54 protein-coding genes and 1 tRNA gene (2 of these 55 cut by a window edge) are annotated in these 56475 nt (G+C 66.9%); 23 read left to right on the top strand and 32 right to left on the bottom strand.

Going from position 1 to position 56475, the window contains the following annotated elements; all coding sequences use genetic code 11:
* Window positions 1–844, top strand: partial view of a quinone-dependent dihydroorotate dehydrogenase gene (locus tag ASF51_RS09445; protein WP_055928480.1) — the 3' portion only. It extends 197 nt beyond the left edge of the window; only the last 844 of its 1041 coding nucleotides appear in the window; the start codon falls outside the window, past its left edge; its stop codon occupies window positions 842–844.
* On the opposite strand, the gene ASF51_RS09450 is transcribed toward ASF51_RS09445, so the two are convergent.
* Both ASF51_RS09450 and ASF51_RS09455 read right to left on the bottom strand, forming a co-directional pair.
* Entirely contained in the window at window positions 841–1272 is a 432-nt protein-coding gene (locus tag ASF51_RS09450) for a YdeI/OmpD-associated family protein (RefSeq protein WP_055928482.1), read from the bottom strand. The genes ASF51_RS09445 and ASF51_RS09450 overlap by 4 nt on opposite strands.
* Window positions 1273–1312: 40 nt before the next feature.
* On the bottom strand, window positions 1313–1882 hold the full coding sequence (locus tag ASF51_RS09455; RefSeq protein ID WP_055928485.1) for a DUF3043 domain-containing protein: 570 nt from the start codon (window positions 1880–1882) through the stop codon (window positions 1313–1315).
* A 46-nt stretch (window positions 1883–1928) separates the two neighbouring features.
* On the opposite strand from ASF51_RS09455, the gene ASF51_RS09460 reads away from it, so the two are divergent.
* The 5 genes from ASF51_RS09460 to ASF51_RS09480 all read left to right on the top strand — a co-directional run bounded on the left by ASF51_RS09460 (window position 1929) and on the right by ASF51_RS09480 (window position 7030).
* Window positions 1929–3359 (top strand): dipeptidase, encoded by a 1431-nt coding sequence (locus ASF51_RS09460; RefSeq protein WP_055928487.1) that lies wholly within the window; start codon window positions 1929–1931, stop codon window positions 3357–3359.
* 109 nt (window positions 3360–3468) lie between these two features.
* Window positions 3469–3831, top strand: a complete 363-nt coding sequence (gene erpA / locus ASF51_RS09465; protein ID WP_055928490.1) for an iron-sulfur cluster insertion protein ErpA — start codon at window positions 3469–3471, stop codon at window positions 3829–3831.
* Between the two features lie 160 nt (window positions 3832–3991).
* Window positions 3992–4861, top strand: a complete 870-nt coding sequence (coxB, locus tag ASF51_RS09470) for a cytochrome c oxidase subunit II (protein WP_055928493.1) — start codon at window positions 3992–3994, stop codon at window positions 4859–4861.
* Between the two features lie 12 nt (window positions 4862–4873).
* Window positions 4874–6610, top strand: coding sequence for a cytochrome c oxidase subunit I (gene ctaD / locus ASF51_RS09475; RefSeq protein WP_055928496.1), 1737 nt, complete (start codon window positions 4874–4876; stop codon window positions 6608–6610).
* Between the two features lie 3 nt (window positions 6611–6613).
* Complete coding sequence (locus tag ASF51_RS09480) at window positions 6614–7030, top strand: cytochrome c oxidase subunit 4 (RefSeq protein WP_055928499.1); 417 nt, start codon at window positions 6614–6616, stop codon at window positions 7028–7030.
* On the opposite strand, the gene secA2 is transcribed toward ASF51_RS09480, so the two are convergent.
* The 5 genes from secA2 to ASF51_RS09505 form a co-directional block, all read right to left on the bottom strand.
* Window positions 7027–9369, bottom strand: a complete 2343-nt coding sequence (secA2, locus tag ASF51_RS09485) for an accessory Sec system translocase SecA2 (protein WP_055928503.1) — start codon at window positions 9367–9369, stop codon at window positions 7027–7029. The two genes, ASF51_RS09480 and secA2, sit on opposite strands and share 4 nt — an antisense overlap.
* Window positions 9370–9464: 95 nt before the next feature.
* The gene (locus ASF51_RS09490) at window positions 9465–11114 is read right to left on the bottom strand and encodes a ubiquinol-cytochrome c reductase cytochrome b subunit (RefSeq protein ID WP_055928505.1); all 1650 of its coding nucleotides are present in this window, start codon (window positions 11112–11114) and stop codon (window positions 9465–9467) included.
* Entirely contained in the window at window positions 11111–12187 is a 1077-nt protein-coding gene (locus ASF51_RS09495) for a ubiquinol-cytochrome c reductase iron-sulfur subunit (protein WP_055928508.1), read from the bottom strand. Before ASF51_RS09495 ends, ASF51_RS09490 begins: the two co-directional genes overlap by 4 nt.
* A gap of 90 nt (window positions 12188–12277) precedes the next feature.
* The gene (locus ASF51_RS09500; RefSeq protein ID WP_055928511.1) at window positions 12278–13066 is read right to left on the bottom strand and encodes a cytochrome c; all 789 of its coding nucleotides are present in this window, start codon (window positions 13064–13066) and stop codon (window positions 12278–12280) included.
* A 64-nt stretch (window positions 13067–13130) separates the two neighbouring features.
* Window positions 13131–13799 carry a heme-copper oxidase subunit III gene (locus tag ASF51_RS09505; RefSeq protein WP_082479719.1) on the bottom strand — a complete coding sequence of 223 codons (669 nt, stop codon included), beginning with the start codon at window positions 13797–13799 and terminating at the stop codon, window positions 13131–13133.
* Window positions 13800–13864: 65 nt separating this feature from the next.
* On the opposite strand from ASF51_RS09505, the gene trpD reads away from it, so the two are divergent.
* On the top strand, window positions 13865–14917 hold the full coding sequence (trpD, locus tag ASF51_RS09510) for an anthranilate phosphoribosyltransferase (protein WP_055928514.1): 1053 nt from the start codon (window positions 13865–13867) through the stop codon (window positions 14915–14917).
* A gap of 1 nt (window position 14918) precedes the next feature.
* Here trpD and ASF51_RS09515 read toward each other — a convergent pair whose 3' ends face one another.
* Together ASF51_RS09515 and ASF51_RS09520 are read right to left on the bottom strand one after the other, a co-directional pair.
* Window positions 14919–16346: an FGGY family carbohydrate kinase gene (locus ASF51_RS09515; RefSeq protein WP_055928517.1), complete on the bottom strand. Its 1428-nt coding sequence runs from the start codon at window positions 16344–16346 to the stop codon at window positions 14919–14921.
* An 83-nt stretch (window positions 16347–16429) separates the two neighbouring features.
* A complete protein-coding gene (locus ASF51_RS09520) occupies window positions 16430–17191 on the bottom strand; it encodes an MIP/aquaporin family protein (RefSeq protein WP_369797307.1) in 762 nt (253 codons plus the stop codon).
* Window positions 17192–17426: 235 nt separating this feature from the next.
* On the opposite strand from ASF51_RS09520, the gene dhaK reads away from it, so the two are divergent.
* Genes dhaK through dhaM form a run of 3 tightly spaced genes read left to right on the top strand, consistent with a single transcriptional unit; the run spans window position 17427 to window position 19769 of the window.
* Entirely contained in the window at window positions 17427–18428 is a 1002-nt protein-coding gene (gene dhaK / locus ASF51_RS09525) for a dihydroxyacetone kinase subunit DhaK (protein ID WP_055928523.1), read from the top strand.
* A 5-nt stretch (window positions 18429–18433) separates the two neighbouring features.
* Window positions 18434–19072, top strand: a complete 639-nt coding sequence (dhaL, locus tag ASF51_RS09530; RefSeq protein ID WP_055928526.1) for a dihydroxyacetone kinase subunit DhaL — start codon at window positions 18434–18436, stop codon at window positions 19070–19072.
* A 1-nt stretch (window position 19073) separates the two neighbouring features.
* Window positions 19074–19769 (top strand): dihydroxyacetone kinase phosphoryl donor subunit DhaM, encoded by a 696-nt coding sequence (dhaM, locus tag ASF51_RS09535; RefSeq protein ID WP_055928529.1) that lies wholly within the window; start codon window positions 19074–19076, stop codon window positions 19767–19769.
* Window positions 19770–19818: 49 nt separating this feature from the next.
* Here dhaM and ASF51_RS09540 read toward each other — a convergent pair whose 3' ends face one another.
* From ASF51_RS09540 to ASF51_RS09555, 4 genes are all read right to left on the bottom strand, one after another.
* Window positions 19819–20172 (bottom strand): VOC family protein, encoded by a 354-nt coding sequence (locus ASF51_RS09540; RefSeq protein ID WP_055928532.1) that lies wholly within the window; start codon window positions 20170–20172, stop codon window positions 19819–19821.
* Between the two features lie 405 nt (window positions 20173–20577).
* A complete protein-coding gene (locus tag ASF51_RS09545) occupies window positions 20578–22932 on the bottom strand; it encodes an excinuclease ABC subunit UvrA (protein ID WP_055928535.1) in 2355 nt (784 codons plus the stop codon).
* A gap of 21 nt (window positions 22933–22953) precedes the next feature.
* On the bottom strand, window positions 22954–23424 hold the full coding sequence (locus ASF51_RS09550; RefSeq protein WP_055928538.1) for an NUDIX hydrolase: 471 nt from the start codon (window positions 23422–23424) through the stop codon (window positions 22954–22956).
* A 22-nt stretch (window positions 23425–23446) separates the two neighbouring features.
* Window positions 23447–24187, bottom strand: a complete 741-nt coding sequence (locus ASF51_RS09555; RefSeq protein WP_055928540.1) for an SDR family oxidoreductase — start codon at window positions 24185–24187, stop codon at window positions 23447–23449.
* A gap of 138 nt (window positions 24188–24325) precedes the next feature.
* Here ASF51_RS09555 and ASF51_RS09560 point away from each other — a divergent pair, with 138 nt between their 5' ends.
* The 4 genes from ASF51_RS09560 (at window position 24326) to ASF51_RS09575 (ending at window position 26964) form a co-directional block, all read left to right on the top strand.
* The gene (locus ASF51_RS09560) at window positions 24326–24799 is read left to right on the top strand and encodes an NfeD family protein (RefSeq protein WP_055928542.1); all 474 of its coding nucleotides are present in this window, start codon (window positions 24326–24328) and stop codon (window positions 24797–24799) included.
* A 29-nt stretch (window positions 24800–24828) separates the two neighbouring features.
* Window positions 24829–25716: an SPFH domain-containing protein gene (locus ASF51_RS09565; protein ID WP_369797316.1), complete on the top strand. Its 888-nt coding sequence runs from the start codon at window positions 24829–24831 to the stop codon at window positions 25714–25716.
* 34 nt (window positions 25717–25750) lie between these two features.
* Window positions 25751–26497: a glycerophosphodiester phosphodiesterase family protein gene (locus ASF51_RS09570; protein ID WP_235497206.1), complete on the top strand. Its 747-nt coding sequence runs from the start codon at window positions 25751–25753 to the stop codon at window positions 26495–26497.
* Between the two features lie 104 nt (window positions 26498–26601).
* Entirely contained in the window at window positions 26602–26964 is a 363-nt protein-coding gene (locus tag ASF51_RS09575) for an RNA polymerase-binding protein RbpA (RefSeq protein ID WP_055928551.1), read from the top strand.
* Window positions 26965–27021: 57 nt separating this feature from the next.
* Here ASF51_RS09575 and lnt read toward each other — a convergent pair whose 3' ends face one another.
* The 10 genes from lnt to ASF51_RS09625 are packed head-to-tail and all read right to left on the bottom strand — an operon-like array spanning window position 27022 to window position 37249.
* Entirely contained in the window at window positions 27022–28566 is a 1545-nt protein-coding gene (gene lnt / locus ASF51_RS09580; protein WP_055928554.1) for an apolipoprotein N-acyltransferase, read from the bottom strand.
* A gap of 2 nt (window positions 28567–28568) precedes the next feature.
* Entirely contained in the window at window positions 28569–31025 is a 2457-nt protein-coding gene (locus ASF51_RS09585; protein ID WP_055928559.1) for an RNA helicase, read from the bottom strand.
* Complete coding sequence (gene tatC, locus ASF51_RS09590; protein ID WP_055928563.1) at window positions 31025–31777, bottom strand: twin-arginine translocase subunit TatC; 753 nt, start codon at window positions 31775–31777, stop codon at window positions 31025–31027. The genes ASF51_RS09585 and tatC overlap by 1 nt, the downstream gene beginning before the upstream one ends.
* Window positions 31778–31824: 47 nt before the next feature.
* Window positions 31825–32085, bottom strand: coding sequence for a Sec-independent protein translocase subunit TatA (tatA, locus tag ASF51_RS09595; RefSeq protein ID WP_055928566.1), 261 nt, complete (start codon window positions 32083–32085; stop codon window positions 31825–31827).
* Window positions 32075–32419, bottom strand: a complete 345-nt coding sequence (locus ASF51_RS09600; RefSeq protein WP_055928568.1) for a hypothetical protein — start codon at window positions 32417–32419, stop codon at window positions 32075–32077. The genes tatA and ASF51_RS09600 overlap by 11 nt, the downstream gene beginning before the upstream one ends.
* Window positions 32420–32428: 9 nt before the next feature.
* Complete coding sequence (locus tag ASF51_RS09605) at window positions 32429–33448, bottom strand: YafY family protein (RefSeq protein ID WP_055928571.1); 1020 nt, start codon at window positions 33446–33448, stop codon at window positions 32429–32431.
* The gene (locus ASF51_RS09610; protein WP_055928574.1) at window positions 33445–34485 is read right to left on the bottom strand and encodes a YafY family protein; all 1041 of its coding nucleotides are present in this window, start codon (window positions 34483–34485) and stop codon (window positions 33445–33447) included. Before ASF51_RS09610 ends, ASF51_RS09605 begins: the two co-directional genes overlap by 4 nt.
* 50 nt (window positions 34486–34535) lie before the next feature.
* Complete coding sequence (locus tag ASF51_RS09615) at window positions 34536–35486, bottom strand: FKBP-type peptidyl-prolyl cis-trans isomerase (protein WP_055928577.1); 951 nt, start codon at window positions 35484–35486, stop codon at window positions 34536–34538.
* Between the two features lie 42 nt (window positions 35487–35528).
* Window positions 35529–36542 (bottom strand): tRNA (adenine-N1)-methyltransferase, encoded by a 1014-nt coding sequence (locus tag ASF51_RS09620; RefSeq protein ID WP_055928580.1) that lies wholly within the window; start codon window positions 36540–36542, stop codon window positions 35529–35531.
* Window positions 36543–36544: 2 nt separating this feature from the next.
* Entirely contained in the window at window positions 36545–37249 is a 705-nt protein-coding gene (locus tag ASF51_RS09625) for an HAD family phosphatase (RefSeq protein ID WP_055928583.1), read from the bottom strand.
* A 92-nt stretch (window positions 37250–37341) separates the two neighbouring features.
* Between ASF51_RS09625 and ASF51_RS09630 the strand changes: the two genes are divergently transcribed.
* Complete coding sequence (locus tag ASF51_RS09630; protein ID WP_055928586.1) at window positions 37342–38262, top strand: proteasome assembly chaperone family protein; 921 nt, start codon at window positions 37342–37344, stop codon at window positions 38260–38262.
* Here the strand turns inward: ASF51_RS09630 and mshC are convergent.
* Genes mshC through ASF51_RS09645 form a run of 3 tightly spaced genes read right to left on the bottom strand, consistent with a single transcriptional unit; the run spans window position 38259 to window position 41798 of the window.
* Complete coding sequence (gene mshC, locus ASF51_RS09635) at window positions 38259–39533, bottom strand: cysteine--1-D-myo-inosityl 2-amino-2-deoxy-alpha-D-glucopyranoside ligase (RefSeq protein WP_055928589.1); 1275 nt, start codon at window positions 39531–39533, stop codon at window positions 38259–38261. The genes ASF51_RS09630 and mshC overlap by 4 nt on opposite strands.
* 26 nt (window positions 39534–39559) lie before the next feature.
* Window positions 39560–40414: an undecaprenyl-diphosphate phosphatase gene (locus ASF51_RS09640; RefSeq protein ID WP_055928592.1), complete on the bottom strand. Its 855-nt coding sequence runs from the start codon at window positions 40412–40414 to the stop codon at window positions 39560–39562.
* 58 nt (window positions 40415–40472) lie between these two features.
* On the bottom strand, window positions 40473–41798 hold the full coding sequence (locus tag ASF51_RS09645) for a M20/M25/M40 family metallo-hydrolase (RefSeq protein ID WP_055928595.1): 1326 nt from the start codon (window positions 41796–41798) through the stop codon (window positions 40473–40475).
* A gap of 107 nt (window positions 41799–41905) precedes the next feature.
* Here ASF51_RS09645 and ASF51_RS09650 point away from each other — a divergent pair.
* The 3 genes from ASF51_RS09650 to ASF51_RS09660 all read left to right on the top strand — a co-directional run bounded on the left by ASF51_RS09650 (window position 41906) and on the right by ASF51_RS09660 (window position 44075).
* Window positions 41906–41990, top strand: a tRNA-Leu gene (locus ASF51_RS09650).
* A 298-nt stretch (window positions 41991–42288) separates the two neighbouring features.
* Complete coding sequence (locus ASF51_RS09655) at window positions 42289–42492, top strand: cold-shock protein (protein WP_044443312.1); 204 nt, start codon at window positions 42289–42291, stop codon at window positions 42490–42492.
* Window positions 42493–42758: 266 nt separating this feature from the next.
* Complete coding sequence (locus ASF51_RS09660; RefSeq protein WP_055928597.1) at window positions 42759–44075, top strand: C40 family peptidase; 1317 nt, start codon at window positions 42759–42761, stop codon at window positions 44073–44075.
* Window positions 44076–44086: 11 nt separating this feature from the next.
* On the opposite strand, the gene ASF51_RS09665 is transcribed toward ASF51_RS09660, so the two are convergent.
* On the bottom strand, window positions 44087–45889 hold the full coding sequence (locus ASF51_RS09665) for a DEAD/DEAH box helicase (RefSeq protein WP_055930668.1): 1803 nt from the start codon (window positions 45887–45889) through the stop codon (window positions 44087–44089).
* Window positions 45890–46058: 169 nt separating this feature from the next.
* Between ASF51_RS09665 and ASF51_RS09670 the strand changes: the two genes are divergently transcribed.
* Window positions 46059–46877 carry an SGNH/GDSL hydrolase family protein gene (locus tag ASF51_RS09670; RefSeq protein WP_055928599.1) on the top strand — a complete coding sequence of 273 codons (819 nt, stop codon included), beginning with the start codon at window positions 46059–46061 and terminating at the stop codon, window positions 46875–46877.
* Here the strand turns inward: ASF51_RS09670 and ASF51_RS09675 are convergent.
* The 3 genes from ASF51_RS09675 to ASF51_RS09685 are packed head-to-tail and all read right to left on the bottom strand — an operon-like array spanning window position 46874 to window position 50568.
* A complete protein-coding gene (locus tag ASF51_RS09675; RefSeq protein ID WP_055928602.1) occupies window positions 46874–48118 on the bottom strand; it encodes a D-alanyl-D-alanine carboxypeptidase family protein in 1245 nt (414 codons plus the stop codon). The genes ASF51_RS09670 and ASF51_RS09675 overlap by 4 nt on opposite strands.
* Before the next feature lie 45 nt (window positions 48119–48163).
* Window positions 48164–49723 (bottom strand): APC family permease, encoded by a 1560-nt coding sequence (locus ASF51_RS09680; protein ID WP_055928605.1) that lies wholly within the window; start codon window positions 49721–49723, stop codon window positions 48164–48166.
* A gap of 44 nt (window positions 49724–49767) precedes the next feature.
* A complete protein-coding gene (locus tag ASF51_RS09685) occupies window positions 49768–50568 on the bottom strand; it encodes an RNA methyltransferase (RefSeq protein WP_055928608.1) in 801 nt (266 codons plus the stop codon).
* Between the two features lie 147 nt (window positions 50569–50715).
* On the opposite strand from ASF51_RS09685, the gene ASF51_RS09690 reads away from it, so the two are divergent.
* Entirely contained in the window at window positions 50716–51579 is an 864-nt protein-coding gene (locus tag ASF51_RS09690; protein ID WP_055930670.1) for a Sir2 family NAD-dependent protein deacetylase, read from the top strand.
* A complete protein-coding gene (locus tag ASF51_RS09695) occupies window positions 51579–52208 on the top strand; it encodes a histidine phosphatase family protein (protein WP_235497207.1) in 630 nt (209 codons plus the stop codon). Before ASF51_RS09690 ends, ASF51_RS09695 begins: the two co-directional genes overlap by 1 nt.
* Here ASF51_RS09695 and ASF51_RS09700 read toward each other — a convergent pair.
* Complete coding sequence (locus ASF51_RS09700; protein ID WP_055928611.1) at window positions 52135–53214, bottom strand: glycosyltransferase family 1 protein; 1080 nt, start codon at window positions 53212–53214, stop codon at window positions 52135–52137. The two genes, ASF51_RS09695 and ASF51_RS09700, sit on opposite strands and share 74 nt — an antisense overlap.
* Window positions 53211–54110: an alpha/beta fold hydrolase gene (locus ASF51_RS09705; RefSeq protein ID WP_055928614.1), complete on the bottom strand. Its 900-nt coding sequence runs from the start codon at window positions 54108–54110 to the stop codon at window positions 53211–53213. Before ASF51_RS09705 ends, ASF51_RS09700 begins: the two co-directional genes overlap by 4 nt.
* Before the next feature lie 84 nt (window positions 54111–54194).
* Here ASF51_RS09705 and treS point away from each other — a divergent pair, with 84 nt between their 5' ends.
* Together treS and ASF51_RS09715 are read left to right on the top strand one after the other, a co-directional pair.
* Window positions 54195–55913: a maltose alpha-D-glucosyltransferase gene (gene treS, locus ASF51_RS09710; protein ID WP_055928617.1), complete on the top strand. Its 1719-nt coding sequence runs from the start codon at window positions 54195–54197 to the stop codon at window positions 55911–55913.
* Window positions 55914–55963: 50 nt separating this feature from the next.
* A protein-coding gene (locus tag ASF51_RS09715; RefSeq protein ID WP_255354423.1) for an exonuclease domain-containing protein crosses the window boundary here: on the top strand, window positions 55964–56475 show its 5' portion. It continues 304 nt past the right edge of the window; 512 of the gene's 816 nt are visible here — the first part of the coding sequence; it begins with the start codon at window positions 55964–55966; its stop codon lies beyond the right edge, outside the window.

Below are 56475 nucleotides of genomic sequence, written 5' to 3' on the forward strand. Positions count from 1 at the left end.
CTTCGACAAAGACGCGCGCGGCATCCAGGGCCTGGGCGCCCTCGGATTCGGGCACGTCGAGGTCGGCACCATCACGGCGCATCCCCAGCCCGGGAACGACAGGCCTCGCCTGTTCCGTCTCATCGCCGACAGGGCCGTCGTGAACCGGATGGGGTTCAACAACGGGGGAGCGGCCGAGGCCTCACTCCGGGTGGCACGGGCGACCGCGCATCCCGACCGGCCCGTGATCGGCGTCAACATCGGCAAGAGCCGCATCGTCGACGTCGACGACGCGATCGGCGACTACATCTCGAGCACACGGGCGCTGGCCCCGGTGGCCGACTACCTGGTCGTGAATGTCAGCTCCCCGAACACCCCGGGGCTGCGCGGGCTGCAGGAGATCGACAAACTGGAGCCGCTCTTGAAGGCGGTCAAGACCGAGGCCGGCTCGACACCGCTGCTCGTGAAGATCGCGCCCGACCTCACCGACGACGAGGTGGAGAGAGTCGCCCGGCTCGCCGTCGACCTGGGCCTCGACGGCATCATCGCCACCAACACGACCCTCTCCCGCGAGGGCCTGCGCACAGACCCGACGATCGTGGCGGCAGCCGGCGCTGGCGGACTCTCCGGGGCGCCCCTGGCGGTGCGATCCCTCGAGGTGCTGCGCCTCATCCGGGCTGTCGTTCCGGCAGAGCTCTGCGTGATCTCCGTCGGCGGCGTCGAGACGGCGCACGACGTGGTCGAGCGACTCCGAGCGGGAGCGACCCTCGTGCAGGGATACACCGCGTTCCTCTACCTGGGACCCCTGTGGGCGCGCCGCATCAATCGCGGGCTCGACAGACTTCTCGCGGCGGAACGGGCCTAGCGGAGCTCGGCCAGCGCGGCGTCGATTCGGCGGAGGCGTGTGGCCTCGGTCTTCGCCGACTCGATCGACAGCACGATACGGTTCTGATTGCTGTACGAGAGCCCGACGAAGCGGGTCTTCGCGGCAGAGTCTGCGTCGAGGGCGCGGGCGAGATCGGAAGGAACGGCCACCTCGCGGGGAGCGGTATCGGGCTCGAGCGTGACCTCGACCTCGTCTCCGCCGGACACTCCAGCCGCCTCACGGTTGGCCGCGCTGAGCGAGATCATCAGCCGGCCCTTGTAGGGCGCGACGCTGCTGCGATAGCTGTGGCCGCCCACGGTCACGACGACGGGGATCCTCTTCGCGGTTCCGAGTGCGGACATGACCTCGGCGGGAACCTCGATGCCGGTGTTGTTGCCGTCGAGAACGATGATCGTGGTGAACTTCACAAGAACAGCTCTGTTCTGTCGCCTGGTCGAGACCCGCGGATCAGACCGGGTATTTGCCGCGCTTGACCTGCGGCTTCGGCAGGCGGAGCGGGCGCAACTGCAGGGCGCGCATGGCCGCGTACCAGCGCACACCTTTCTCGACGCGGTCGTCGCCGAACTTCGCCTTCAGCTTGCGCGTGACGAGCCAGCCGAGCAGCAGGCTGTCGGCCACCACGAGGACGACGAACGCGTAGAGAGCGAGCATCAGGGCGGTCTGAACGGTCGGGTTCGGAACGAGGGTCGCCAGAATGACGGCGAACATGACCGGGATCATGACCTCGCCGAGACTGAACCGGGCGTCGACGTAGTCGCGGATGTAGCGGCGCTGCGGACCCTTGTCGCGGATCGGGAGGAACTTCTCCTCGCCGTTGGCCATGCCGATGCGGGCCCTGTCGCGGGACTCCTGCAGCTTCGCGCGCGACGCCTTGCGGGCCTCTTTGTTGTCGCCGGCGACGAGAGGACGCCTGTTCGCTGCCTCGCGCTCCTTGCGCGTCGGGGTCGCGTGACCCTTGCCGCTGAGCGGTGCGTCATCGAGCTGCGCGTCGAGAGCGGGAGCTTTGTCTTTGGCCACGAGGTACGTCCTTGCCGAAAAGTGCAGAAGTATAAAGTTTACCTCTATGACTGAGAACACGGGCACGACCAATCCATCTCTCACCGAAGCGCAGCAGACGGTGCGCGAGATCGTCGAGCGCAACATGCCGGCATCCGTCTCGGACCTGACCGACCTCGTGCGCATTCCCTCGGTGTCGTGGGAGGCCTTCGACCGGTCGTTCGTCGCCCAGAGCGCAGCGGCGGTGGCCGCGCTGCTCGACGACACCGGAGCCTTCGACTCCGTCGTCGTGTCCCAGGCCGAGACGCCCGAGGGTGGTCTCGGACAGCCCGCAGTGCTGGCGACGAGGGCGGCGAAGAACGGGCGCCCCACCGTGCTGCTCTACGCGCACCACGATGTGCAGCCCCCCGGCGACGAGGCCGATTGGCAGTCGGCGCCCTACGAACCCACGATCCGGGGCGACCGTCTGTACGGACGCGGCGCATCCGACGACAAGGCCGGCGTCGTGTCGCACATCGCATCGGTGCGCGCCCTGGTCGAGGCGACGCAGAACGAGTTCGACCTGGGCCTGGTGGTCTTCATCGAAGGAGAGGAGGAGTTCGGCTCGCGCTCCTTCGCAGCGTTCCTCGACAAGCACCGCGAGCAGCTCGGGGCCGACGTCATCGTCGTCGCCGACTCCGACAACTGGAACGTCGACACTCCCGCCCTCACCATCAGCCTGCGCGGCAACGTCACGTTCAAGCTGACGGTGCGCACCCTCGAGCACGCGTCGCACTCGGGCATGTTCGGGGGCGCGGCGCCGGATGCGATGCTCGCGGCCGTCCGTCTGCTCGCGTCGCTGCATGGCGAAGACGGGTCGGTCGCCGTCGAGGGCCTCGTCGGAACGCAGGGTGGGACTCCGGAGTATCCCGAGAGCCAACTGGCCGAGGAGGCCGGATTCCTGGAGGGAGTGCGGAGCGTCGGGCACGGCGCCATCCTGTCGCGGCTCTGGTTCCAGCCGGCCATCACGGTGACCGGGATCGACGCACCCAGCGTCGCGAACGCATCCAACACCCTTCTGCCCCAGGTGGCCGTGCGCATCAGCTCACGCATCGCGCCCGGACAGAAGGCGCACGACGCGTTCGCCGCCATCGAGGCGCACCTCCGTGCCCACGCGCCCTTCGGAGCGACGCTCGAGATCACCGACGTCGACCTCGGCGACGCATTCCTCGTCGACACCAGCGGCTGGGCGGTGCGCGAGGCCAAGGCCGCCATGAAAGACGGCTGGGGCGTCGACGCGGTCGACACCGGCATCGGCGGATCCATCCCGTTCATCTCCGATCTCTCCCGCGTCTTTCCCGACGCGCAGATCCTCGTGACCGGCGTCGAAGATCCCGACACCCGCGCGCACAGCCCCAACGAGTCGCAGCACCTGGGGGTCTTCAAGCGCGCGATCCTGAGTGAAGCCCTCCTTCTCGCGAGACTGAACGTGAAGACTCTCGCTCAGCTCTCGGAATGAAATCCGCCCACGCACGGTTTGCGTGTTTAGACTGACCACTACCGACGTTCGTGAGCGGGTTTTCCGCGCACCGCGCCGCACGTGCCTTCCCGACTTCCTAGGAGCAGCCATGAGCGACACCACAATGACCCAGACCGAGGCGCCCAGCCACCGCGTGGGCGTCACCGACGCCGCCGCCGAGAAGGTGCGCAGCCTGCTCGTGCAGGAGGGCCGTGAAGACCTGCGCCTGCGCGTCGCCGTGCAGCCGGGCGGATGCTCCGGCCTCATCTACCAGCTGTACTTCGACGAGCGCCAGCTCGACGGAGACGCCGTCGTCGACTACAGCGGCGTCGAGGTGATCGTCGACGAGATGAGCGTGCCGTACCTCGACGGAGCGACCATCGACTTCGAGGACACCATCCAGAAGCAGGGGTTCACGATCGACAACCCCAACGCCGGCGGAAGCTGCGCCTGCGGCGATTCGTTCCACTGAATGTTCGGGCCCCACGAGGCCCGGAAATCCGCTGTTCCTCAAGGGAGTCGCTGTCAAGCGGCTCCCTTCGTGGATTCAGGCGGGCGTGTTATGTCGAGTAGGCTAGGGCTCGGTTCTCTACACTTGTGGGTAGTTCCTTCCACAGTCTTCCGAAAGGTCACTGGTGCGCTCTCGACGTCTCCGCTGGGCCGCAATTCCCATTGCTGCCACCCTCGCATTCCTCCTTGCCGGCTGCACCCAGCAGCAGCTGCAGGGGTGGCTGCCCACCGAGCCCGGAACGACGAACAACGTCGACCGTGTGATCGGGCTCTGGGTCACGTCGTGGATCGTGCTCCTCATCGTCGGAGTCATCACCTGGGGCCTCACGCTCTGGGCGGTCATCGTCTACCGTCGTCGCCGCGGCCAGACGGGCCTCCCCGCCCAGCTGCGCTACAACATGCCGATCGAGATCTTCTACACGGTCGTTCCGCTCATCCTGGTGCTGGGCTTCTTCGCCTTCACCGCCCGTGACCAGTCGGCCATCGAGGCCAAGTACGACGACCCCGACGTCACGATCGCCGTCTACGGCAAGCAGTGGGCCTGGGACTTCAACTACGTCGACGAAGACGTCTACTCCGCCGGCATCCAGGGCCAGCCCGACCCCGACGACGCCAAGGGCAGCCTGGTCGAGTCCGAGATCCCCACCCTGTACCTGCCCGTGGGCAAGAAGGTCGAGATCCAGCTCGAGGCTCGCGACGTCATCCACTCCTTCTGGGTCATCGACTTCCTCTACAAGAAGGACATGATCCCCGGCAAGACGAACTACATGTACGTCACGCCGGAGCGCGAGGGAACGTACAGCGGCAAGTGCGCGGAGCTGTGCGGCGAGTACCACTCGCTCATGCTCTTCAACGTCAAGGTCGTCTCCCAAGACGAGTACGACACGTACATCCAGTCTCTGAAGGACGCCGGATTCAACGGCCAGCTCGGACACGAGTACGACAGAAATCAGAACCTCCCCGGCACGACGTCGCCCCGGGTAGCGGAGTAGGGGAACGTAACGATGACGACCACAGCCGTAGCGCCGACCACCGGTCAGACGCTCACCGACGGACAGTCCCGAAGCGCCGAGCGCAAGGGCAACGTGCTGGTCAAGTGGATCACCTCCACCGACCACAAGACCATCGGGTACATGTACCTGATCTCCTCGTTCATCTACTTCTGCCTCGGCGGGGTCATGGCGCTCGTCATCCGCGCCCAGCTCTTCGAGCCGGGTCTCGAGATCCTGCAGACGAAAGACCAGTACAACCAGCTCTTCACGATGCACGGCACGATCATGCTGCTCATGTTCGCGACGCCGCTGTTCGCCGGCTTCGCCAACGTGCTGATGCCGCTTCAGATCGGTGCGCCCGACGTCGCGTTCCCCCGACTCAACGCCTTCGCGTACTGGCTCTACAGCTTCGGCAGCCTCATCGCCGTGGCGGGGTTCCTCACCCCCCAGGGCGCGGCATCCTTCGGCTGGTTCGCCTATGCGCCGCTCTCCAGCGAGACGTTCACTCCCGGCGACGGCGGCAACCTGTGGGTGATCGGACTCGGAATCTCCGGATTCGGAACCATCCTCGGTGCGGTCAACTTCATCACCACGATCATCACCATGCGCGCACCCGGCATGACGATGTTCCGCATGCCGATCTTCACCTGGAACATCCTCGTCACGTCGATCCTGGTCCTCATGGCGTTCCCCGTGCTGGCCGCGGCCCTCTTCGCCCTCGGAGCCGATCGCATCCTCGGTGCGCACGTCTACGACGCGGCCAACGGGGGAGTGCTGCTCTGGCAGCACCTCTTCTGGTTCTTCGGCCACCCCGAGGTCTACATCATCGCGCTGCCGTTCTTCGGCATCATCTCCGAGGTCCTGCCGGTGTTCAGCCGCAAGCCGATCTTCGGCTACAAGACCCTGATCTACGCGACGATCTCGATCGCCGCCCTGTCGGTCACGGTGTGGGCCCACCACATGTACGTCACCGGCTCGGTGCTCCTGCCCTTCTTCGCCCTGATGACCATGCTCATCGCGGTGCCGACGGGTGTGAAGATCTTCAACTGGATCGGAACCATGTGGCGCGGTTCGGTCACGTTCGAGACGCCCATGCTCTGGGCGATCGGCTTCCTCATCACGTTCACCTTCGGTGGTCTCACCGGCGTGATCCTGGCGTCGCCGCCGCTCGACTTCCACGTGTCCGACTCCTACTTCGTGGTAGCGCACTTCCACTACGTCGTCTTCGGCACCGTCGTGTTCGCCATGTTCAGCGGGTTCTACTTCTGGTGGCCCAAGTGGACCGGCAAGATGCTCAACGAGACGCTCGGCAAGTGGCACTTCTGGATGCTGTTCATCGGCTTCCACACCACGTTCCTGATCCAGCACTGGCTCGGAGTCGTCGGAATGCCGCGACGCTACGCGACGTACTCGCCCGAAGACGGCTTCACGTCGATGAACCAGGTCTCGACGGTCGGTGCGTTCCTGCTCGCCGCCTCGCTGGTGCCGTTCTTCCTGAACGTCTACATCACGGCCCGTCGCGCCCCGAAGGTCACGGTCAACGACCCGTGGGGCTACTCGCGCTCGCTCGAGTGGGCCACGTCGTGCCCGCCGCCGCGCCACAACTTCACGTCGATCCCGCGCATCCGCAGCGAGTCGCCGGCGTTCGACCTCAACCACCCCGAGGCGGGCATCCCGTTCGGTGTGGGCCCGGCGAAGGACGCGCCCGACGCACCGACGTACGACACGGCATCCGAGAAGGTGAAGTAAGACATGAGAGCCAATAAGAACCTCTTCTGGATCCTGGCGGTCTTCTGCGTCCTCCTCGCGGGTGTGTACATCTTCTGGCACATCATCGATCAGGGCACGGTCGAGTGGGTCGGTGCTCTCGGCATCGGCCTGGCCGGCATGCTCGCGGCCTTCCTCGCCTTCTACCTGGGTCGCGTCTACAGCGCCCAGGGCGGAGACCTTCCCGAGGACCGCCTCGACTCCGACATCGATGACGGAGACCCCGAGATGGGCTTCTACAGCCCGTGGAGCTGGTGGCCCGTCATCCTGGCCGGGTCTGCCTCGCTCATGCTTCTCGGCTTCGCCGTGGGCACGTGGATCACGTTCATCGGAGTCGCCCTCGTGCTCGTCGCGATCGTCGGCTGGGTGTACGAGTACTACCGCGGCTACTTCGCCCGCTAGTCGGTCCTCAGAACCGTGCGTCGCCAGCGCTTGCCGAGTTCTCTCGCGAGCCGGTCGCCGGTCGATCCGAACGGGTCGTCGGTCACCATATAGGTCCACGTGGCCGAGGGGCGCCGCAGTCCGAGCTCGTCGAGCGGCCGGGTCATGTCGGCCGGAGTGAGTGTTTGCATGAACTGGGCCGCCTCGTCGTAGACGGCGTCGAAGAACCCCTGGAACTCGCGGAGGGCGATGCGGTGGAATTCCTCGTCGGGCTTGTGGCCGGCGAGCGCCTGAAGGTGGATGCCGTCGCGGATGTCCTGAAGATGTGCGAGATGGCGCATCCAGTGCTCATCGAGGTAGTGAAGAGTCAGCGCTCGCGCCGTCGAGCCGGTCGCATTCGTTCCTGCGGCGGACTCCAGTGATCGAATGTGTTCGGGGATGATCCCGCGAACCGCGGTCGCTGCATCATCGCCATCGAATATCACGCTTCGTTGCTTCAGCACCGCGAGTCGTTGCGAGGAGAGTGCACGGCTGTAGGCCCAGGTCGCCCGGTGCCTGTCGAGTCGGATGTTTTCAGCGATGGCCTGCGACGTGTCGACGATTCGCCGAAGCCGGACCACGGGCAGCTCGTCACCGTGCCGATCGATCTGGGCCAGGACGTGCGCGGGGGAGTTGCTCTGCACGAGTTCGTCGCGGAGGCTGGCGTAGCTGCTGCTGGACCCCGGGTCGCCCTGGCGGGCTGAGCGACCGCGGAGCTGGGAGTCGAGACGACGGGAGGCGTAGCGTCCTGCCGCGATGACCGTCAACCCGCCCCTGCCGACCACCTCGTCGCGGTCGCGTGCGTCCGCACCTCCCAGGCGGATGTCGGTGCCCCGACCGGACATCTGCGTGGAGATGGTCACGGCATCCATCTCGCCCGCTCGAGCAATGATGGATGCCTCTTCCTCATCGTTTCGAGCGTTCAGCACGCGTATGTCGATCTTCCGCCTCCGGAGGAGGTCGGCGAGGTACTCCGACTCGGCGACGTTCAGGGTTCCGACGAGAACGGGTTGCCCTGTTTCGTGGCGCTCGACAATATCGTCGACCAGCGCTGCGAACTTCTCCTCCACCGTCAGGAACACCCGGGCGGGTGCATCCACACGGACATTCGGTCTGTGCCTGTCGATGCGACCGACGGGCAGGCGGTAGAACTCGATCAGGTCCTCCGCCACGTCGATGAGCGTTCCGCTCATCCCGGAGAGCGTCCCGTATCCCAGAAGGAGGTCCTGGATGGAGATCGTGTCGAGCACGACTCCAGTCGTACTGATGCTGAGGTGTTCCTTGGCCTCGATCGCCGCGTGAAGGCCGTCGGGCCACCGTTGGAGATGGGCGACGCGGCCTCGGCCGGTGTTGATCAGCTTGATGGAGCCACCATCGACGAGATAGTCGATGTCGCGCCGCACGAGGACCCTGGCATCGAGGGCAAGGTTGATCCGGGTCAACGTGTCGATGTGCTCTGCCGAGTAGAGGTTGATTCCGCCGAGCTCGGCCTCGAGGCGGTCGAGTCCCTCGTCTGTGAGGCCGACCGTGAGACGGTCGGTATCGACGAGATAGTCGCGTCCTTCCACCATGCCCTCGACAGCTGCCGTCGCGTCGCCGAAGTCGCTCGCCGCGTCTGCTGCGGCGCCTGCCAACACGAGCGGAACCATCGCGTCGTCGATCATGACCGCGTCTGCCTCGTCGACGACCGCAGCGTCGAAGCGCGGCACCACCCGCTCCTCGTGCCTGAACGCGAAGCGGTCACGGAGGACGTCGAAGCCGACCTCGCTCACCGGCGCGTAGACGACGTCGCGAAGGTACGCCCGCCGTCTCGCGTCATGCGTTGTGTGCTCACCCACCCAGCCGACGCTGACACCCATCAACTCGTAGAGAGGGCCCATCCACGTCGCATCACGTTCGGCGAGGTAGTCATTGACCGAGAGAACGTGCACGTGTCGGCCCGCCATCGCGTGGCCTGCCGCGGCAAGGGCACCCACCAGGGTCTTCCCCTCTCCCGTGTCCATCTCCACCGCCTGCCCGGACAGCAGGGCGCAACAGGCGAGAAGCTGCTCAGGGAAGGGGATCAACCCCACCGCCCGGGCAGTCGCCTCGCGAGCCACGGCGAGGAAGCGTGCGGTCGGCTCGGTCTCCAGCCTGCCTCCCGTCACGAGAGGGATGGACTCGGCCTCTCGCCGCAGCTCGGCGTCGGTGAGCGGACGCATCGGTTCGCCGAGCGCCTCGGCCGCCTTCACGACACGGGCGAAACGCCTGAAGGACACGGTGCCGGGCCGACCGAGCACTCGCGCGAGCCCGGTGGTCAGCCGGGCGCGGTGTTGGGTCATTCTGAGATCCTACGTTCGCACCGCCCTGTATGGATAACGACAGAAACGGCCCTCCCCGAAGGGAGGACCGTTTCTGATCTCGTATGCGAGCCGATCTAGTGGTGGCCGCTTCCGCTCTCGAGTTCCTTCGGGCTGACCGGCGCGATGCGGTCTTCGAAGAACCACCGGGAGAGTCCGGCGCGGAAACGCTGCACAGCGGTGATCTGGCCGCGTGCGTTGGGCCGGATCATGAGCGGCTGGTAGTCGTTGTAGTCGATCAGCTTCCACCGCTCGTACTCGTCGACGGGCTGGTGCACCTCGATGTACTCGCCACCGGGCAGTCGAACGATGCGACCGGACTCGAAGCCGTGAAGCGCGATCTCGCGATCCTTCTTCTGGAGAGCGAGGCAGACGCGCTTGGTGACCAGGTATCCGATGATCGGTCCGAGGATGAGGAGCGCCTGGTTGACGTGGATGACACCCTCGATCGACAGCTGGAAGTGCGTGGCGATGATGTCGGAGCTTGCAGCACCCCAGAGAGCGGCGTAGAACAGCACGCCGGCGACGCCGATCGCGGTGCGGGTCGGCGCATTGCGCGGGCGGTCGAGCAGGTGGTGCTCCCGCTTGTCGCCGGTGATCCATGCCTCGATGAACGGGTAGACCAGCACTACAACGATGAAGCCGGTGAGGATCAGCACAGGGATGATGATGTTGAACGACCAGGTGCGGTTCCAGAGCTCGAACTCGAGTCCGGGCGGCATCAGACGCAGGGCGCCGTCGGCGAATCCGATGTACCAGTCGGGCTGCGTTCCCGCAGACACGGGCGACGGGTCGTACGGGCCGTAGTTCCAGATCGGGTTGATCGTGAAGAACGTTCCCATGAGAGCGATCACGCCGAAGACGATGAAGAAGAATCCGCCGGCCTTGGCAGCGAACATCGGCAGGATGGGGGAGCCGACGACGTTGTCCTTCGTCTGGCCCGGGCCCGACCACTGCGTGTGCTTGTGCACGACGACGAAGACGAGGTGGAGCGCGAGCATGACGGCAAGGATCGCGGGCAGCAGGAGGATGTGCAGCGAATACAGTCGGCCGACGATGTCTGTTCCCGGGAACTCTCCTCCGAAGAGCAGGAACGAGATCCAGGTGCCGACGACGGGGAGGCCCTTGATGAGGCCGTCGATGATGCGCAGTCCGTTACCGGAGAGCAGGTCGTCGGGAAGCGAGTAGCCGGTGAAGCCCTCGGCCAGCGCCAGGATGAAGAGGATGAACCCGATGACCCAGTTCAGCTCACGCGGCTTGCGGAAGGCGCCGGTGAAGTAGATGCGCAGCATGTGGATGCCGATGGCCGCGATGAAGGTCAGGGCCGCCCAGTGGTGGATCTGGCGGATGAGCAGGCCACCGCGCACATCGAACGAGATGTTCAGCGTCGACGACATCGCCGTGGACATCTCCACGCCCTTCAGTGGCACGTAGGAGCCGTTGTAGACCACCTCGGCCATGGACGCCTGGAAGAAGAACGTGAGGAACGTTCCCGTGAGGAGGATGACGACGAAGCTGTAGAGCGCGACCTCGCCGAGCATGAACGACCAGTGGTCGGGGAAGATCTTGCGACCGAACTCCTTGACGACGCCCGAGATGCTCGTGCGCTCGTCGATGTAGTTCGCGGCAGCCTCCGTGAAGCGGCTGGACGTGCTTCGCGGCGCGGACGGCCGTGTCGGCGCTGCGGCTGGTGCTGGTGCCGTCTCCGGCGTGGTCACTGTACTCATGATGAAGATCGCTCCCAGAAGCTCGGGCCGACGGGTTCGTGGAAATCGCTCTGGGCGATCAGGTAGCCTTCGCCGTCGACGGCGATCGGCAGCTGCGGCAGTGCACGCTTCGCCGGTCCGAAGATGACCTTGCACTCTTCGGTGACGTCGAATGTCGACTGGTGGCAGGGGCACAGCAGGTGATGCGTCTGCTGCTCGTAGAGCGCGACGGGGCATCCGACGTGCGTGCAGATCTTCGAGTAGGCGACGATGCCGTCGTACGACCAGCCCGCGCGCTCCGGGCTCTCCTTGAGCTTGGCCGGGTCGAGGCGCATCAGGAGGACGGAGGCCTTCGCCTTCTCCTCGAGACGGTGCTCGGACTCGTTCAGTCCCTCGGGGATGACATGGAACGCGGACCCGAGCGTGACGTCGGATGCCTTGATCGGCAGGCCGGACGGGTCGAGGGTCAGGCGGGCGCCCTTCTCCCACATGGTGTGCTCGAGCAGCTCGACGGGGTTCTCGTCTTGAGGGCCCCAGCCGCGGAAGAGGACGACCGCGGGGAGGGGGAAGGCGACGAGGGCGCCGAGGAGTGTGTTGCGAACGAGTGTGCGGCGGCCGAAGCCCGATTCCTCGTTGGCCTCCTTGAAGATCTCGACAGCACGGGCGCGAGTCTCGTCGCTGCCGCGCACGGCATGACGCTGGTCGATGCCCTCCTGGTTGGCCATGAGGCTCTTCGACCAGTGCACGGCACCGAGACCGAGGCCGAAGAGGGCGAGGACGATGCCGAGGCCGAGCATCATCGTGTGAAGTCGCAGGGCTCCGGTGTCGCCGTCTTCGATGGGGAAGGCCATGTACGACGCGATGGCGAAGATGCTGCCGACGATCGAGAGGTAGAAGAAGGTGTAGACCTGTCGTTCGGCCTTCTTCTCGGCCTTGGGATCGGTGTCGGTCACGCGCGGACGGTGAGCCGGGAAACCCGGGTTCTCGAACGTCTCGGTGGGGACGACGGCCGTGCCAGGAGCTGCCGTCTCGTGCGAGACGCCAGCCGACGAAACAGCGGTGATGTCCTTGCCGCTCAGATCGTCATGTGCCATGTGATTGCCTTTCGAGCTTTTCTTCGAGGAAGTCCCTGTCGGGAACGTCCTCGCCTCGGTGAAGAATGTGTGCGCGGCAGGGCCGCCGGACTAGTTGGACTTCGCCGTGAGCCAGACGGTCAGGGCGACGATGGCACCCAGGCCGAAGATCCACACGAAGAGTCCCTCGGCCACGGGGCCGAGGCTGCCGAGTTCGTATCCGCCCGGGGACGGGTTCTTCTCGAGGTACTTGAGGTACGTGATGACATCGCGCTTGTCTTCGGGCGACAGGTTCTTGTCGTTGAAGACGGGCATGTTCTGGGGGCCGGTGACCATGGCCTCGTAGATGTGCACGGCGGCGACACCGGTCAACGCGGGCGCGAACTTGCCCTCGGTGAGCGCTCCACCGGCTCCGGCGACGTTGTGGCACATGGCGCAGTTGATGCGGAAGAGTTCGGCGCCGTTCGTGGCATCGCCTTCGCCGTCGAGCAGGCTCTCGTCGGGAACGGCGGGGCCGGGGGAGAGGGAGGCGACGTAGGCGGCGAGCGCCTCGGTGTCTTCGGCCGTGAACTGCGGCGCCTTCTCCATGGCCTGCGGGCCCTGCATCGCCATCGGCATGCGTCCCGTTCCCACCTGGAAGTCGACCGAGGCCGCGCCCACGCCGAGGAGGCTGGGGCCTTCGCCGGTGCCCTGGAGGTCGAGTCCGTGGCAGCTGGCGCAGTTCGCGGCGAAGAGCTTCTTGCCCTCGTCGATGGTGGTCTGAGATGCGGTGCTCGTCTCGGCCGTGGCCGTGCTGCTGAACAGCGCGTATCCACCGCCCGTGAACAGGAGTCCGATTGCGATCAGGGCAACAGTCGCCAGGGGATGACGTCTGTTTGCCGTGCTGCTCTTTCGGGCCATTCTCTTCACTCTTTTCACAACTCTCTTGATGCGTCGACCGGGGTTCGGGTGGGGGCCGGTTGATCTATTTCAGCACGTAGATGACGAGGAACAGGCCGATCCAGACCACGTCGACGAAGTGCCAGTAGTACGACACGACGATGGCGCTCGTCGCCTCGCGGTGCCCCATGTTCTTGACGGCGAAGATGCGGCCGATCACGAGCAGGAATGCGATGAGGCCGCCGGTGACGTGGAGGCCGTGGAAACCGGTGGTGAGGTAGAAGGCGGAGCCGTACGCGCTGGAGCTGATGGAGATGCCCTCGGACACCAGCGTCGCGTACTCGAAGATCTGGCCCGACACGAAGATCGCGCCGAGCAGGTAGGTGAGGAAGAACCACTCGGTGGTGCCCCACTTGTTCGGCTGCCACCCCGTGGCGCGCGCCTGGAGACGCTCTGCTGCGAACACTCCCGCCTGGCAGGTGAACGAGCTCGCCACGAGGATGATCGTGTTCACCAGCGAGAACGGCACGTTGAGAACACTCGACTCGCTCTCCCACAGCGGACCGGAAGTGCTGCGGAGCGTGAAGTAGATGGCGAAGAGGCCGGCGAAGAACATCACCTCGCTTCCGAGCCACACGATTGTGCCCACTGCCACGACGTTCGGTCGTTGGATCAGCGGGGCACTCGAAGTCTGGGTCAGGGAGCTGCTCGTCACTTCTCCATTATGTCCGATATCAGCACAGGGTTTTTGCATTTGGGTGTGAGTGGCGCAGCCCATTGACACCCGGGCGGAAGCCGTTCGGCCTTTAGAATCAGGCTATGGCGTACTCACAGTCCTGGTCCGAAATCCTTTCCTCGCTTCTCGCCCGGGAGGACCTCTCGGTCTCCGAGGCGTCGTGGGCGATGGACCAGGTGATGACGGGCCAGGCATCCGACGCGCAGCTCGCCGCATTCCTCATCGCCCTCCGGGCCAAGGGGGAGACGGTCGACGAAATCGTCGGATTCCGTGATGCGGTCCTCGAGCACGCTGTCAGCCTCGACGTCGACCCGATGGCCCTCGACATCGTCGGAACGGGGGGAGACAGGCACGGCACGGTGAACGTCTCCACCATGGCGTCGATCGTCGCCGCCGCGTCGGGCGTGCCGGTGGTCAAGCACGGAAACCGCGCCGCCAGCTCGAAGTCGGGATCCTCCGATGTGCTGCAGGCCCTCGGCGTCGACCTCGACATCACCAACGTGCGAACGGCAGAGGTCCTCGACGAGGCGGGGATCACCTTCGCGTTCGCCTCGAAGTTCCACCCCGGCTTCGGCAACGTCGCGAATGTGAGACGCGAGCTGGGCGTGCCCACCGTCTTCAACTACCTGGGCCCGCTGTGCAATCCTGCCCGACCCGAGGCATCCGCTGTGGGGGTGGCGCAGCTCGACCGCGTGCCCATCTTCGTGGGCGTCTTCCAGACGCGCGGCGCCACGGCTCTGGTGTTCCGCGGCGACGACGGGCTCGACGAGCTGACCACGACAGGGCACAGCCACATCTGGGAGGTCTCTCTCGGAGCGGTCGTCGAGCATGACCTCGATCCTCGCGACCTCGGCATCGCCCGTGCCCAGATCGGCGATCTGCTCGGCGGCGACGCCGAGCACAATGCCGACATCGCACGCCGCGTGCTCCAGGGGGAGACCGGGCCGGTGAGGGACATCGTTCTGCTCAACGCCGCAGCGGGACTCGTGGCCTTCGACCTCGCCTCGGACCCGGAGCAGGGCCGGCGGCCGATCATCGAGCGTCTGCGCGAGAAAATGGCCGCCGCCGCCCGGACGATCGATTCCGGTGCGGCGACGGCCACTCTCGACACGTGGGCCGAAGCCACGCGTCACTGACTCACTGGGTGTCTTCGTCGACCCAGTCGAGGGTCTTTGTGACGGCCTTCTTCCAGTTGCGCAGCAGGCGGTCGCGCTCCGCCGCATCCATGCTCGGAGTCCAGCGCTTGTCCTCCTGCCAGTTGTCGCGCAGTTCGTCGAGGGTCGACCAGAAGCCGACGGCCAGGCCGGCCGCGTAGGCGGCGCCCAGTGCCGTGGTCTCGGCCACGACCGGGCGCACGACGGGCACGTCGAGGATGTCGGCCTGGAACTGCATCAGACGGTCGTTGGCGGATGCTCCGCCGTCGACCTTGAGCTCGGTGAGCGGCACGCCAGAATCGGCATTCACGGCATCCAGGACCTCGCGCGTCTGGAACGCGATCGCCTCGATCGCGGCCCGCGCGATGTGGCCCTTGTTCACGTAGCGGGTCAGTCCGACCAGCGCGCCCCGGGCATCCGATCGCCAGTGCGGCGCGAACAGGCCCGAGAACGCGGGCACGAAGTAGGCGCCGCCGTTGTCGTCGACCGTGTCGGCGAGTGCCTCCACCTCGGGAGCCGACGAGATGATGCCCAGGTTGTCGCGCAGCCACTGGATGAGGGAGCCGGTGACGGCGATGGAGCCTTCGAGGGCGTAGTGGGTCTCGCCGTCGCCGAGCTTGTAGCCGATGGTGGTGAGCAGGCCGTTCTCGCTTTTGACGATGTCGGTTCCGGTGTTGAAGATCAAGAAGTTTCCGGTGCCGTAGGTGTTCAGACTCGAGTCGTGGACGAGCCCATACGTCTCCGAGGAGCTCTTCACCTCGGGCAGCATCGACTTCGGCACGTTGAACACCGCGAGGATGTCGTCGTCCCACTCGAGCGTCTCGAGGTTCAGGAAGAGGGTGCGGCTGGCATTCGTGACGTCGGTGATGTGCACGCCGCCATCCACGCCGCCGGTCAGGTTCCAGGTCACCCAGCTGTCGGTGGTGCCGAACAGCAGGTCACCGGCTTCGGCGCGTTCACGGGCGCCTTCGACGTTCTCGAGGATCCAGACGATCTTGGTGCCGGCGAAGTACGTCGACAGGGGGAGGCCGACGATGTCCTTGAACCGGTCGACGCCTCCGTCGGCGGCGAAGCGGTCGACGATCTCCTGGGTGCGGGTGTCCTGCCAGACGATGGCGTTGTAGACGGGTTCGCCGGTGTTCTTGTCCCAGACCACGGCTGTTTCGCGCTGGTTGGTGATGCCGACGGCCTTGATGTTGTGGCGCGTGATGTTGGCCTTCGACAGGGCCTGGCCGATGACCTCACGCGTGTTGTCCCAGATCTCCTTGGGGTTGTGCTCGACCCAGCCCGCCTTGGGGAAGATCTGCTCGTGCTCGAGCTGTCCGGTCGAGACGATCGAGCCCGAGTGGTCGAAGACGATCGCCCTGGTGCTGGTCGTGCCCTGGTCGATCGCGAGAATGTAGTCCGTCATTGTCTAACTCCTTTGTTGAGTCCTGAGGTTCGTGGGTGACACGAGAGCGGGCCCGTCACGATCATGTGCGGGCCCGCTGTGTGTCAGGTGAGGATGGGGAGGAGCGGTACGGCGGCGAGGCCGGCGAGGACGCCTCCGATGATGGGGCCGACGACGGGCACCCAGGAGTAGGACCAGTCGGAGGAGCCCTTGCCCTTGATCGGGAGGATGAAGTGCGCGATGCGCGGTCCGAGGTCACGGGCCGGGTTGATGGCGTAGCCGGTCGGGCCACCGAGGGATGCGCCGATCGCGATCACGAGGATCGCGACGGGAAGAGCACCCAGGGCTGCAAGACCACCCTCGCCCTGCCTGCCGCCACCGAAGCCGATGACCACGAACACCAGCACGAACGTTCCGATGATCTCCGTGATCAGGTTCCACCCGTAGGAGCGGATCGCCGGTCCCGTGGAGAACACACCGAGCTTGTTCGCCGCGTCGGGTTCCTCGTCGAAGTGCTGCTTGTACGCGAGCCACACGAACACGGCACCGATGATCGCACCGAGCAGCTGAGCTGCGATGTAGGTGAGGATCGACGCGATGTTCACGGGCACACCGGAGCCGAACTCGGTCGCGCCGTTCGCGACCAGGCCGAGGGTCACGGCCGGGTTCAGGTGCGCACCACTGTTGTACGAGACGATCACACCGGAGAACACGGCGAAGCCCCACCCGATGTTGACCATCAGGAACCCGCCATTGAAACCCTTGTTCTTCACCAGAGCGACGTTCGCGACGACACCGCAGCCGAGAAGAACGAGCAGGGCTGTGCCTACCAGTTCAGAGAGAAATACAACACCGAGATTGTCCACGTCGACCTTCCTTCGTGTGACGCCTATGTCACGTTGTGCAGAACCCCACATCAAGCGGGTGACTACACCATATCCGCAGGAATCTGCGGCGCATACGGTCTGAGGCAAAAGTCGAGGCACTTCCGTCGAACTCGAGCGAACAAGTAGATTTGGCAGTGCGAGCTGCGCTCCCGCGCGGCTCCCTGAGCCGTTCCAGGCCCAGGTCGCACGGCACCATCAAAGAGGATTGCCACTCATGAAGAAACTCATCAACGATCCGCGTCGCGTGGTCGAAGAAGCCGTCGCCGGATTCGAGGCCGCCCACGGCGACCTGGTCACCGTCTCTCACGATCCCATCTACATCGCCCGCAAGGATGCGCCGCGACAGGGCAAGGTCGCCCTCGTCAGCGGCGGCGGAAGCGGGCACGAGCCGCTGCACGGCGGTTTCGTCGGCTTCGGAATGCTCGACGCCGCCGTTCCCGGCCCCGTGTTCACCTCGCCGACTCCCGATCCCATCCTCGCGGCCACGAAGGCCGTCGACGGGGGAGCAGGAGTGCTGCACATCGTCAAGAACTACACCGGCGACGTGCTCAACTTCGAGACGGCAGCAGACCTCGCCTTAGCGGATGGCATCGACGTGCAGACCGTGATCGTCGACGACGACGTCGCGGTCAAGGATTCGCTGTACACGGCGGGACGTCGCGGTGTCGCGGGCACGGTCCTCGTCGAGAAGATCGCCGGCGCAGCGGCGGAGAGGGGCGACGACCTCGCCTCGGTCGCCGCGATCGCGACCCGGGTCAATTCCGTGACGAGGTCGATGGGAGTCGCCCTGACCCCGTGCGTCGTCCCGCACGCGGGGGAGCCGAGCTTCACGCTGGCCGACGACGAGATCGAGATCGGCATCGGCATCCACGGCGAGCCCGGGCGGGAGCGCATCAAGATCGAGCCCGCAGACGCGATCGTCGACAGGATCCTCGCCCCGATCGTCGACGACCTTCCCTTCGCGTCGGGCGACCGGGTCCTGCTCTTCGTCAACGGCCTGGGCGGCACTCCGCAAGTGGAGCTCTACATCGTCTTCCGTCGCGCCGCCGAAGCTCTGGCCGAGCGCGGCATCACCGTCTCGCGCACACTCGTCGGCAACTTCGTGACCTCGCTCGAGATGCAGGGCATGAGCATCACGGTCATGAGGCTCGACGACGAGCTCGAGCAGCTCTGGGACGCGCCCGTGCAGACCGCCGCACTGCGGTGGGGAAGGTAGACGACATGACATTGGACACGGCATGGGCCGTTCGGTGGATCAGGGCGAGTGCCGCCGTCGTCTCCGAGCACCGGGTCGAACTCATCACGCTCGACCGCGACATCGGCGACGGCGACCACGGTGAGAATCTCGATCGCGGTTTCTCGGCCGTTCTGCCGAAGCTCGACGATCTCGCAGACGATGCCACCCCGGCCGATGCGCTCAAGCTCGTCGCGACGACGCTCATCTCGACCGTCGGTGGCGCGGCGGGCCCGCTGTACGGAACCGCGTACCTGAAGGCGGCGGGCGCGATCGCAGGTCAGGCCGAGCTCGACGGTGCGGCGATCGTGGCGCTGCTCACGGCCGCCCGTGACGGCGTGGTTCTGCGAGGCAAGGCCGCCCCGGGCGACAAGACCATGGTGGATGCCTGGACGCCCGCCGTCGACGCGGCCGCGGCCGCCCTGTCGAACGGCTCGGACGAAGCCGGAATACTCGACGCCGCCGCGACAGCCGCGGAGGCCGGAGCCCGGGCCACGGAGCCGCTGGTCGCGCACAAGGGTCGGGCGAGCTACCTGGGGGAGAGGGCCATCGGGCATCGCGATCCCGGTGCGCAGTCCTCGGCCCTGCTCCTTCGTTCCGCCGCCGACGCGGCGACGGACTCCTGATATGGCGGCGACTGCGGCACGGGTCGGGCTGGTCTTCGTCTCGCACAGTTCGAAGATCGCGGAGGGGCTGGTCGAGCTCGCGCAGCAGATGGCGGGCGCCACGGCGATGGCAGCCGCCGGAGGCACCGACGAGGGCGGAATAGGCACGAGCTTCGAGCGCGTCGGGCAGGCCATCTCCTCTGTCGATTCGGGAGGGGGCGTCGTCGTGCTGTGCGACCTGGGCTCGGCCATCCTCACCGCCGAGACGGCGAGGGACTTCCTCGACGACGACGTGCGCGATCGCGTGGTGATCGTGGATGCCCCGCTCGTCGAGGGGGCCGTCGCCGCATCCGTCGAGGCCGAGTCGGGCGCCGACCTCGCCGCGGTGGTGGCCGCCGCCCGGTCTGCGATCAACGCGTTCTCAGCGGACGACCCGCATCCGGTGGCCGACGAGACGACGTCGGGGTACTCCCGCAGCGTGACCATCGTGAACACCGACGGGCTTCACGCCCGGCCGGCCGCCGAATTCGTGAAGCTGGCGAATTCGCTCGGTGTTCCGGTCACGGTCAACGGGGCGGATGCGCGAAGCCTGCTGGGCATCATGTCGATGGGGCTCGTGAAGGGCCGATCGGTCGAGCTGTCGACGCCGAGCCCCGACGGCAGGGCCGCGGTGGATGCGCTGGCCGAGCTCGTGGAGTCGGGTTTCGGCGAGTCGTAGTCACTCTGTGCAATACAGCGGCTGCCGACTCCGAGGCGCGGGGGAGAGGTCAGGCCTCCTGCCACAGCTCGATGCGATTGCCGTCGGGATCGACGACCCAGCCGAACCGGCCGACCCCGTCCATCGTCTCGGTGCGCGGGTCGACCTCGGCGCCCGCTGAGCGGAGCTGCTCGAGCATCGCGTCGAGGTCGGCGATGCGGAAGTTCAGCATCACCTGCTGCGAGAGGGATCCGAGATAGTCGCTCGTGCGGTCGAACGTCGCGAGGATCGTGGGACCGGCCAGCTGCTGCCACGGGTCCGAAGGATCGGTGCCGATTCCGAGATTGTCGCGGTACCAGGCCGACAGGGCGTCGGGATCCGACGAACGCAGGAAGACTCCGCCGATTCCGAGAACTCGCTCCATGCCGACATCCTGCCGCCGAGCTTGTGGCTGTGTAAAGAGGCCCGTTCCCTGAGCTTGTCCAATGGCGCAGGTTTCGGGCCGGTCGCGTAGCCCTGAGGCCTTCTGAACAGATGTGTTGACATAATGTGCATTATCGGTCATTTGGTGGATGCGGCGGAGCGGGGCTGATCAGCGACCGTGAGCCGGTGTGCGCCGGTTGCCTGACGGCCTGCGCGCGACGGCTCCGTGCGCTCCGACGCGGACCACCTCGGGGCTCGCTTGATAACCAGGGCTGATTGTGTCGTGGTGAACGCACGTGCTGACGGGCCTGCAGTACGCGGGTCACGCATCCATGGCCCTCGCTCGAGCATATAAATCTCTTGACATAATGAAATGACGGACCGGCGCCGGCTTATCTGACGGATGTCAGGCGCCCACGTACCGTGCAAGATACTCGCCCGTCAGGGTCGAGCGTGCCGCGACGAGCTCAGACGGCGTTCCTTCGAAGACCACGGTGCCGCCATCGTGACCGGCGCCGGGGCCGATGTCGATGATCCAGTCGGCGTGAGCCATGACCGCCTGGTGGTGCTCGATGACGATCACCGACTTTCCGGAATCGACCAGCCGGTCGAGAAGGCCGAGCAGCTGTTCGACGTCGGCGAGGTGAAGCCCGGTGGTCGGTTCGTCGAGGATGTAGACGCCGCCCTGCTCCGCCATGTGAGTGGCGAGCTTCAGCCGTTGCCTCTCGCCTCCCGAGAGGGTGTTCAGCGGCTGTCCGAGACGGATGTATCCCAGACCTACATCTGCCAGCCGCTCCAGGATCGACTGGGCGGCCGGCGTGCGTGAGTCGCCGGTCGAGAAATACAGCAGCGCCTCGTCGACGCTCATGCCGAGGACCTCGCTGATGTCCCGCCCGTTCAGGTGGTAATCGAGCACGGATGCGTCGAAGCGCCGGCCCTCGCAGACCTCGCAGGTGGTGGTGACGGAGGCCATCATGCCGAGGTCGGTGACGATCACGCCGGAGCCGTTGCAGTTCGGGCAGGCCCCCTCCGAGTTCGCGCTGAACAGGGCGGGCTTCACGCCGTTCGCCTTGGCGAAGGCCTTGCGGATGGGCTCGAGCAGGCCCGTGTACGTCGCCGGATTGCTGCGCCGAGACCCGCGGATGGCGCCCTGGTCGACGGAGACGACGCCGTCTCGGCCGGCGATCGAGCCGTGGATGAGCGAGCTCTTGCCCGACCCCGCGACGCCCGTGATGACAGCGAGGACGCCGGTGGGAACATCGACGTCGACGTCGCGCAGGTTGTGCGTTCGCGCCCCGCGGATCTGCAGGGCTCCTGTGCGTGCTCGCACGCTCTTCTTGAGTGTGTGTCGGTCGTCAAAATGGATGCCGGTCAGGGTGCCGCTCCCCCGCAGCCCATCGACGGTGCCCTCGAAGCACACCTCGCCGCCCGCGGTGCCCGCGCGCGGCCCGAGGTCGACGATGTGGTCGGCGATGGCGATCGTCTCGGGTTTGTGCTCGACGACGAGAACGGTGTTGCCCTTGTCGCGCAGCTGCAGGAGGAGGCCGTTCATGCTCTGGATGTCGTGGGGGTGCAGACCGATGGTCGGCTCGTCGAAGACGTAGGTGACGTCGGTCAGGGAAGAGCCCAGGTGCCGGATCATCTTCGTGCGCTGCGCCTCGCCGCCTGAGAGCGTGCCCGCGGGTCGATCGAGCGAGAGGTATCCGAGCCCGATCTCGACGAAGGAGTCGAGCGTGTGCTGCAGGCCGCTCAACAGGGGCGCGACCGACGGCTCGTCGATCGTGCGCACCCACTCCGCGAGATCGCTGATCTGCATGGCACAGGCATCCGCGATGTTGATCTCGCCGATACGAGACGAGCGCGCTCCCTCGTTGAGACGCGTGCCCGAGCACTCCGGGCAGGTCGTGAAGGTGACCGCCCGGTCGACGAAGGCCCGGATGTGGGGCTGCATGGCCTCCCTGTCCTTCGACAGGAACGACTTCTGCACCTTGGGGACCAGTCCCTCGTAGGTCATGTTGATGTCGCCGACCTTGACCTTGACGGGCTCGTGGTAGAGAAAGTCGTCGAGCTCCTTCGTCGTGTAGTCGCGGATCGGCTTGTCGGCGTCGAGGAAGCCGGAGCCCGAGAAGATGCGCACGCCCCAGCCGTCGGCCGTGTATCCCGGAATGGTCAGGGCGCCCTCGTTGAGCGATCTGCTGTCGTCGTAGAGCTGGGTGAGGTCGATGTCGTTGACCTTGCCCATGCCCTCGCAGCGCGGGCACATGCCCCCGGTGACCGTGAAGCTGCGGCGCTCCTTGACCTCTCGCCCGCCTTTCTCCATGGTCACGGCGCCGGCGCCGCTGACCGAGGGCACGTTGAAGGCGAAGGCCTGGGGCGAGCCGAGGTGGGGGTGCCCCAGCCGACTGAAGACGATCCTCAGCATCGCGTTCGTATCGGTCGCCGTACCGACCGTCGAGCGGGAGTTGGCCCCCATGCGTTCCTGATCGACGATGATCGCGGTCGTCACGCCCTCGAGTAGATCGACGTCGGGACGGGCGAGCGTCGGCATGAACCCCTGCAGGAACGCGCTGTAGGTCTCGTTGATCATGCGCTGCGACTCGGCGGCGATCGTGGCGAACACCAGAGAGCTCTTACCCGACCCCGAGACGCCGGTGAAGACGGTGAGGCGTCGTTTCGGGATGTCGACGCTGACGTTCTTCAGATTGTTCTCGCGGGCACCCTGCACACGGATGCGGTCGTGGTTGTCGGCTGCCGTGCTCATGGATTCCCTCTCGTCGAACAGTCAGCAGGATGCGATCTGGCCGCGAAGGAGCCGAGCGAGGTTCTCGGGTTCGACCGGGTCGGTGGTCGTCTCGAGCTCACGCAGGCTCCACCACCGCTCGTCGATGATGTCGACCTTCTCCTCGGGCGTCCAGTTCGCCCGATCGATCTCGAATCGCCGGGTGCGAAAGGAATACCACATCTCGTGGTGCGCGGCCCAGACGCCGGGAGCCCGCTCGGCCACGAAGTCGCGGGTCGTGAACGGTGCTCCCGGATCGTCGATGGCGAGGCCGGTCTCCTCGAAGAGTTCGCGAATGGCGGCGGTGCGATGGTCCTCGCCGGGCTCGAGGTGCCCGCCGGTCGTCAGCCAGCGAGCGGGATAGCCGTCGACATCGTGGCGTGTCAGCATGAGCAGCACGTGGTCGTACTGATCGACGAGAAGCACTCGCGACTTCGCATAGACGATGTCGGTGGTCGTGGCGTGCGCGCTCATGCCGGCCTGTCGGTCTTCGAACTCAGTCGACGGGAGTGAAGTCGCTGATGTCGCCGACGTACCGCGTGTGGTTCGCGGGAATCGGCTCGACGGCGGCGAGGGCGACCTCGGCGGCGAACTCCCCCACGTTGTACAGGCGGCCGGCCGACTCCTTGCGAGAACTGATCGCGCCGGGATTCGCCCGCTCGAGGAGGGTGGCGGTGATCGTTCCCTCGATCATGTCTCCCGAGACGACGACGAAGTCGATGCCCTTCTCGTCGAGCTCGGGAATGAGTGCGCGGAGCGCGTCTTCGCCGGCACGCTTCGAGAGGGCCACCGGCACGTATTCCGGCATGGTCTCGGTCGTGTGGATGAAGTGCGCCTGGTGGCTGGTGACGAAGACGACTCGTGAACCCGGGGCCAGGAGCGGCACGGCGCTGGTGAGCACGTTGAGCTGGGCGTCGCGGTTGAGGGTCATGGCGTAGTCGGCAGCCATGCCGCCCTCCATGCCGCCCGAGGCGTTGAGGACGAGAACGTCGAGCCCGCCGAACTCCGACTGGATGCGTTCGAACAGCTGCGCGACCGAGGCGGGGTCGGTGAGGTCGGCTCCGACCGTGATGGCCTCTCCCCCGGACTCTGCGATCTTCGCGGCCAGCTTGAGGGCTCGCGCCTCTTTGTTGCGGAAGTTGATGGCGACCCGAGCGCCGGCTGCGGCGAAGTACGACACGGTGTCGGCGCCGATTCCGCGCGACGAGCCGGTGACGAGCACGCGTTTCGCGGCCATGGATTCGGGTTGCAGGGGGTTTGTTGACACTCTCGGTGCTCCTTTGACTCTGGCTCCCGAGACTACCAAGTCAGGGTCATGCTCTCAGGCGTTGCTGGTAGTTTTGAGGAATACATCGACGAGAGGAGTCGTGTACAGATGGTCGAATTCCTGGCGTCCTACGCGTGGACGATCTGGCTGGCGCTGATACTGGTCTTTCTCATCGTCGAGATGTTCAGTCTCGAGTTCACGTTCCTCATGATCGCCCTGGGCAGCGTCGGCGGTCTCGTCTCCAGCCTCGTCGGGGTCCCCTGGTTCTTCCAGATCCTTATCGCTGCGGCGATCTCCCTCTTGCTCATCTTCACCATCCGCCCGCCGCTGCTCAGAGCCCTTCGACGCGGCGGCGACCCCACGAAGAGCAACGTGGATGCGCTCATCGGGCTCGAGGGCATCGTCACGACGCGGCTCACGGAGCGCGGCGGTCACGTCAAGCTCTCCAACGGAGACATCTGGACGGCGCGGGTCTCCCCCATCACCGACGCGGCGGACGTCGACCTCGGCCAGAGGGTGCTTGTCACCGCCATCGATGGGGCCACGGCGTTCGTCGTCCCCGCAGAAAGGACAGCGCTGTGACCGGTTCGGATTCCTCACTCGTCGGACAGATCGTGGTGACCGCGATCATCGTGGTGATCGTCATCTTCGTCCTGGTGATTCTCGCTCGCTCGATCCGCATCATTCCGCAGGCCACGGCCGGAGTCGTGGAGCGTCTCGGCGCATATCACAAGACCCTCGAGCCGGGCCTCCGGGTGCTCGTCCCCTTCATCGACCGTCTCCGTCCCCTCATCGACCTGCGCGAGCAGGTCGTCTCGTTCCCGCCGCAGCCCGTGATCACCGAGGACAACCTCGTCGTGTCGATCGACACGGTGGTGTTCTTCCAGGTGACCGACGCTCGCGCCGCCACCTACGAGATCGCCAACTACCTCGGCGCGGTCGAGCAACTTGCAACCACGACATTGCGCAACGTCGTCGGTGGCCTCAACCTCGAACAGGCGCTCACCAGCCGCGACGAGATCAACGGACAGCTGCGCATCGTGCTCGACGAGGCCACAGGAAAGTGGGGCATCCGCGTCGGACGGGTCGAGCTGAAGGCGATCGATCCTCCCCTCTCGATCCAGGATTCGATGGAGAAGCAGATGCGCGCCGAACGTGAGCGTCGTGCCGTGATCCTCACCGCGGAGGGCACGAAGCAGTCCGCGATCCTCGAGGCCGAAGGGCATCGACAGGGCGAGATCCTGCGTGCCGAGGGCGATGCCCAAGCGGCCGTGCTGCGCGCGAAGGGCGAGGCCGAGGCGATCACCACGGTGTTCGGGGCGATCCACCAGGGTGAGCCCGACCAGCTGCTCCTCGCCTACCAGTACCTGCAGACCCTTCCGAAGCTCGCCGAGGGTTCGGCGAACAAACTCTGGATCATCCCGAGCGAACTCACCGAGGCGCTCAAGGGAATCGGGCAGGCATTCGGCGACCGTGGCCCGACGACACCGACCAGCTGACCGCGGCGGGTGGTTCTCGCCGCCCGCTCCGCGGGTGCTGGCGCACCGCGGTCTCGCCCTCGACGTGCCCGAGAACACGCTCGCGTCGTTCGATGCCGCGCTGCGCCGAGGCGCGATCTACCTCGAGACCGACGTGCACGCATCCCTCGACGGCGTGGCGATGATCGCGCACGACCCGAGCCTGCTCAGAGTCGCCGGCATCGACGCCGAGGTCGCGGATATGACAACCGATGAGTTGCAGAAGGTCGACCTGGGCGACGGCCATCGCATGCCGACCCTCGTCGACGCCCTGAGAGCCTTTCCGCAGGCGCGGTTCAACATCGACGTGAAGTCGCAGCGCGCAGGAGTCGCGATCGCGCGTGCCGTGATCGAGGCGGGCGCCGCCGATCGCGTGCTCGTGACGTCGTTCTCGGCCGCCCGCCGGGCCGCGGCAGTCGGTCTCCTGCCGGGCGTCGCGAACTCGGCCAGCGCGCCTCGATTCGTCGCCATCCTCGCTCTGGCCAAGCTCGGCATCCTCCGATTCGTGCCCTGGGCGATCGGCGGCGTCGACGCCGTGCAGGTGCCCCCGAGGCGCGGCCGGCTCTCGATCGCGACGCCGCGAGTCGTGCGTGCGCTCCACCGCCGAGGCGTCGAGATGCACGTGTGGACCGTCAACGACCCCGACGAGATGCGACGCCTTCTCGCGCTGGGCGTCGACGGCATCGTGACGGACAGGTGCGATCTCGCACTCGACGTCGTCGGAAGCCTGGCCGCAGACCGCTCGCCGCTTCCGCCCGCCTGACCCTGCAGACTCTCTGGGAGAGTTCTGGTAAAGCTCCGGCTGGGAAGAATTACCCCTGTTCTGGGGTTTATAACGGTGTAAGCAACGCGAGAAAGGACCACACAATGGCGGATCGCAGCTTGCGCGGCATGAGACTCGGAGGCCAAAGCCTCCAGACCGAAGAAGGCGTCGTCTTCTCCCCGCGCTTGACCCACACGTATCACTGTTCCTCCTGCGGAAAAGACACCGACATGGTGTTCTCCGCAGAGGCCGAGGCTCCCGACACTTGGGAGTGCAAGTACTGCAGCATGGAAGCCACACGCATGGTCGGGTCGGAGCCCGTCGTCGTCGAACACGCGGAGTCCAAGACGCCGCGCAGCCACTGGGACATGCTGCTCGAGCGTCGCACCCGCGCAGAGCTCGAAGAGCTCCTCGAGGAGCGGCTCAGCTACCTTCGGGCCCGTCGTGGCCAGAAGGTCAACGCCTAGTCCTCAGCACGGCACGATTCAGCGCCCCGGTCAGCGACAGCTGGCACGGGGCGCTTGTCAGTTAAGCCGTCGTCGGGCGGCGGTAGTGGTCAGGGAGAGCAGCAGTCCCGCGAGGCCGAGCCCCGACACGAGGAGTTCTATGCCCGCGCCCAGGAGGGTCGCCGGGCTTGTCTGAGTCGCGAGCGGAACGTCCGCGATGATCGATCCGGCCTCGTAGGGGGCGATGGATGCGATGGTCGAGCCGTCGGGGGCGATGATCGCGCTGGTGCCCACCGTGGAGATGTTCACGACGCTGCGCCCCGTCTCGACGGCACGGAGCCGGGCGATGGCCAACTGCTGCAGGTTCTCGTCGGTCTTGCCGAAGTCGGCATTGTTCGTCTGGGCCAGGATGACCTGGGCCCCGTCGCCCATCATCTCCCGGGCGACAGCGTCGTCGGTGATGTCGAAGCAGATGGAGATTCCCGCGATCACGCCGTTGATGTCGAAGACGGTGTCGGTGGTTCCCTTCGAGTAGTCGCGCGTCACGAGGTCGACCAGGTCGGGAACGATCGCTCGGAAGATCGCTCGGGCGGGCATGTATTCGGCGAACGGAACGGGGTGGCGCTTGTCGTAGTGGTCGACCGACCCGCTGCCGGCCTTCCAGAGCAGCGAGGTGTTGAAGTAGGCGTTCTCCGACGGGTTGGTGATCGTGCCCACGATGAACGGCGCGTTCATGGCCTCGCTCAGGTAGTCGAGCTGGTTGGCCGCCAATTGCGATCGTGCGGGGTCGAGGTCGGAGCCGTTCTCGGGCCACACGACCATGTCGACCTTCTGATCGATGATCTTCAGCGTCTCGGCGGTCTGGTCGCTCAGCACGTCGCCTGCGGCCCGCCCGGAGAACAGCGACGCGTCGGTGTTGCCCTGCACGGCGGCGATGCGCGACGTGCCCTCTGTCGGCGCGTACCAGGCCGGCACCGCGAGCGTGGCGACGATGGCGACCGCGGCCCACAGTGCTCGAGTTCTCGCGAGGACGCCGGGTGTGCGGGCGAGTTCGATGAGGAACGCGACGAGCCAGACCATCACGAAAGAGAGCCCGGAGAATCCGATCCAGGCCACGAGCGACGCGTACGGGCTCTCGGACTGGGAGAAGACGACGCGTCCCCACGAGAATCCGCCCTCGGGCCAGACGGCTGTGAGGGCCTCCCTGGCCGTCCAGAGTCCGGCGACCACGACGGGCAGCATCAGAAGCCGGATGCCGGTGCGCGGCCAGGTGATCGAGGCACGACCGTAGACGACGGCGATCAGCGCCGCGCCGATGGCGAAGAAGATCGACTGCAGAATCGCCAGGGCCAGCCACGGGATCGGCCCGAGATACAGCGTGAGCCAGAAGATGTGCACGCCCCAGAAGGAGAAGCCGCCGACGAGGCCGATCAGCAGAGCGCCCCAGAACCGCCGACCTATCAGGGAGACGAGCACGAGCCCGATTCCCAGGAACGTGACCGGCCAGACATCCTTGTCGGGGAAGCCCGTGTCGAGGGCCACTCCCCCGGCCGCCGCCGTGAGGAGCGCGAGCCAGTACGGCATGATCGGGCGGGCGCGCTCGACGGCGCCTTCGACGACCATGCTCACGCCACCGACGAGTAGGCCACGATGCCGCGGCGGATGAGGTCGAGCGCGTCGCGGGCGGTTCGGGCTATCCGCGCATCCGGTTGTCCCTGGAGCTGGTCGAGCAGGTCGATGGTCTGCTTCGTCCAGCGCACGAAGTCTCCCGCCTGCATGTCGGCGTCGACCAGCACGTCGTCGAGTCGGGCGCCGCGGGCCCACTGGTGCATGGCCAGGCTGAGCCCGGTGGAGAGCGGAGCGCCCTCGGGCAGCCGGTGCCGCGCCTCGAGCTGCTGAAGCGAATCGAGGATGTGCCGGGTCGACTCGAGCGCTGCCCGGAACGTTCCCCGGGGAAGGAAGCGGTCGGCCCCCTCGTTCTCCTCCCGGCGCGGCTCGTAGACCAGGGCGCAGGCGATAGCGGCGAGTCCGGCCGCGTCGAGGTCTTTCCAGGCCTGTCTGCGCAGGCACTCGGCCACCAGCAGGTCTCGTTCGCCGTAGATGCGCTTCAGCGTTCGTCCCGTCGGCGTCAGGGTCATCTCGCCGTCGCCCTGCTCCGAGAGGTACCCGAGCTCGACGAGCACATCGGTGACGCGGTCGAAGACCTTGGAGATGGCTCCGGTCCGTGTGCTGATCTGCTGTGCGAGGCGGTCGGTCTCCTTCTTGAGGCGCCACCACCGCTCGGCCCACCGCGCGTGCTGCTCCCTGTCGGGGCACGAGTGCACGGGGTGCACCTTCAGCCTGCGACGGAGGTCGTTGATCTTCTTGGCCCTGGCGTCGCGATCGGCTCGGGACTGGCTGTCGGCGCGACCGGCTCCCGAGCGCTCGAGGTCGGTGATCTCGCGTCTGAGTGCCGCATACTCCGAGAAGTCGCCCCGGTCGCAGGCCATCGAGCGCGCATAGCCCGCGAGCGACTCCTCTTGCGAACGCAGCTTGCGGGCGAGGTCGACGACCGCCCTGTCGGCCTGGAACTGGGCGAACGACGACTCGAGGCTCTCGCGCGTGCGGGCGCGACCGAACTGCTCGATGAGGTTGACGGCCATGTTGTACGTGGGGCGGAAGCTCGAGTTGAGGGGGTAGCTGCGCCTCGACGCCAGCGAGGCGATCGCCTGGGGGTCGAGCCCTTCTCTCCACTGGATGACGGAGTGGCCCTCCACGTCGATACCCCGGCGTCCTGCCCGACCCGTGAGCTGCGTGTACTCCCCCGGTGTGATGGGCACGCGGGCCTCGCCGTTGAACTTCTCGAGCTTCTCGAGAACGACGGTGCGTGCCGGCATGTTGATTCCGAGAGCCAGGGTCTCGGTCGCGAAGACGACCTTCACCAGCTTCTTCTGGAACAGCTCTTCGACGACCTCTTTGAAGGCGGGAAGCAGACCGGCATGATGGGCGGCCACGCCGCGCTGGAGGCCCTCGAGCCATTCCCAGTAGCCGAGCACGGCCAGGTCCTCGTCGAGGATCGTGCGGCAGCGCTCCTCTACGATGTCGCGGATCTCGTCGCGCTCGTCGGCCGTGGTGAGCCGGATGCCGGCTCGCAGCACCTGCTTGACGGCCTGGTCGCATCCGACCCTCGAGAACACGAAGAAGATCGCCGGCAGCAGATTCTGCCGATCGAGCATCTCGATGACCTCTGGTCTGTCGGCGCGCTCCTGCGCCGCGCCACCGCGGTGGTACGACCCGCCGCCGCGCCGGTCGCGTGAACCGCCCCGTCGATTCGATCCCTGGGGCATCGAGTTGCGGGCGATGCGCAGGAGTTCCGGATTGACTCTGTTCGTCGCCGCCTTGCCTGTGGCGTCGAACAGGTCGATGAGTTTGCTGCGCACCATCACGTGCTGGTCGAGGGGAACAGGCCTCTCTTCTGACACGATCACGGACGTTTCGCCGCGAACCGCCTGCAGCCAGTCGCCGAACTCCTCGGCGTTCGAGACGGTCGCGCTCAGCGACACGAGGCGCACGTCGGAGGACAGGTGGATGATCACCTCTTCCCAGACCGCACCACGGAATCGGTCGGCGAGGTAGTGCACCTCGTCCATCACGACGTAGGCCAGGTCGGTGAGCAGATCGGAATCGGCGTAGATCATGTTGCGCAGCACCTCGGTGGTCATCACCACGATGCGCGCCGACGCGTTGATGTTCGTGTCGCCGGTGAGCAGTCCGACGTTCTCCGGGCCGTACTCGGCCGTGAACTCCTGGAACTTCTGGTTGCTCAGGGCCTTGATCGGGGCGGTGTAGAAGACCTTCGCCCTCTTCTGCTGCATCGCCACATAGACGGCGAACTCCGCCACGACCGTCTTGCCCGCGCCGGTGGGCGCAGCGACGAGCACGCTGTCGCCTCCCTCGAGCGCGCCACAGGCCTCGAGCTGGAAGGTGTCGAGGCCGAAGTTCTTCTGCGCGGCGAAGGCGTCGAGCAGGGGCCGGCCCCCTCTCGCCCGACTGCGCGCATAGCGTTCGGAGGGCGACAGGGTGGCGGGATCGGATGCGGGCATCAGGCGGCCAATTCGGTTTCGAGGCGGCTGGCGGCCCGGGCGACGCGCCAGTCGTGGATCCACGCGACGCCGTAGGCCGCGAAGTAGAGCACGACCATGGGGATCGCGAGGAGGATCATCGCCGTGGGGTCGGCGGCGGGGGTGGCGATGGCCGTGAAGAGCACGATGGCGAGGATCGCGATGCGCCAGGACTTGATGATCGACGAGGCGCTGAGCACTCCGACGAAGTTGAGCAGCACGAGGAAGACGGGGAGGACGAACGCGATTCCGACGGCGAGCACGAGCTTGAGCACGAAGTCGTAGTAGCCGCGAGCCGTGATCAGGTTCGTGTCCTCAGACGGCGCGAAGCTCGCAAGCAGCACGACGATGTGGGGCAGCACGTACCACCCGGCGACGCAGCCGGCGAGGAACAGAGGAATGGACGCGCCGAGGAACCCGACGCTGTAGAGCTTCTCGCGCCGGGTGAGCCCGGGTACGAGGAACGCCCAGATCTGGTAGAGCCAGACGGGCGACGACACGACGAAGCCGATCGTCAACGCGATCTGCACCTTGAGGTCGAACGCCCCGCCGATGTTGTCCCAGTTGATGCTGGCGACCCGGCCCTGCTGCTCGCCGATCTCAGTGATCGGACCGCGGATCGCGTCGAGCACGAGGTCGGAGAGGAACCAGCCGGCGACAGCACCGAGCACGATGCCGATGGCGGCGATGAACAGCCTCTTGCGTAACTCGAGGAGATGCGCGCCGAGAGACATGCGCCCCTCGCGATTGGCACGCCGCTGTGTTCGGGCGGCCACCGTGCCTAGGGCTTTGGCTTGGACTCAGGCGAGACGACGCTCGGCGTCTGGTCGGCGACCGGCGCGGCCTGTGCGGAGGAATCGGACGCAGTGGAGTCTGACGGCGACGAGTTCTCGTCTTTCATCGTCTTGACCTCGTTGCGGAAGATGCGCATCGACTGGCCGAGGCTGCGGGCGAGGCCGGGAAGCTTCGGCGCACCGAACAGCAAGACGACGACGACGAGGATGATGAGTAGGTGGGGCCACCCAAATGCATTACCGAGCATCGGTCCGTCCTTCCCAGGCGTGTGGTGCGGTTATCAGTCTACCCCGCGCCAGGCGGGTGTCCCTGCGAAGCTGCCGCATGGTCGCCCGGCGGTCCCGTTCGCGATCCCGACGGTTCGCCACCGTCGAGTACCCGTCGAGGATGGCGTTCGGCGGTGCGTCCGCAGTGAGTTCGTCGACGTTGCGCTGCAGAAGGTCGATCTTGTCGGTCAGTCGTTCCAGTTCCTCGACGACCGCGATCCCCTTGCGGAAGAGACGCCACCCGGAGTACCCGATCGTGCCCACCAGCGCCAGCGCCAGCACGAGCCAGATCACGATCCACGACCACCACTGCATCGTGACAGCCTACGCGTTCGCGATCGAGGGGTACTCGTCGGTCGGGGCAGGATACGCCGCCCGGGCGTCGACGGCCCACTGTCGCACGGCTTGCCGGGCCTCGGGAGGGTCGACCACGCGGGCTACTCCCGCGAGCCCCGCGACGAGTCGGGTGAGGCCGTGGAAATGCGCGACGCGAACGGATGCCCGGCTCAGCTCCCCGACGCGGGTCACCCGGGTGCCCTCGGGCACGAACTCCCCCAGCAGGCCGAGCGCCTCCGGTCGGAATTCGAGGACGACGGTCGTGTGCTCGCCCGAGGTGTCGAAGAGCGAGTCGCTGAGGGCCACGTCGGACGGCCGATGCTCGATGGGCAGCCCGGTGACACTCAGGCCGTCGATGCGGTCGAGGCGGAACGTGCGAACGGATTCGCGCGAGTGATCCCAGGCCCGCAGGTACCAGTCGTCGTCGTCGGAGTCGAGGCGCAGGGGGTCGACGCGTCGATGCTCCGACTGGCCCTTCGAGTCCCGGTAGTCGAACTCGAGCTGCATGCCCCGCGACAGCGCGTCGCCGATACGGGCGAAGGAGTCGTTCGTCGCCGCCGGCGAGACGATCAGTTGGCTCGGCGTCTCCGATGCGCCCCGAGCCAGCTTGGCGGCCAGGCTCGAATACGCGGCGGAGTCGACGTTCTCGGGCAAGGACTGGAGGTACTGCAGACCGGCGATGAGCGCCGACGCCTCGCGTGCGGAGAAGCGCGGCGAGTCGTCGATGGCGACGAGCTGGGTGATGATGATCTCGTTCTCATCGAAGGCGTCCCAGTCGATGTCGAACAGGTCGCCGTGCTGGTAGTTGCTGTCGCTTCCCGGCACGCCGGAGACGGCGATCAGCAGGACCGCCTCACGGATCGTCTGCTGCGAGACCCCGAAGTGCCGCGCGGCGTCGCTCACGCTCACCTGGGTCTGCTGGATCAGGTAGGGAACGAGCGAGAGCAGGAAGGTCAGCTTGTCCTGGGCGTGATGGAAGCCGCCGGGAGTGTTCTGGTCGGCGCTCATACGGCATCCGTCTCGTCTGAGTGGCTCGCGATGATGGCGGCGAGCCGGTCGCGAACGGCCGTGACGAGACCCGTCGGGGAGATCACGACCACCTCGGGCCCGAAGGCGGCGAGGTCGTCGGCCAGTACGGCGAGGTCGGTGTAGTGCAGTGCGATCGTGCCGTCCGGGTTCCGGATGCTGCCCCGCCGCTTGCCGAGACGGGATTCGGCATCGGTGCCGGGCCGCACCGAGACGTGCGCGACGTGGGTGCGCCAGATCTCGTCGAGTTCGGCGAGGGCGTCGTCGCCGGCCGTCGCCGAGGCCGTCTGGGGTGACGGCGTGCGTGTGACGACGACGGGACCGACGATCCTCGACAGAAGGAAGGTGCGCGGGGCATCCGCCTTCTGATCGAAGGCCTGGAGATACCACCGACCCTGGTGCTGCACGACCGCCGCCGGCGCGACGAGTCTCTCGCGGGCATTCAGCTCGCCCGGCTTGAGATAGCTGAAGCGAACGAGCACGGCCTTGTCGAGAGCGTCGGTCAGCGGCCCGAAGGCGGCATCGCGGGTGCGGATGCGCGGCGCATAGCCGATGAGCTGCTTGCTGCCCTCCGTGCCCAGGGACCTCAGTTTGAGCAGGGCCCTGCGGGACTCACCCGAGAGCGAGCCCTCCCGCCAGACCATGGCAGCCAGGTTCAGCAGCGTGGTCTCCTCCGGTGTGAAGGAGATGTCGGCAGGAAGGTCGTAGTCGCCTTTGGAGATGCGGTAGCGAAGGGCCTGGTTGTTTCCCGGATCGGTCGGCGACTCAAGGGTCTCCAGCGGCACCCCGAGTTCGCGGATGTCGTCCTTGTCGCGTTCGAACTGTCGCTCGAGGCTCGAGTTGTCGCCGCCGGGAACGAACTTCTGCCGGTAGCCCTGCACGGCGCCCAGGATCTCCGCCTTGGTGAGTCCGATCTCCGTGGAGACCAGAGCCAGCACGAGACTGAAGAGCCGCTCCTCCACCGCTACCGCAGCGGCAGAGGCGTCACTCGACGGGATCGATGGGGAGGACTCGGGCACGGACTTCATTTTAGTGCGCCGGCCGCCCGCGGCGGCCGAGGCCGAGCCGCTCAGGAGGCCGGGTTGGCGCCGAGGATGTCGACGACATACACGAGCGTCGATCCGGCGGGAGCACCGGTCGTTCCCGTGTCTCCGAAGCCATCGGCCGGGGGCACGACCACGAGTACCTGCGACCCGACTGTCTGGCCGACCAGCGCCTTCAGGAGTCCGGGAACCACGCCATTCTGGTCCGTCGAGATGTCGGAGGCGCGAATCTGCGTCGCCATGCCGTCTGCCCAGCTGGAGGAGAACACCGACTTGTCGTCCCAGACGACGCCGAGCGACTGGACCACGAGGACATCTCCCTCGGCGACTGTGGCTCCCGAGCCCTTCTTCAGGGTCGTGTACCGGAGGTCGGTGGGAATCGTGCCGGAGGGGATGGTGACGCCGGGGCGGCCGTCGGGGGCCGTGACGACGCTGGGGAAGCCGGCCTCGGCCGGCTCCGCCGCGCCGGTGGCGGCACCCGGGTACACCGAGGTGATGTCGAAGAGGTAGGCATCGGCGGTGTCACCGGCAGGAACCTGCGTGGCGTCGGTCGTGGCCTCGGCCGTAGGGATGACGGCGGCGATGCGATCTCCCGCGCGAGCGCAGGCGAGGGCGTCGGTGAATCCGGGAGGGGTGACCTTCTCATCGAGCGTGATCATGAAGGGGGTCTGCTGGGCCGACGAGGTGTCTGTGCCGGAGGCCAGCACCGCCTTGCCCCAGATCACGTCGCCCACCTGGGCGGCAGGGCCCGAGCCCGCCGTGAGGACCGAGCGCTCGGTCTTCTTCGACACGAGGGGCGTGGCGAAATCGAGGGTGGCCGCCCCGGGGTCGCCCGCGGCGGTGATGGTCTCCGAGGCGGAGCCGGGCTGTGCCAGGGGCGAGCAGTCGCCGTCGGCGAGACCCGATGTGGTCGACGCGCAGGCCGACAGGGTGGCGAGAAGACCCGCGGACAGAATGAGCGCGAGTGACTTGCGCACGGATCCTCTTTTCACTGGTGGTTGAGCGGACAACAGCTTAGTTTATTCCGGCTCGGAGTCGTCGCCGGGTGCCGCCGGCGCGGTATCGCCGCTCGTCCTCGCGGTGGCCGTCGCGGTCGCCATCCGCACCCGCTTGCGCAGGCTCTTGGGACTGATTCCGCGTTCGCCGAGGGCGCCCGGGGTCCAGGCCTCGACGTCGTCGTCGGAGTATTCGGACTTGGATGCGCGTCGCTTCAGCTCCGGAAGCTCGGTGCCGGGCGCGAGCCGACGCGCGGTGACCAGGAAGCCCGTGTGGCCGATCATGCGGTGATCGGGCCGCACGGCGAGGCCTTCGACGTGCCATGAGCGGATCATCGTCTCCGACGGCTGGGGGTCGGTGAACGAGCCGGTGCTTCGAATGGTCTCGACCACGCGGGAGAGCTGCGTGACCGTCGCGACGTAGCAGAGCACGACGCCGCCGGGCTTCAGTGCGTCGGTGACGGCCGGGATGCACTCCCACGGGGCGAGCATGTCGAGGACGACCCGATCGACGGAGTGGTTCTCATGCTTCTCCGGCAGAGCCTCGCTCAGATCGCCGAGTGTGATGCTCCAGTTCTCTGGAGCCGAGCCGGAGAACGCGGTCACGTTCGCCATCGCGACATCGGCGAATTCCTCGCGCCGCTCGAACGACGACAGCGTGCCCTCCGGCCCGATCGCGCGCAGCAGCCAGAGCGAGAGCGCACCGCTGCCCACGCCGGCCTCGACGACGGTGGCGCCCGGGAAGATGTCGGCCTGGCCGAGGATCTGGGCCGCATCCTTCGGATAGATGATGGCGGCGCCGCGGGGCATCGACATAACGAAATCGGTGAGAAGCGGTCGGAGCACGAGGTACTCGACGCCCACCGTGTTCGCGACGACCGACCCGTCGGGCCGGCCGATGATCGCGTCGTGGTCGATGGCGCCGCGATGGGTGTGGAATTCCGCGCCCGCCGTCAGGGTGATGGAGTTCAGCTTGCCCTTGGGGCCGGTGAGCTGTACGCGCTCGCCGACGCGGAACGGTCCGGAGAAGGAGTTCATGGTCACTGGTGTCGACTTCCGGTCGTGGGATGGATGATGGGCGATCGACGGTGTTCGGCCAGCGCGACCGCGACGTCGTCGACGGTGCGGCCCTCGAGCGTGGCCCACAGCACACTGGCCGCGCTGTCATCGAGCGGGAGGATATGGGGAACGCCGATGGTGACCGCTCCTGAGGCCGCCGCGCTGGCGACGCCGGGGACGGAATCCTCGATGGCCACGCAGTCCTCGATCGGCACTCCGAGGAGACGGGCGGCCTCGAGGTACGCCTCGGGATGGGGCTTGCTGTTCTCGACACTGTCACCCGACACCACGACGTCGAAGGCGTCGAACGGGATGAACGACCTGACGTGCTCCGCCATCACACCGAGCGACATGGTCACCAGGGCGCACGGCACATCGTGCTCGCGCAGGGCCGACAGCAGTTCACGGGCTCCGGGTCGCCAGGGCACCGAGATGCTGATGCGCGTCATGACCTCGGCCGTCAGGTGGTCGACGATCGCGTCGGCCGTCATGTCGACGCCGTGCCGCTGCAGGATCTGCGCCGAGCGCTCCAGGCCCGATCCCACGAGGGTCAGGGCGTCCTCGTGCGTCCACGTGCCGCCGAAGCGGGCGACGAGAGCGGTCTCCGAGTCCATCCAATAGGGCTCTGTATCGACGATGGTTCCGTCCATGTCCCAGAGAACGGCGGCGGGGAGGCGTGTCTTCACGTCGAAGGAGTCTACGGGTCGCGGGCCCCGTCGGAATCGACGGCCTATCCTTGACAGACGATCACGCAACGACGAAAAGGGTTCTCGACACGGTGACACAGGGCAACGAATTCCTCAAAGGGCGACTTCTCGTCGTCGCATTCGAGGGCTGGAACGATGCAGGAGAGGCCGCGACGGGTGCGGTCCAGCTTCTGCGCGAACAGCTCGACGTCGTGACGCTCGCCGGCGTCGACGCCGAGGAGTACTTCGACTTCCAGTTCAACAGGCCGGTCGTGTCGCAAGACGATGAGGGCACCCGTGCCCTGATCTGGCCGAGTGCGACCCTCTACGGGCCGGCCAGCACCGACGTCGACAACATCCCCCTCGCCGCCGATGCCGAGCTCAGGGTCGGATCGGACAACACGGGCAACGTCTTCCTGCTCGTGGGTGCGGAGCCGTCTCGCAACTGGAAGAAGTTCACGGTCGAGGTGCTAGACGCCGCGATGACGGCCGGGGTCTCCGGCATCGTCCTCCTCGGAGCGATGCTCGCCGATGTTCCGCACACGCGGCCGATCTCGATCACCGCGACGAGCGAGAACGCGTCTGTCCGCACCCAGCTCGGCATCGAGAGGTCCACATACGAGGGGCCTGTCGGCATCCTGAGCGTGATCGCCGATGCCGCCGAAGCTCTCGGCATAGCGACGGTCTCCATCTGGGCATCCGTTCCGCACTATGTGCACAACGCGCCGTCGCCCAAGGCGACCCTGGCCCTGATCGACAAGCTCGAAGAACTGGTCGACGTGGTGATCCCCCGGGGCGACCTGGTCGACGAGGCCTCCGCCTGGGAGTCCGGCATCGACGCGCTCGCGGGCGAGGACGACGAGATGGCCTCGTACATCCAGCAGCTCGAGCAGGCCCGAGACACCGTCGACTCGCCCGAGGCGAGCGGAGAGGCCATCGCGCAGGAGTTCGAGAAGTACCTGCGCAAGCGTGGCGACGGCCGACCCGACGAACCCTGGCGCCCGAAGGACTAAGGGGTCGGGCTCGTCAGATCGATGCCCAGCAGGGCGTCGATCGTCTGCGCGACGAGGCCGTTCGTCGCATGACCGCCGGCCGTCCAGCGGTCCATCGCAGCGAGGGCGGCCGGGGTGTCGAGGTCTGACGAGAGAACGGTGCGCAGCTCGTCGAGCAGGGCGACCTCGTCGCCGTGGGGTGCGGATGCCGTCGGTCGCGCCACGGCGTCGCGCCAGCGCTCGAGCCGGGCGACGGCCTCGGCCAGGCCCTGGTCCGTCCACTCCCAGTCGTCGCGGTAGTGGTGGGCGAGCACGGCGAGGCGCACCGCGGAGGGGTCGGCACCGGCTGCGCGCAGCGCCGAGACGAGCACGAGGTTGCCGAGCGACTTGCTCATCTTCTCGCCCTGGTAGGCCACCATTCCGGCGTGGGCGTGCACGTCTGCGAAGCGCTGACCGGTGAGTGCCGTGGCGTGGGCCGCCGAGAACTCGTGGTGCGGGAAGACGAGGTCGCTGCCACCCCCCTGCACGCAGAAGTGCGGGCCGAGAGCGTCGAGCGCGATCACCGAGCACTCGATGTGCCACCCGGGGCGACCCTCTCCGACGGGACTCGGCCAGGAGGGCTCGCCGAGGCGCGCCGCGCGCCAGAGCAGGGGGTCGAGACGATTGCGTTTTCCGGCCCTGTCGGGGTCTCCGCCGCGTTCCGCGAAGAACTCGGCCATCGTGGCCGCATCGAGACGACTCTCGAGTCCGAGGTGCCACTCCGTGCGCTCCGCGGCCGCATCGATGTCGAAGTAGATGTCCCGGCTGCCGGCATCCCGGGCATCGGGCGTGTCGACCCCGTAGCCGAAGCCGGCCTCGACGAGCCGGCGCACGGCATCCGCTATCGGGGCGACGACCTCGGTGACGGCGACGTAGTCGCGGGGCGGCAGGACGCGGAGCGCGGCCATGTCCGTGCGGAAGAGGTCGACCTGGGACTGAGCGAGCTCACGCCAGTCCACGCCGGTCGCGGTCGCCCGCTCGAGCAGCGGGTCGTCGACGTCGGTGATGTTCTGCACGTAGTCGACGTCGAGACCCGCGTCGATCCAGAGTCGCTGAAGGCCGTCGAACGCCAGGTAGGTCGACGCGTGGCCGAGGTGCGTGGCGTCGTAGGGGGTGATGCCGCACACGTAGAGACCGACGCGGCCGTCGACTCCCGCCGCCTCGACGAGCGATCCCGTCGAGTCGTCGAAGACCCGGGGAACGGGACCCCGTCCGGGAAGTGGGGGGACGACGGGCCTGCTCCAGGAATGCACTGGAAAAGACTACCGTCGCGCGGGGGTCAGGCCTGCATCGCTCCGGTGCCGAGCAGCACGATGAGGATCACGCCGAGCGCGATGCGGTAGACGACGAAGGGAAGGAAGCTGCGCCTCGAGATGTAGCTCATGAAGAAGGCGATGACGACGAGGCCCACGACGAAGGCGATGATGGTGGCCACCAGGGTCTCGAGCGGGCCGAAGACCTCGGGCGTGCACGTGGCGGTGGCGACGGTGCAGGTCTCTTTGACCGATTTGTAGACCTGGTAGAGACCGCTGCCGAAGACGGCCGGGATGGCGAGCAGGAAGGAGTAGCGGGCGGCGGCGGCTCGCTCGTATCCCATGAACAGTCCGGCCGTGATCGTGCCGCCGGAGCGGGAGACCCCGGGGATCAGGGCGAGGGCCTGGGCGAACCCGAAGACGGTGGCGTGCGGCACGGTCAGCTGGTCGAGGCGCCTCTTCTTCGCTCCCACGTAGTCGGCGACTCCCAGCAGGATTCCGAAGACGATGAGCGTGCCCGCCACGATCCAGAGGGAGCGCAGGGTGCTCTCGATCGCGTCCTGGAAGATCAGGCCGAGCACGACGATCGGCACGCTGCCGAGAATGATGAACCAGCCGAGCTTCGCGTCGGGATCGGAACGCGGAACCCGGCCGATGATCGAGCGGAACCACGTGGAGACGATGCGCGAGATGTCGCGCCAGAAGTAGATGACGACGGCCGTCTCTGTTCCGAGCTGCGTAATCGCCGTGAAGGCGGCGCCCGGGTCGTCGCCCGTGCCCAGGAGGCGGCCGACGATGAGCAGATGTGCACTCGACGAGATCGGCAGGAACTCGGTGAGTCCCTGAACGAGGCCGAGGATGACGGCGTTGAGGAAGTCCACGAACTCTCCAAAGGAAATGATGCGACGTAGTCGGTCGGGCGTGCGGTGGTGCGGCCGGTCAGTAGCGGAGCAGGAGGTCGGTCAGAACCTTTCTGCCAAACACTAACGCGTCGAGGGGAACCCTCTCGTCGACGCCGTGGAACAGGGCGGGGAAATCGAGGGTCGGCGGCAGCTGGAGGGGCGCGAAGCCGTAGCCTTTGATGCCGATCGTGCTGAGGGCCTTGTTGTCGGTTCCCGCCGAGAGCAGGTATGGAAGCACCTGCGCCTCGGGGTCGAACTCGTGGAGACTCGCGATCATCTGGTCGACGAGAGGCCCCGAGAAGTCGGTCTCGAGGCCGATGTCCTGATGCGAGATCTCGACGTCGACACCCGGACCGGCAAGCTCCCGGATGCGTGCGATGACCTCGTCCTCCTGGCCCGGCAGCACGCGGATGTCGAGAAGGGCCTCCGCGCGATCGGGGATGACGTTGTGCTTGTATCCGGCGGTGAGCCCTGTGGGGTTCGCCGTGTTGCGCAGCGAGGCGGAGATGAATCGGGATGCCGTGCCGGTCGCGATGGCGAGTTCGTCCGGGGTCGTTCGCTGCGGGTCCTTGCCGAGGATCGCGGCGACGCGACCGAGGAGCTCGGTGGTGGTCTTGGTGAGGTGCACCGGCCATTCCTGGCTCCCGACCCGGGCGACCGCACCGGCGAGCCGGGTGATGGCGTTGTCGGAGTTGATCTGCGATCCGTGCCCGGCTGTTCCACGCGCGACCAGCCTGGCCCAGATCAGGGCCTTCTCGCCGGTCTGCACGAGGTAGGCCCGGGTGCCGTCGAGATCGATCGAGTACCCGCCGACCTCGCTGATCGCCTCCGTCGCGCCGGCGAAGAGATCCGGGCGGTTCTTCACGAGGTAGTGCGACCCGAGGACTCCCCCGGCCTCCTCGTCGGCGAAGAACGCGATCACGAGGTCGCGGGCCGGCTTGCGCCCCGACGACAGGATGTCGTCGAGCGAGGTCAGGATCATCGCATCCATGTTCTTCATGTCGACCGCGCCGCGGCCCCAGAGCATGCCGTTCTTGATCTCCCCGCCGAACGGGTCGACCGACCAGTCGTCGGCGATCGCCGGCACCACATCGGTGTGTCCGTGCACGACGAGGGCGCCGCGGCTCGGATCCTCCCCCGCCACGCGGGCGACGACGCTCGTGCGTCCGGGTTCGGAGTCGATGAGTTCCGGCACGAGGCCGAGGCGTTCGAGGTGCGCGGCGACGTACTCGGCCGCATCGGTTTCGCCGTTGGACCTGCCCTCACCGAAGTTGGACGTGTCGAACCGGATCAGGTCGCGGGCGATCACGGCGGTGGCATCGAGACCGGGCTCGGGGCCGGGGTTCGCAGGCGTCGAAGTCATGGCATCACGGTACCGCAGGGCCTGCCCGCACCCGTGGCGTCGAGAGGGTTTCAAACCGTGCTATCGTCTTACCTTGGTTGCACCGGGAACGGAAAGCAGCTCATCCAGTCCGGATGGCGGAAATGGCAGACGCGCTAGCTTGAGGTGCTAGTGCCCGTATAGGGCGTGGGGGTTCAAGTCCCCCTTCGGACACAGACTGAAAATTACCCCCGACCTCTCGTTTCACACGAGATGTCGGGGGTTTTTCGTTGCCGCCGATCGGCCACGGTGCGCTCATATGACGGAGTGTGACCAAGGCGTGATCATATTGGTCGCCCGTCGAGGCCGAGAGCATAGTAGGCTGTTCGTAGAAGTTGATGTGCCTCGCACGTCCGGGGTGCCTGCGGTGCCCTGCCCGACACTGTTCGGGCCCAATCCTGGGAGACGACGAACACCCCGACGAGTGGCCCCGACAATCGGGACCGAATTATCACTCCAGGAGGAGTTTGCAATGGCTACAGGCACAGTGAAATGGTTCAACGCTGAAAAGGGATTCGGCTTCATCGCCCCCGAAGACGGCAGCCCCGACGTGTTCGCGCACTACTCGGCTATCGCCTCCAGCGGATACCGCTCGCTCGACGAGAACCAGAAGGTCGAATTCGACGTCGCACAGGGCCCCAAGGGTCCCCAGGCTGAGAACATCCGCCCCCTCTAAGTCTTTCCTCGGTCGGTCTCAGATCCGCGAGAGCGGCGTCTGATTCCCATTGACGCGAAGCTTAAAAACGAAGGCCCTTCACCCATCCGGGTGGGGGGCCTTCGTCGTTGCCAAACAGAATCAGCGACACGCCGCCTCGCCTGGCCTGATTCGATTATGGAGCGTGTATAGAACCGCACCTCATTCGTTGCTAGTGTGAACGATGTTGTTTCTGTGACGAATGTGACTCACCTTTCGTCGCGATCTTTGGGGAAAACGGGGAATTCATGCTCGACAGCACCATCGCCTCGAACGAAAGGCCGTCGCGGCGGCGCTCATCGTGGCGGAGCGCCCTTGCGACGACGGCCGTGATCGGACTGCTGGCGGTCGGCGCCGTCTCGTCGGCACCCGTGGCAGCCGACAACTACCCCTCCTGGGACGATGTCGTCGCAGCCCGCGCGTCCGAGGCCGGCAAGGAAGCCGAAATCGCGCGCATCACCGGCCTTATCGACGGTCTGCAGACCCAGGTCGCCGAGGCCCAGACGGCTGCGAGTTCGCGTTGGCAGGAGAACCAGACTGCCCAGACCGCCTACAACGCGGCATCCCTCAAGGCCGAGCAATTGTCTGCGCAGGCGAAGGCGGCCCACACGAAGGCCGACGATTCACGTACCCAGGCCGCGATCCTCGCCGCCCAGTTCGCCCGCTCGGGCGGCAACGATCTGTCGTCTCGCCTGTTCGTCGATTCAGACAAGGCCGACAGCCTCCTCTACCAGCTCGGAGCCATGTCGAAGCTCAGCGAGTCCACGACGGGCATCTACCAGCAGGCCGAGATCGACCAGAACGCGGCGACCTCGCTCAGCGACCAGGCCGACGTCGCCCGCGATGCCCTCGGTTCCCTCGCCGCTTCGGCGCAGAGTGCTCTCGACGACGCCGTCACCGCCCAGCAGGCCGTCGGCGCCGCACTTCTCGAGCAGCAGGATCACGAGGCCGAACTGACGGTGCAGCTGCAGGCGCTCACGTCGGATGTCGCGCTCACCGAGGAGCAGTACCAGGCGGGCGTGCAGGCTGCCGCGCAGGCCAAGCAGGCCGCCGATGAGGCGGCGGCGAAGGCGGCCGCAGACGCGGAGACTGCGGCTCCTGCTCCCGACGCTCCCTCTTCCGGAGGCGGATCCTCCGGCGACGAGTCCTCCGGCGGCAGCGCTCCTAGCGCTCCTGCTCCCAGCGCACCTGTACCTTCGGCCCCCGTGGTCAATCCTCCCCAGAGCTACAACGGCGACGCGGTCGTCGCCTACGCCGAGCAGTTCGTCGGAGTCGTGCCCTACGGCTGGGGTGCTGACCCCAGCGACAGCTTCGGATGCGACGGGCTGACCCAGTACGTCTACAAGCAGTTCGGCATCAACCTGCCGCGTTACGTTCCCACCCAGGCCGCCCAGGGCATCCGCATCTCGTCGGCCGATGCCCGCGCCGGAGACGCGGTGGTCTGGAGCGGTCACATCGGCATCTACGACGGTCACGGCGGCGTCATCCACTCCCCCGACTGGGGTCGCTACGTGACGCACGCCAGTTCGCTGTGGGGAAGCTACTACTTCGTTCGCTTCCTGTAGGCCAGCACGCGTCAGGAGTGGTGCGCGCCCATCCACTTGCGCACGGTCGCGATGCGCGACTGAAGCTGAGTGACGCTGGCCTGGGGTACGGCGGGGCCGCCGCACACGCGGCGAAGCTCGGCGTGCACGAGCCCGTGCGGCTGATCCGACGTCTTGGACCAGATGCCCACGAGGCTGTTCAGCAGTTTTCTCTGCTCGGCGAGCGTGCGGTACAGGGGGGCCGCGGGTTCGTCTTCTGACGGGGTCGGCGGAGCGTTCTTGCGGCGATCGGCCGCGTGGCGCTGCTGCCTGGCCTGCCGGTGCTGCAGGAGCTCGCGCACCTGATCGGGCTCGAGCAGCCCTGGAATACCGATGAAGTCGAGCTCCTCGTCGCTGTCGACGGGGGCCTCAGCTCCGAACTCGCTGCCCTCGAAGAGAACGCGGTCGAATGTGGCGTGCGAGCCCAGCGCCTGGAACGCGAAGTCGTTCTGCAGGGCATCGGACGCCTTGTCTTGGACGTTCGCCTCCGCGACCATGGCGTCTTCGGGGTTCCACATGTCGCCCTCGGGGTCTCCCGAGTCGCGCCGGTCGAGCGCGTGGTCGCGCTCGAGCTCCATGGTGCCGGCCAGGGCCATGAGGCCCGGAACGTTGGGCAGGAAGATGGAGGCTGTCTCACCGCGGCGCCGGGCGCGCACGAACCGGCCGATGGCCTGGGCGAAGAAGAGCGGGGTCGACGCGCTCGTCGCGTAGACGCCGACAGCGAGGCGGGGAATGTCGACGCCTTCCGACACCATGCGCACCGCGACCATCCACCGACGCGACGACTTGGAATACTCCTCGATGCGTGCGGAGGCCTCTTTTTCGTCGGAGAGCACCACGGTGACCGGCTCGCCGGAGATGTTCTCGAGGATCGCCGCATAGGCGCGCGCCGTGAACTGGTCGGTCGCGATCACCAGGCCCCCGGCATCCGGGATGCCCTGCCGCACCTCGGCGAGCCGACGGTTGGCGGCCGCGAGAACCGAGGGAATCCAGTCGCCGGCGGGGTCGAGGGCGGTGCGCCAGGCCTGGGAGGTGATGTCCTTGGTGTTTCCCTCGCCGAGGCGCGCCTCCATCTCGTCGCCGACCTTGCTGCGCCAGCGCATGTGGCCGGCGTAGACCATGAAGAGAACCGGGCGCACGACTCCGTCTTGCAGGGCGCGCCCGTACCCGTAGTTGTAGTCGGTCTGCGAGAGCCGGATGCCGTGCTCGTCTTGCAGGTAGCTCACGAACGGGATCGGCGAGGTGTCGGAGCGGAACGGCGTTCCCGTCAACGACAACCGGCGGGTTGCAGGTGCGAAGGCCTCTCTGATGGCCTCGCCCCAGCTGAGGGCGTCGCCGCCGTGGTGCACCTCGTCGAGGATGATGAGACTGCGGGCCGACTCGGTGAGCTCACGGTGCAGGGCGGGACGCGCCGCGACCTGGGCGTAGGTGACGGCGACGCCGTGGAAATGGCTGCCGTAGCGCCGGTCGCTGTTCTTGAAGCCGGGCGTGAGCCGGATGTGAACGCGATCTGCCGCATCGGCCCACTGCTTCTTGAGGTGCTCGGTGGGGGCGACGACCGTGACCCTGTCGATGATGCCTCTGTGCAGCAGCTCGCTGGCCAGCCGCAGGGCGAAGGTGGTCTTGCCTGCGCCGGGTGTGGCGGCGGCCAGAAAGTCTCTCGGCTGGTGCGTGAAGTACGCCTCGAGGGCCTCGGACTGCCAGGCGCGGAGCTTCGATGCCGTGCCCCACGCCGCGCGTTCGGGGAACGACGGCGACAGATGCTCGGCCGCTCCGCCGCCCACAGCCGGCGTGATTGCGGTGCCCGAGGGATCGACCCGGTCTTCGGGCAGGGCGAGGGGATCGGGCAGGCTGTTCACGTGCATCCACACTACCCGCCGCCACCGACGCGACGACAAAACGCCGTGCCTGAAGCGGCGTGGCGAAGGAGTATGTTGACGAGTGGATTTCTTCGAAGGAGTGCATATGACAGAGCGGCATCCATGGAGGCGGTACGTCGCCATCGGCGACTCGTTCACCGAGGGCATCGGAGACCCGGAACCCGCGAGCCCCGGCGGCTACCGCGGGTGGGCCGACCGCGTGGCAGAGGTGCTGGGCGCCGAGGCCGGAGATGACTTCGCTTACGCGAACCTGGCCATCCGAGGTCGCCTGATGCAGGGAATCCTCGACGAGCAAGTCGAACCGGCCCTCGCCCTGCAGCCCGATCTCATCACGATCTCGGCCGGTGGCAACGACATCATCCGCCCCGGCACCGACCCCGACGACATCGCCCGGCGAATGGATGCGGGCATCGAGCGCCTCAGGCGCGACAACGCCACCGTCGTGATCTTCACGGGAACCGACGTGGCCTTCTCCCCCGTCTTCCGAGGAATCCGGGGCAAGGTCGCCATCTACAACGAGAACCTCCGCACCATCGCGGCCCGGCACGACTGCATCGTGGCCGACCAGTGGGGTCTGTCCTCCATCCAGGACTCACGCATGTGGAGCCCCGACCGCCTCCACCTCAACCCCCTCGGTCACCACGAGGTCGCACGGCTCGTGCTGCAGGCGCTGAACGTCGAGAACGAGCTGCAGCCGGGCGCCCCCGAACCGCTGCCCACGGCGACGTGGAGGCACGCTCGCTCGGAGGACCTGGTCTGGGCGCGCACGCACTTCGTGCCCTGGGTGATCCGACGCGTCACCCACAGGTCGAGCGGCGACGGAATCTCGCCGAAGCGGCCCGACGCCGTGCCGATGCACGTGCCGGGCACGGCGCCATCGGATCCTGCGGGCCTCGAGGACTAGCCGAAGACGAGTTCCGGGTGGCCGACGCGCCACCAGAACCCGGGGTCCTCCAGGGTCCCGTCGAGTTCGAGGGTCACATCCTCCGTGCGTCCGCCGACGGTGTAGCGGATGGCGCCCACGTCAGCGCCCGACCGGGCGGTCACGACGTCGTCGGCGCTGGCATCGACGGCGACCGGATCGTTCGACCAGACGAGCGCCTCCTCGTCGGAGGAGGCGACGATGGATGCCGTCTCCCCCCATTCCGTCGTGTACTCGCCCACCTCGGTGTCTGCCGTGATGAGTGGGATCGTGGTGAATGCCGCCTTCGTGCTGGCGAGGAGCGCCTGCACCGCATCCCGCGCCGCCTGGGAGCTCTGGGCGCCGAGGATGACACCCACGACAGACTTCGTCTCTCCACCCACGGTGAATTCGGCGGAGAACAGGAGGCACGAGCCGGCCTCATCCGTCGTTCCGGTCTTGATGCCGTCGATGCCGTCGATGCCGAGGAGCTTGTTGCTGTTGTCGATCTCGCCGATGACCGGAACCTCGTCGAGGGCGGTCGACACGATCGTCGCCAGCACAGGATCGGCGAGGGCGAGGGAGGCGATGCGCATGAGGTCCTTCGTCGAACTGCGGCTGCCGGGATCGAGGCCCGATGCGTCGACGATCGTGGTGTCGGAGAGGCCGTGCTCGGCCGTGAACGCCCGGGCCGCGTCGAGATAGGCGGTCAGCGAGCCGAACGCCCAGTTGGTGACCGTCTCGGCGTAGTTGTTCGCGGACTTCAGCAGCATGATCTCGAGCACCTGGCGTTCGGAGAGCACCTGTCCCTCGTTCACGAGCTCGTACGATCCGTCGACCGCCCGCGTCTGCTCGAGGATCTGCACGTCGGCCGCGGTCATGGTGATGCCGGGACCGTCGTCGCCCTCGACGAGCGGGCGAGCTTCGAGGACCACGAGGGCGGTGATGACCTTCGTGACGCTCGCTATCGGCACGGGTCCTGTCTGACCGCTCTCACCGAGGAGTTCGTCCGACCCCTCGAGAGCGATCGCACCTGTGCCCACGCCCGGCAACGAGAGCGTCGCGGGCTCGGCCGGGGCCGGCGTCGGAACGTCGAGCTCCAGCTGTGCCGCGGGCAGCGGCGCAGCCAGGGCGGCGGGCACGTACAGGCCGAGGGCGACCGCTATGACGACCAGGATGCCCGTGGCCGAGAACGCGACGATGCGGCGGCCGCGGCGGCGGGCGGGTGCTGACGTCGGAGACACCCGCCAATCCTAGGAGACCTGTCGCTTGGAGAATGCCCCCAAGCGTCACATCCGCCCGCCGTCCACCGACCTCGGGATGCGGGTCTCGCCCTCCGGAACCAGGACCGGCGTCTCGCGATTGAGGCTCTCCCCGCGGAAGAACGGCTTCGCCGCAGGGAAGAAGAACCACACGACCATAACGACGGCACCGACGAGCAGCGAGCCGATTCCGATCACGAACACTCCCCCGATGCCGAAGAGCACGGTGTAGCCGTAGTCGGGATCGAGCATGTCGATGGCGGACTGCACGAAGGCTGCGGTGAGCATGACCCCGCCAAGCAACGGAAAGAGACCCTTGGTCGTGAAGTTGCGGGCCGAGGTGAAGAGCTCCCGCCGGAAGTACCAGACGCAGGCGAAGCTCGTGATCGCGTAGTAGAACGCGATCGCCAGTCCGAGCGACAGGATGGTGTCGGAGAGGAACGCGTCGCTGATGATCGTCATGCCCACGTAGAACACGCTCGCCACGATGCTCATGACGATCGTCGAGAACGCCGGTGTGCGGAATCGCGGGTGCACCCGGCCGAACCGCTCGGGAAGCGCGCGGTAGGTGGCCATGGAGAGCGTTCCCCGGGCCGTCGGCAGGATCGTGGTCTGGGTCGACGAGATGGCCGAGACCATCACGGCGATCACGAGGAGCCACGCCCAGGGTCCGAAGAGCGCGTCCTTCAGGGCGAAGAACACGTCTTCGGCGTTCTTGTCGTTGGCGAGGCCGAGACCCGCTTCGCCGAGGCCGGCGTAGGCCATCGCGGCCACGGCCACCGCCACGTAGGTGATGACGAGGATGACGGTCGACAGCAGGGCCGCGCGTCCGGGGATGTGCTCCGGATCCTTCGTCTCCTCGTTGAGGGCCAGGCAGGTGTCCCAGCCCCAGTAGATGAACAGGCACAGGAGGATCGCCTCGGTGAAGCCGGGCAGCGAGTCGAACGCGAAGGGGTTGAACCAGTCGGCCTGCGGCACCATCGATCCCTCGGGCGCCGTACCGGCGAACACACTGCCCAGCGCGAAGACCACGAAGAGGATGAGCGCCAGATACTGGATGCCGAGCAGGATGTTCTGCAGGATCTCGCCTATCTCGAGGCCGCGCACGCTGACGAATGTCATCGCGGCGATGAAGAGCACGCCGGTGGCCGTGACGAGGGGCGTGCTGTTGTACAGGTCGGGATTGCCGATGAGCAGCCAGAAGTACTTGCTGCCGATCTGAGCGAGGTTCGCCAGCACGATGGTTCCGGCGACGATGACGCCCCACCCGCTCATCCATCCGACCCAGGGACCGAATGCCTTCGTGCTCCACGTGAACGAGGTGCCGCAGTCGGGAACGGCCTCGTTGAGTTCCCGATAGGCGTAGGCCGTGAGGAACATCGGAATGAACGCGAGGACGATGGCGATGGGAGCCTGTGCACCGACGGCGAGCACGACGAATCCCACGGTGGCCGCGAGGGAGTAGACGGGAGCCGTGGACGCGAGGCCGATCACCACGGAACCGACGAGACCCAGGGAACCGGTGGCCAGTCCCTTTCCGTCCGACGTTCCTTCGCCCGAGGCGGACCTCGTGGACTGCTGCGACATTGCATCCTCCTCGTTGCGTGGTAGCCGGATACTACCGCCGAAACTCAGCGGAGTGTGTACAGCGCCACGGCGCTCGCGGAGGCCACGTTGAGGGAGTCGACTCCGTGGCTCATGGGAATGGTCACCACGGTGTCCGCCGCGGACAGCGCCTGTCGCGAGAGCCCGTCTCCCTCCGAGCCCAGGACGAGCGCGAGCTTGGACGGGACCTCGGCCGCGAACTCGTCGAGCGTGACCGCGTCGTCGGAGAGGGCGAGGGCGGCGATGTGGAAGCCGGCGGCATGCAGGAGCGGAGCCGCCTCCGACCATTCGGGCAGCCGGGTCCACGGAACCTGGAGCACGGTGCCCATGCTCACCCGCACGCTCCGCCGGTACAGCGGATCCGCGCACCGGGGAGAGATCAGCACGGCGTCTGCCCCGATGCCGGCGACGGCACGGAAGATCGCCCCGACATTCGTGTGGTCGGTGATGTCTTCGAGAACCACGACCCGCCTCGCGCCGTCGATGACCTCGGCGACGGGCCGGAGCTCGGGCCGATGCATGGCCGCGAGGGCACCCCTGTGCAGGTTGTAGCCCGTGAGCGATTCGAGCGTCGGCGCGTCTCCGACGAACACGGTCACGTCGTCCCATCCGGCCAGCAGGGTCTCCATATCGGCCAACCACTGCTCCTGCACAAGAACCGATCGCGGCCGGTGGCCCGCCGCGAGGGCGCGGGCGATCACCTTGGGCGACTCCGCGATGTACAGGCCGCCTGCCGGCTCGCTGAGGCGTCTGAGCACGACATCCGTCAGGCGCGCGTAGTCGTCGAGTCCGGGCACGTCGAGGCTGTCGATCCACACTGTCTTCACCGTCGAGGCACTCCTGATTCGATCGCGTTCCCTCCCCCACGACACGGGCGGTCAGCCGATCGGAAACAAAACGGCAACGGGGACTGTTTAGACTTCGAAGAGTAACGCGAAGCGTCGGAGTCCATGACCCGACGGCAGGAGGTGCAGATGGTCCCGCTCGTCGAATCGAGCCCTCGAGAAGCCTCACCCGCCGACATCGACGAGGCTGTGGCGGCCCTCAAGGGCCGCAGGATCGTGGTCTTGACCGGCGCCGGCCTGAGCACCGACTCCGGCATCCCCGACTACCGGGGCGCCGGGGCGCCCAAGCGCAATCCGATGACGTTCGACCAGTTCCGGGAGAGCCTCGACTACAGGCGGCGGTACTGGGCCGGCAGCCACCTCGGCTGGAAGATGTTCGACGCTGCTCGCCCCAACGAGGGCCACCGCACCCTCGCAGAACTCGAGAACGCGGGGGTGGTGTCGGGCGTCGTCACACAGAACGTCGACGGACTGCACGCCCGCGCGGGTTCCACACACCTCGTCGACCTGCACGGCTCCATGGACCGCGTGCTCTGCCTGAACTGCGGCCAGACATTCGCCCGCGCGAGCATCGCCGAGCGCATCTCGGCCGACAACCCCTGGGTCGACCAGCCCGACGCGATCACCCTCGCGCCCGACGGCGACGCCGACGTCACCGACTACTCGTCGTTCGTCGTGCCGGCGTGCTCGGTCTGCCAGGGCATGCTGAAACCCGATGTGGTCTTCTTCGGCGAGTTCATCCCCACCGAGCGGTTCTTGGAGGCCTCCGCCCTCGTCGCCGGCGCCGAGGCGATGCTCATCGCCGGGTCGTCGCTCGTGGTCAATTCGGGCATCCGGCTCCTCGAGCAGGCCCGCCGTCGACGGCTGCCCATCGTCATCGTCAACCGGGGCGTCACGAAAGGCGACTCGCGCGCGACGGTGAAACTGGATGCCGGGGCCACAGAGACGCTCGCCGAATTGAGTCGGCACCTGCTCCCCGGGGACCCGGCCTGATGCCGATGGCCGACCTGGTCATCGTGCGCCACGGAGAGACCGACTGGAACCTCGCCCGGCGCATCCAGGGCTCCACCGACATCCCCCTGAACGACACCGGGCGAGCGCAGGCCGCGGCCGCCGCGGAGAGCCTTGCCGGCGAGACCTGGCACACTATCGTCACGAGTCCCCTCGGCAGGGCTCGCGAGACCGCGCGCATCATCGCCCGTCGCCTCGATCTCGGCGAACCGCAGGTCGATGACCGGCTCGTGGAGCGTGCCTACGGCGAGGCGGAGGGCCTGGATGCGGCCGCGCTCGACGCGAGGTTCCCGGGCATGGAGGGTGTTCCCGGCATCGAACGTCGCAGCGACGTGACTCGCCGGGTGCTCCCCGCACTCGAGAGCATCGCCCTCGAGAATCCGGGTCGGCGCGTGCTGATCGTGGCCCACGGCGGCGTCATCGGCTCCGTGGTGCGCTGGGTGACCGACAAGGCGCTTCCGGGCGGCCGCACGCGCATCCCGAACGGATCCGCACATCGATTCCGCTATGCAGACGGCCTGCTCGTGCTCGAGGAGTTCAACGGCCTGCCGGTCGAGCCGCCAATTCGACGAGAAGCTGCCATAGGGTCTGCGCTGACCTCGTCCAGCTGAACGTCGCTGCCCGGTCGACGCCGGCCAGTGAGCGGCGCGTGAACTCCTCGGGGTCTTCGAGCGATCGCACCTGCGTAGCCAGGCCGGCCGCGTCGCGGGCCGCGAAGTACAGTCCCGCGTCGCCCCCGATCTCGGAGAACACGGGGATGTCGCTCACGACGATGGGCGTTCCCTGGGCCATGGCCTCGACGAGGGGAATGCCGAAGCCCTCCTCCAGCGATGCCGTCACCAGCGCCGTCGCATGCCTCGTCACGTCGATGTACTCGTCGTCGCTCGCCCCGTCGTGGAACACGAGCCGCGCCGTCGGTGAGATGGCCTCGAGGCGCCGCCTGTCGGCATCCGATACCCGGCTCATGAGGTGGAGCTCGTAGTCGTCGAGCAGGCCTGCGGCCTCGACCAGCGTCTCGACGTTCTTGTAGGGCATGAACGAGCCCATGTAGACGAGGTTCTTGCGCCTCTTCTGCGCCGGCAGCGGGGCCGACTCGGCTCCGTCGGCCGCGTTGCGCACGACCGTGACAGGCCGGCGGGTGAGCTTGTTGCGCGCGATGAGGTCGCGGGTGGTCTGCGAGACGGTGACCACCGCATCCGCCCGCGACAGCAGGTAGCGCTGCGGCCACCAGGAGAGGTGGTAGGCACGCCACAGGAGCCGGATCGGCCACGCCAGATCGCGGGGAGGAGTGGGGTTGGAGTAGTAGATGAGGTCGTGCACCGTGAGGACCAGCCGGTAGCGCCGGCCGAACGATCCCATGGTCTGCATCGGAGTGAACACCACGTCCGGCTTCAGCGCGTTGACCTGCAGGGCCACGAGCGGCTCCCGGACACTCGTCGGCGAGCTCGCCAGGTGCCACGGCAGGTCGGGAAGCATCTCGAGCTGGCGGACATCGCTGACGAGCATCACGACCTCGTGCTGCTGCTCGGTCAACGCGGAGACGATCCCCGCCGTGTACCGGCTGATGCCGTCGTGCCGGCCGATGCGCGTGTAGCGGCAGTCGACGACGACCCTCATTCGCCGCTCGCTTCTGCGCGCAAGAACTCGTCGATAGCGTGGGCAGCCTGTTCGGGCATCTCGTAGTGCACGAGGTGGCCGACGCCGCTGAGAACCACGAGTCGCGAATCCGAGATCTTCTCGGTCAGTCGGTGCTGCGCCTCGACCGGGGTGATGTCGTCGCGATCCGCCGCGATGAGCAGCGTGCGCGTGGTGTTTGCAGACGCGTACTCGGAGACATCGTGCGAGATCGAGGCTGTGAAGGCGTCGAGGACGACCTGACGGTTCGAGAAGGCGCCGAAATAGAGGTCGTGCTGATTGTGGATCCAGCGGCGGAGCGAGCGCGACCGGGTCTTCGCCATGGTCACGCTCATGATGCGGGTGACGACGGGTGCCTTGAGAACTGCGAAACCGAGACGCTCCGGCATCTTTGCGGGAGCCCAGTAGTAGAACACGGCCAGCCTGGTGAGGATGCCGCGGGGGCCGGACAGCGCGGGTGCGGCGATGGGATTGACAAGAACGATGTCGTCGACATCGAGCCCCTGCGCCAGCGCTGCTGACACGATGATCGAGCCGAATGAATGACCCAGGACGACAGTTCGTCCGGGACCGCGCACGCGGTCGACGAGTTCCAGGAGCCAGGCGGAATAGCCATCGATATCGTGGTCGGCGTCGAGAGGGGTCGACACGCCGAAGCCCGGAAGATCGGCCAGAACCGTGCGGTACTGGGGCAGGTGGGCGACGACCGGCTCAAGGCCGTGATGGTCTCCTCGGAAGCCGTGAACCAGCACGATCGTCGTGTCGGCGTCGGGGGGTCCGTAGATCCACAGTTCCGTCGAGCTACCGGCGAGTTCTTCGGTGCGTCGCTCGAGCGGGATGGCGTCGAGTCGGGCTGCGTAGGGAGAGGGAACAATCATCGTGATCCAGTGTATGTGCACGCCTAGACTGGGCTGATGCAGCGCGGCGATACGCCCGATATGCGCCCTCGGAAGGACTTGTACGTGAACTTCACCGCCCCCATCCAATTGCCGGGACTCACGCTCGATCCCCAGTGGTATCGACGAAGCGTCTTCTACGAGGTGATGGTGCGGTCGTTCGTCGACAGCAACGGTGACGGGGCGGGCGACATCGCCGGCCTGGTGTCGAAGCTCGACTACCTGCAGTGGCTCGGCATCGACGCCCTGTGGCTGCCGCCGTTCTACAACTCGCCGCTGCGCGACGGTGGATACGACGTCTCCGACTTCACGTCGATCCTTCCCGAGTTCGGAACCCTCGACGAGTTCCGCGACCTCGTCACGAAGGCCCACGAGCGCAACATGCGGCTCGTCATGGACTTCCCGCTCAACCACACCTCGGATGCGCACGAGTGGTTCCAGCAGTCCCGGTCCGATCCCGAGGGCCCGTACGGCGACTTCTATGTGTGGAGCGACACCGACGAGAAGTACGAGAGCATCCGCATCATCTTCGTCGACACCGAGGAGTCGAACTGGACCTTCGACCCGGTACGTCGCCAGTTCTTCTGGCACCGCTTCTTCTCGCACCAGCCCGACCTGAACTTCGAGAACCCGGCCGTGCACGACGCGATCTTCGACATCGTGCGATTCTGGCTCGAGCTCGGCGTCGACGGGCTTCGCCTCGACGCGATCCCCTACCTCTACGAGTCCGACGAGGGCAACGGCGAGGGCGAGCCGAAGACGCACGACTTCATCGTGAAGCTGCGCGCCATGGTCGACGAGGACTACCCGGGGCGCGTGCTCATCGCCGAGGCGAACCAGTGGCCGCGCGAGGTGGCAGCGTTCTTCGGAACCGACGAGGAGCCGGAGTGCCACATGGCGTTCGACTTCCCTGTGATGCCCCGCATCTTCTACTCGCTGAGATCGCAGAATGCCGACGAGCTCGTGCGCATCCTTTCTGAGACGACGGATGTGCCCGACTCGGCCGCGTGGGGCGTCTTCCTGCGCAACCACGACGAGCTGACCCTCGAGATGGTCTCCGAGGAGTACCGGCAGGCGATGTACGGCTGGTACGCCTACGACCCGCGCATGAGGTCGAACATCGGCATCAGGCGCCGCCTCGCTCCCCTGCTCGACAACTCCCGTGCCGAGCTCGAGCTCGCCCACGCTCTGCTGTTCGCGCTCAAGGGCAGCCCGTTCCTGTACTACGGCGACGAGATCGGCATGGGCGACAACATCTGGCTGAACGACCGCGACGCGTCGCGCACGCCGATGCAGTGGACGCCCGACCGCAACGCCGGATTCTCCACCGCCGACCCGGGCAAGCTCTACCTGCCCGTGGTGCAGTCCCTCGTCTACAACTACGCCCTGGTCAACGTCGAATCGCAGCTCGCGCAGTCGCGCTCGCTGCTGCACTGGGTGCGCAACGTCATCCACGTGCGCAAGGCGCATCCGGCCTTCGGCCTCGGCAGCATGCAGGTGCTGCAGACCGACCACGAATCCGTGCTGGCCTTCGTGCGCACCTACGAGGGATCGGGTACCCACCTCGGCGACTCTCCCGAGCAGGTGCTGTGCGTCTTCAGCTTCGCGCACAATCCCGTCGCGGTGCACATCCAACTGCCCGACCAGGCAGGCGGCCGACTCGTTGACCTGTTCGGCGGCGGGGAGTTCCCCACGATCGGCGAAGACGGCAGCCTCACGCTGACCCTGGGAACGCAGAGCTTCTACTGGCTCCAGATCGGCCAGTCGGTCGACCAGCGGTTCTAGTCGGTCGGGTCCTCCCGTCGCTGTCGGGAGGGGCCGGTAGAGTTCGGATCGTGACAGATTCAGCGCAACCCGAATTGTTCAGCCTCTCCGACGATGCGGTGCTCATCGCCGATCCGGCCGTGGTCCCACCCGCGGGCCCAGCGGAGGGCCAGGCGCCGGCTCCTGCCGGGGCCCAGGCTGCACCCGCGTGGTGGCACCGTCTTGCCGTCTTCGACCTCGAGACTACCGGAATCGACGTGCAGACGAGTCGCATCGTCACGGCCAACGTCAGCGTCATCGGCGCCGACGGGCATCCGGTGTCACGCCTCGACTGGCTTGCAGACCCGGGCATCGAGATCCCCGAGCAGGCGACAGCCGTGCACGGGGTGACCACCGAGCGCGCCGTAGCCGAGGGGCGCCCCGCCGCCCTCGTCGTGTACGAGATCGTCGAGGCGCTCAAAGCGCTGCTCGCGGAGGGCGTGCCGCTCGTCATCTACAACGCGCCCTACGACCTCACGCTCCTCCACCACGAGGCTGTGCGCTACGGCATCGACCCCCTCGAGCTCCCCGCCGCCATCATCGA

Origin of the sequence: Agreia sp. Leaf283 (genome assembly GCF_001422485.1) — a bacterium.
In the GTDB taxonomy this organism is placed as follows: Bacteria; Actinomycetota; Actinomycetes; order Actinomycetales; family Microbacteriaceae; genus Agreia.

What these genes read in the sequence shown, in the direction of transcription:
- ASF51_RS09460 (WP_055928487.1), top strand. Translation starts at nt 1,929, where the DNA reads ATGACTGAGAACACGGGCACGACCAATCCATCTCTCACCGAAGCGCAG.
- erpA (WP_055928490.1), top strand. Translation starts at nt 3,469, where the DNA reads ATGAGCGACACCACAATGACCCAGACCGAGGCGCCCAGCCACCGCGTG.
- ctaD (WP_055928496.1), top strand. Translation starts at nt 4,874, where the DNA reads ATGACGACCACAGCCGTAGCGCCGACCACCGGTCAGACGCTCACCGAC.
- ASF51_RS09480 (WP_055928499.1), top strand. Translation starts at nt 6,614, where the DNA reads ATGAGAGCCAATAAGAACCTCTTCTGGATCCTGGCGGTCTTCTGCGTC.
- secA2 (WP_055928503.1), bottom strand. Translation starts at nt 9,369, where the DNA reads ATGACCCAACACCGCGCCCGGCTGACCACCGGGCTCGCGCGAGTGCTC.
- ASF51_RS09490 (WP_055928505.1), bottom strand. Translation starts at nt 11,114, where the DNA reads ATGAGTACAGTGACCACGCCGGAGACGGCACCAGCACCAGCCGCAGCG.
- ASF51_RS09495 (WP_055928508.1), bottom strand. Translation starts at nt 12,187, where the DNA reads ATGGCACATGACGATCTGAGCGGCAAGGACATCACCGCTGTTTCGTCG.
- ASF51_RS09500 (WP_055928511.1), bottom strand. Translation starts at nt 13,066, where the DNA reads ATGGCCCGAAAGAGCAGCACGGCAAACAGACGTCATCCCCTGGCGACT.
- ASF51_RS09505 (WP_082479719.1), bottom strand. Translation starts at nt 13,799, where the DNA reads ATGCAAAAACCCTGTGCTGATATCGGACATAATGGAGAAGTGACGAGC.
- trpD (WP_055928514.1), top strand. Translation starts at nt 13,865, where the DNA reads ATGGCGTACTCACAGTCCTGGTCCGAAATCCTTTCCTCGCTTCTCGCC.
- ASF51_RS09515 (WP_055928517.1), bottom strand. Translation starts at nt 16,346, where the DNA reads ATGACGGACTACATTCTCGCGATCGACCAGGGCACGACCAGCACCAGG.
- dhaK (WP_055928523.1), top strand. Translation starts at nt 17,427, where the DNA reads ATGAAGAAACTCATCAACGATCCGCGTCGCGTGGTCGAAGAAGCCGTC.
- dhaL (WP_055928526.1), top strand. Translation starts at nt 18,434, where the DNA reads ATGACATTGGACACGGCATGGGCCGTTCGGTGGATCAGGGCGAGTGCC.
- dhaM (WP_055928529.1), top strand. Translation starts at nt 19,074, where the DNA reads ATGGCGGCGACTGCGGCACGGGTCGGGCTGGTCTTCGTCTCGCACAGT.
- ASF51_RS09540 (WP_055928532.1), bottom strand. Translation starts at nt 20,172, where the DNA reads ATGGAGCGAGTTCTCGGAATCGGCGGAGTCTTCCTGCGTTCGTCGGAT.
- ASF51_RS09545 (WP_055928535.1), bottom strand. Translation starts at nt 22,932, where the DNA reads ATGAGCACGGCAGCCGACAACCACGACCGCATCCGTGTGCAGGGTGCC.
- ASF51_RS09550 (WP_055928538.1), bottom strand. Translation starts at nt 23,424, where the DNA reads ATGAGCGCGCACGCCACGACCACCGACATCGTCTATGCGAAGTCGCGA.
- ASF51_RS09555 (WP_055928540.1), bottom strand. Translation starts at nt 24,187, where the DNA reads ATGGCCGCGAAACGCGTGCTCGTCACCGGCTCGTCGCGCGGAATCGGC.
- ASF51_RS09560 (WP_055928542.1), top strand. Translation starts at nt 24,326, where the DNA reads ATGGTCGAATTCCTGGCGTCCTACGCGTGGACGATCTGGCTGGCGCTG.
- ASF51_RS09575 (WP_055928551.1), top strand. Translation starts at nt 26,602, where the DNA reads ATGGCGGATCGCAGCTTGCGCGGCATGAGACTCGGAGGCCAAAGCCTC.
- lnt (WP_055928554.1), bottom strand. Translation starts at nt 28,566, where the DNA reads ATGGTCGTCGAAGGCGCCGTCGAGCGCGCCCGCCCGATCATGCCGTAC.
- ASF51_RS09585 (WP_055928559.1), bottom strand. Translation starts at nt 31,025, where the DNA reads ATGCCCGCATCCGATCCCGCCACCCTGTCGCCCTCCGAACGCTATGCG.
- tatC (WP_055928563.1), bottom strand. Translation starts at nt 31,777, where the DNA reads ATGTCTCTCGGCGCGCATCTCCTCGAGTTACGCAAGAGGCTGTTCATC.
- tatA (WP_055928566.1), bottom strand. Translation starts at nt 32,085, where the DNA reads ATGCTCGGTAATGCATTTGGGTGGCCCCACCTACTCATCATCCTCGTC.
- ASF51_RS09600 (WP_055928568.1), bottom strand. Translation starts at nt 32,419, where the DNA reads ATGCAGTGGTGGTCGTGGATCGTGATCTGGCTCGTGCTGGCGCTGGCG.
- ASF51_RS09605 (WP_055928571.1), bottom strand. Translation starts at nt 33,448, where the DNA reads ATGAGCGCCGACCAGAACACTCCCGGCGGCTTCCATCACGCCCAGGAC.
- ASF51_RS09620 (WP_055928580.1), bottom strand. Translation starts at nt 36,542, where the DNA reads ATGAACTCCTTCTCCGGACCGTTCCGCGTCGGCGAGCGCGTACAGCTC.
- ASF51_RS09645 (WP_055928595.1), bottom strand. Translation starts at nt 41,798, where the DNA reads ATGACTTCGACGCCTGCGAACCCCGGCCCCGAGCCCGGTCTCGATGCC.
- ASF51_RS09655 (WP_044443312.1), top strand. Translation starts at nt 42,289, where the DNA reads ATGGCTACAGGCACAGTGAAATGGTTCAACGCTGAAAAGGGATTCGGC.
- ASF51_RS09660 (WP_055928597.1), top strand. Translation starts at nt 42,759, where the DNA reads ATGCTCGACAGCACCATCGCCTCGAACGAAAGGCCGTCGCGGCGGCGC.
- ASF51_RS09670 (WP_055928599.1), top strand. Translation starts at nt 46,059, where the DNA reads ATGACAGAGCGGCATCCATGGAGGCGGTACGTCGCCATCGGCGACTCG.
- ASF51_RS09680 (WP_055928605.1), bottom strand. Translation starts at nt 49,723, where the DNA reads ATGTCGCAGCAGTCCACGAGGTCCGCCTCGGGCGAAGGAACGTCGGAC.
- ASF51_RS09690 (WP_055930670.1), top strand. Translation starts at nt 50,716, where the DNA reads ATGGTCCCGCTCGTCGAATCGAGCCCTCGAGAAGCCTCACCCGCCGAC.
- ASF51_RS09695 (WP_235497207.1), top strand. Translation starts at nt 51,579, where the DNA reads ATGCCGATGGCCGACCTGGTCATCGTGCGCCACGGAGAGACCGACTGG.
- ASF51_RS09700 (WP_055928611.1), bottom strand. Translation starts at nt 53,214, where the DNA reads ATGAGGGTCGTCGTCGACTGCCGCTACACGCGCATCGGCCGGCACGAC.
- ASF51_RS09705 (WP_055928614.1), bottom strand. Translation starts at nt 54,110, where the DNA reads ATGATTGTTCCCTCTCCCTACGCAGCCCGACTCGACGCCATCCCGCTC.